Raw genomic sequence first — 50,487 nt, 5'->3', positions numbered from 1 at the left:
GCCTCCCTGCGCCGCGGCACGCCGGGGCGGGCGCTGACGCTGATCCGCCTGCCGCTGGGCTGGGATGGCGCGCTGCGGCATTTCCGGCATCCGCTGGATTATCTTGGGCAGGATGGCGGCGGCGGCATCGGCAGCGGGCCGGGCATGGCGGTGGGCGCGGCCCTGGCGCTGCGCGGCAGCGGCCGGCTGCCGGTGGCCATCCTGGGCGATGGCGACACCATGATGGGCCTCAGCGCCCTCTGGACCGCCGCGCATTACCGGGTGCCGCTGCTGGTGATCGTCTCCAACAACCGCTCCTTCTTCAATGACGAGGTGCATCAGGAGCGCGTGGCGCGGGAGCGCGGGCGCCCGGTGGAGAACAAGTGGGTCGGCCAGTCCATCAGCGACCCGGACCCGGATTTCGCCACCCTGGCGCGTGGCCTGGGCCTGCTCGGCCTGGGGCCGGTGGCGGATGAGGCCGCGCTGGATGCCGCCTTGGCCGAGGCCGTGGCGCATGTGGAGGCGGGTGGCGTGGCGCTGGTCGATGCCCGCGTCGCCCCCGGCTACGCGCCTTCCATGGCCAAGGCGCTGACGCGCGAGCCCGGCCAGCACTGAGAACAACAAAAATCGGGAGGAACAACACCATGCCGGACGACCTGTCCGCCACCCTGTCAGCAGGGGTGAAACTGCCGGAACGGCGCGGCCTGTTCTATGGCGGCGCCTGGCATGAGCCGCTTGGCGGCACCCGCCTCGCGGTGGAAAGCCCCGCCACGGGCGAGGCCCTGGGCGAGGTGGCCGCCGCCGGTGCCGCCGATGTGGATGCCGCCGTGGCCGCCGCGCGGGAGGGCTTCGAGCACTGGCGCCGCGTGCCGCCGCTGGAGCGCGCCAAGATCCTGCGCCGCTTCGGCGATGTGCTGCGCGCGCATGCGCGGGAACTGGCGCTGATCGATGCCATCGACGGCGGCAATCCGCTGCGCGCGCTGCTGCATGATCTCGAAATGTCGGCCGATGGCTGCGACTATTTCGCCGGGCTGGTGACGGAGATGAAAGGCGACACCGTGCCGATGGGCGAGGGGGTGGTGAACTACTCCGTGCGCGAGCCCTGGGGCGTGGTGGCCAAGATCATCCCCTTCAACCACCCCATCATGTTCGCGACGCTGCGCGCGGCGGCGCCGCTGGCCGCCGGCAATGCCGTGATCGTCAAGACGCCGGAGCAGGCGCCGCTTTCCGCGCTGCGGCTGATGGAGATCGCGGGCGACCACTTCCCGCCTGGCGTCTTCAACGTGCTCTCCGGCGGGCGGGAGGCGGGTGCCGCGCTGGTGGCGCATCCCGGCGTGGACAAGGTGGCGCTGATCGGCAGCGTGCCCGCCGGCCGCGCCGTGCTGCGCGCGGCGGCCGACCGGATCAAGCCCGTGCTGCTGGAGCTGGGTGGCAAGAATGCCTTGATCGCCCATGCGGATTCCGACCCCGCGAAAGTGGCGGCAGGGCTGGCGCGCGGCATGAACTTCACCTGGTGCGGCCAGTCCTGCGGCTCCACCTCCCGCGCCTTTCTCCATGCCGATATCCATGATGCCGTGGTGGCGGAGCTCGAAAAAATCGTCTCCGCCATGCGCCCCGGCCTGCCGACGCGGATGGAGACGGAGGTGGGCAGCCTGATCAGCCGCGCGCATCACGGGCGCGTCATGGAATTCGTCGAATCCGCCCATGCGGAAGGCGCAGAATTGCTGACCGGCGGCGGCCCGCCGGATGACCCGGAACTGGCGCGCGGCTGCTACCTGCGCCCCACAATTTTCACCGGCGTCACGCCGCGGATGCGCATCGCGCGGGAGGAGATCTTCGGCCCCGTGCTCTCCGTGCTGCGCTGGGAGGATGAGGCGCAGATGCTGCGGGACGTGAATGCCGTGGAATACGGCCTCACCGCCTCGATCTGGACGCGGGACCTCGCCACCGCGCACCGCAACGCCGCCGCCGTGCAGGCTGGCTTCGTCTGGGTGAACGAGACCAGCAAGCATTTCATCGGCACCGGCTTCGGCGGCTACAAGCAGTCGGGCCTCGGGCGGGAAGAAAGCATCGAGGAACTGCTGGCCTATACCCAGTCCAAGAACATCCATGTGAGGCTGGAGCAATGAGCGCGCCCCGGCTCACCCGGCGCGGGGCGGCGCTGCTGCTGGCCGGTGCCCCCGCCCTGCTGGCGCGCCCGGCCCTGGTGCGTGCCACGACCTCGTCCCGGCCCGCCTGGCCCGCAGACCGGCCGGTGCGGGTCATCGTTCCCCTGGCGGCTGGTGGCACCGCCGATTTCCTGGCCCGCCATCTCGCCAGCCGCCTGCAGGAACTCACCGGGCAGTCCTTCGTGGTGGAGAACCGCACCGGCGGCGGCGGCGCCGTGGGCTGGCAGGCCGTGGCGCGCGCCGCGCCGGACGCCACCACCGTGCTGCTGACGGATAATTCCCTGGCCATCGCCGCCGCCGCCGGGCGCGATGTCGGCTTCGACCCCCGCCAGGACCTGGAGCCGGTCTCGCTGCTGGCGCAATACCCGCCGCTGCTGACCGCCGCCCCCTCGCTGCCGGTGCAGGACCTCAAGGGCTTCCTGGCCTATGCCAAGGCGCGGCCGGGGCAGCTTTTCTACGGCTCCGGCGGCATCGGCAGCGTGCCGCACCTGCAGGCCGAGCTGTTGCAGGAGGCCGCCGGCATCCGGCTCAACCATGTCAGCTACCGTGGCATGGCCCAGGCGGTGACGGATCTGATCGGCGGGCAGGTGCAGTTCATCCTGCCGGTCTATCCCACGGTCGCCGGGCAGCTTCGCGGCGGCGCGCTGAAGCCCATGGCGGTGGGTGCGGCGGAGCGCCTGCCGGCGCTGCCGGACCTGCCCACGGCGCGGGAGCAGGGGCTCGATTTTGTGCACCATGCCTGGTTCGGCCTGCTGGCGCCGCGCGGCACGCCGCAGGAGGCGCTGGCGGGCATGCAGGCGGTGATGGCCTCGGCCATGAGCGGCCAGGATTTCGGCCGCAGGCTGGAGGAAACCGGCGCCACCGTGCCCGGCGCGGAGACGGCGGCCTTCCGGGAGGCGATGGCATCCGAGATCGCCCTCTGGAGCCGCGTGCTGCGCGAGCACAACATCAAGGTGGAATAGGCCCATGACGCTTCCATGGCTTTCCCGCAGGTGCCTGCTGGCCGGGCTGGCCCTCGCCGCGCCGGCCCGGGCGCAGGGCGCGGGCTGGAAGCCCGCGCGGCCGGTGACCCTGGTGGTGCCCTTCGCCGCCGGTTCCGGCACCGATGGCGTCGCGCGCATCGTGGCGCCGCTGCTGGCGGAGGAGATCGGCGGCACGGTGGTGATCGAGAACCGGCCGGGCGCCAATGGCGCCATCGCGGCGGTGGCCGTGGCCCGCGCGGTGCCGGACGGGCACACGCTGTTCATGACCACCAATACCACGCATTCGGCCAATCCCGCGCTGCTGCGCCAGATCGACTACGACCCGGTGCGGGACTTCGCGCCGGTGGCGCGGCTGGGCAACCCGGCCTTCCTGCTGGTGGTGGGGCCGGAGGTGCCGGCGCGGGACGTGGCGAGCTTCATCGCCTGGGCCAAGGGAAAGCCGGGCGGGGTGAACTGCGCCTCGGCCAATGCCATCGGGGTGGTGGGCATGGCCACGCTGGCGCGGCTGGCGGGCTTCCAGGCCACCACCGCGCCCTACCGCTCCGCCCCGCAGGCGTTGACCGATGTGATCGGCGGCCGCATCGACGCCATGATGATCGATATCACCGCCAGCCTCGGCCATATCCGCGAGGGGCGGCTGCGGGCCCTGGCCGTCACCACGCGGGAGCGCTCGGCCCTGATGCCGGACCTGCCCAGCCTGCACGAGGCCCGGGTGGAGGGCTTCGACCTCGCCGCCTGGAACGGCGTCTTCGCCCCGGCGGGCACGCCGGGGGAGGTGACGGGCGCGCTGGGCGATGCGCTGGTGCGCGTCCTGCAACGGCCGCCGGTGGTGCAGCGCCTGGCCGGCATCGGCTTCGAGGCGCTGCCGGCCGGCCCCGCCCCGCTGGCGGCGCTGGTGGAGCGGGAATTGCCGCGCTGGGCGGAGATGGTCCGCGCCGCCGGCATCGAGCCGGAATAGGCAAGGGGTGGGGGCCGGGAAGGGCCCCCGCCCTAGACTTCAGCGGCCGATGGCATAGGCCTGCATCAGCCGCGGCGTGGCGGCGGCGATGACGAAGCCATCCTCCCGCCCCACGGCACAGACGCGGCCCAGGGACCAGGGCGCCTCCACCTTCACGCGGTGCCCCCGGCGCTCCAGCGCCGCGATGGCCTCGGGGCCGATGCGGTCCTCCACCAGCAGGCGGCCGGGCTCGAAGGTGCGGGGGTAGAAGGATTGCGGGAAGTGCTTGCTGGTGAAGAGCGGAAGGTCGATCGCCGCCTGCAGGTCCAGCCCATGGTGCAGCCGCCGCAGCAGCACGGCCAGGGTCCATTGGTCCTGCTGGTCGCCGCCCGGCGTGCCCATGGCGAGGCAGGCCTCGCCATCCTTCGTCACCAGCGTCGGCGTCAGGGTGGTGCGGGGGCGGGTGCCGGGGCGCAGGTCGCTCGGCAGGCCGGCATTCAGCCAGCCCATCTGGCCGCGCGTGGAGATGGAGAAGCCGAGGCCCGGCACCGCCGGGGATGATTGCAGCCAGCCGCCCGAAGGCGTGGCGGAGATCATGTTGCCCCAGCGGTCCACCACGTCCAGGTGCACCGTGTCACCCCATTCCACCGGCAGTGGCGCGAAGGTGGGCTCGCCGAAGCCGATGCCCACCGGCGTTTCCGCCCCGGCCATGGCCAGGATGCGGCGCATGGCCTCGGCGGCGCCAGGCAGGTCCCCGGGCGTGAGGTCGAGCGAGGCGGCCTCGCGCACCAGGCCGCGGCGGCAGTCGGCGTATTCGCGCGAGAGCAGCGTGTCGAGCGGGATCTCGGAAGCATCCGGGTCGCCGTAGAAGACCTCGCGGTCGGCATAGGAAAGCTTCATGCATTCCACGACGGTGTGGACGAACTGCTCCCCCGCCGGGTCCATGCCCGCGATGTCATAGCCTTCCAGCAGCGCCAGGGTCTGCAGCAGCACCGGGCCCTGGCCCCAGGGGCCGGTCTTGTGCACCGTGACGCCCGCGTAGTCGCGCGAGACGGTGCGCTCCACCTGTGCCCGGTAGCGGGCGAAGTCATCGGCGCGCAGCACGCCGCCGTGGCGGCGGCCGCTGGAATCCATCAGCTCCGCCGTGCGGTAGAAGCGGTCCACCGCCTCGGCCACGAAGCCACGGTAGAAGGCATCCCGCGCGGCCTCGATCTGGCGCTCGCGGTCGGGGCCCGCCGCCTCGGCCTCGGCCAGGATGCGGCGATAGGTGGCGGCGATGCCCGGCGTGCGGAGCCGGGCGCGCGGGCGCGGCACCTCGCCGCCCGGCAGCCAGACCTCGGCGGAGGTAGGCCATTCGGCGGGGAAGAACTCGCGCGCCGGCAGGATGGAGGCCGAGACACGCGGCAGCACGGGGAAGCCTTCCTCGGCATAGCCGATGGCGGCTTCCAGCACGGCGCGCGGGCTCCAGGTGCCATGGTCGCGCAGCAGCAGCATCCAGGCATCGAAGGCGCCGGGCACAACGGAAGGCAGCAGGCCGGTGCCGGGCACCTGCTTCAGCCCCAGGCTGGCGAAATGCTCCGGCGTGGCGCCCATGGGAAAGGGGCCCTGGCCGCAGATCACCAGGGGCTCCGCCGCGTCGTGGCGCTTGAGGATGATGGGCACCTCGCCGCCCGGACCGTTCAGGTGCGGCTCCACGATCTGCAGCACGAAGCCGGTGGCGGCGGCGGCGTCGAAGGCATTGCCGCCCCGCTCCAGCACCGACATGCCGACGGCGCTGGCCAGCCAGTGGGTGCTGGCCACGGCGCCGAAGGTGCCACGGATCTCGGGGCGGGTGGTGAACATGGGCGGCGCTCCTTTTCTGGAACCAATCCGCATTGGTTCCACATTCTCTCGCCCTGGCCGGGCACGGCACCGCTTCTAATGCAGCAAATTGCAGGAGGGAAGGTGATGGCCTTGCGCTGGGCCATGGTCTCATCTACCAAAGGTCCCATGTCCGTCCGCCTCGCGGCCGACCGGCTCGATACCCATCTGCGAGAGGCTGGGTTGATGCCCGGCGACCGGCTGCTGCCCGAACGTCAGCTCACCGCACTGCTCGGCGTCAGCCGCCGCGCATTGCGCGAGGCATTGGGCGAGCTGGAGCTGCAAGGCCGCATCTGGCGCGGCGTGGGGCAGGGCACCTTCCTGGGGCCGAAGCCCGCCGGCGCCACCACCCGGCCGGAGCCGCGCGCCAGAGCCAGCAACCCGCTGGCCATCATGGAAGCGCGCCTGACCCTGGAGCCTGCCCTGGCCGCGCTGGCCGCCATGAAGGCCACGGCGGCCGATATCGATTCCATCGCCCGCGCCGCCGGCCGTGGCGCCGAGACGCGGGACGAGACAAGCTGGGGCCTCTGGGACGGCGCCTTCCACAGCGCCATCGCCGCCGCCTGCCACAACCCGCTGCTGCTGGCCGCATTCCAGGAAGTGGAGGCCAGCCGCGCCCAGACGGACTGGGGCCGGCTGCGCGCCGCCATCACCACTGCGCCCATGCGCCAGGCCTCGGCGCTGGAGCATCTCGCCATTTCCGCCGCCATCGCCCGGCGTGACGCCGCCGCCGCCCAGCGCGCCATGCGCGGCCACCTCCAGTCGGTCTCCCTTGCCATCCAGGACGAGGGCAGCGGCTGTGACGACCTGCCGGAACCGCGGAACCAACACGCGGAAGCCCACGCCACGACGGTTGAACCCCCTGAGCGGGCAGCGTCCCGCAGGACATCCAGGCCATGACCCGATTGCATCTGTCGCGCCGTGCGGCGCTTTCCCTTCTCGCCGCGCCCGCCATCGCGGCCGCCCCGCGCGCCGCGCGGGCGCAGGAGGGCTATCCGAACCGCCCTGTCAACGTGATCGTGCCCTGGGCGCCGGGCGGCTCGACCGACATCCTCGCCCGCATGCTGGCGGAGCCGCTGCGCATGGCCTTCGGCCAGCCCTTCGTGGTGGAGAACCGCTCCGGCGCCTCCGGCAATATCGGCTCGTCCTTTGTGGCGCGCTCGGCGCCGGACGGGCATACGCTGCTGGTCGGCTCCATGAGCACGCATGCGATGAACGATGCGCTGTTCAGCAACATGACCTTCAACGGCGTGGAGGATTTCACCCCCATCGCGCTGCTGGCCTATGTGCTGAACACCATGGTGGTGCATCCCTCGGTGCCGGCCAACACCGTCCCGGAATTCATCGCCTATGCGAAGGCCAATTCGGGCAAGGTCGCCTATGCCTCCGCCGGCGCCGGTTCCACCAACCATCTCTGCGCCGCGATGTTCGCGCAGATGGCGGGGCTGGACATGGTGCATGTTCCCTATCGCGGCGGTGCCCCGGCGGTGCTGGACACGGTGGCTGGCCAGACGCAGCTTCTCTTCTCCGCCGGCACGCAGACGCTGGACCATGTGCGCAACGGGCGGCTGAAGCTGCTGGCGGTGACGGAAGGGCAGCGCTCCCCCCTGCTGCCGGATGCGCCGACGGTGAGCGAGAGCCTGCCGGGCTACGAGATGGCCGTGTGGTACGCCGCGCTCGGCCCCAAGGGCATGCCGCCCGCGCTGACCAGCCGCCTGAACGCCGAGATGAACAAGGCGCTGATGCTGCCAGACGTGAAGGACAAGATGGCCGCCATTGGCGTCGAGGTGGTGAACGAGACCCCCGCCGCCTTCGGCGAGCGGCTGCGCCAGGACGCGGTGAAGTGGCGCAAGGTCATTCAGGACCTCGGCATCGACAAGACCGATGCCTGAGTTTCTCCCGGCCCTGATTGAAGCATTCGAGGCGGCGGCGCGCGAGGGCGGGCCGCTGCCCCGCATCCGCGCCGCCGACCGGGTGGCACGCGACTTCACCGGGCAGCAGCTCTGCACCGCCATGGTCTTCGACCGCCAGGCCATGACGGTGCAGCGCCTTTTCAGCTCCCGCCCCGCGGAATACCCGGTGGGCGGCCGCAAGCCGAAGCGGGATACCGCCTGGGGCCGGCAGGTGCTGCTGGAAGGCCGCCGCTTCGAGGGTGAGGGCGAGGACGCGATCCGCGCGCATTTCGCGGATCATGAGGTGATCCTGGGCCTCGGCCTGCGCAGCATCGTCAACTTCCCCATCATGCATGGCGGGGAATGCCTGGGCACGCTGAACCTGCTCTGGCCCGAGGCGGAACTCCGCCCGGAGCGGATTGAGATGGGGCGCATCCTGGCACTCCTGGCGCTGCCGGACTGGCTGTCCGGCCCGCGCGCGGATGCCGCCACGGCCGGCTGATCCTCCAGCCTGACGACCGCGCGCCGCGCCGGGAAGCAACCCGGCGCGGCTTCGCCGGTTCGGGACCCCGCAGACCCGTCGCGCCCTGCCGGAATGGCGGGCGCCTAGCCCTTCCGCACATCCTTTCCTAAATGAAATGTCGCGCCTTGGCGGGAAAGCCTTGCCCATTCCCCCATGCCCTGGCGAAGAATGCGTGGCCGCGACGGTCACGCCACCCCCACCGCCATGGATGGCCGCCAAAAAGCAATTGACGACCCGTTGCTGTCCCTTACGCTAGACAGGAAGTGGCCTTAGAAACCAGACAGCACGGCCTGGACCGTGAAAGGAGAGGAAGCGCTTGGACGCCGCCGTCGAGCCTTTCAAGGCGCGCCGCATTTATTTGCTGTTGCGGGACCGCATCAGCAGCGGCGCCCTGGCGGTGGGCGAGCGTCTGCCGGGGGAGCCGGACCTCGCGGCGGCCCATGGCGTCTCCCGCGTCACCATCCGCCGCGCGCTCGACCAGTTGGCCGCCGAGAAGATGCTGGAACGCCGGCCCGGCGTCGGCACCTTCGTCCGCGCGCCGGCCTCGCTGGGCACCACGGTCCTCGACTTCTCCGATGTCTTCTCGCATTTGAAGGAAATGGGGCGCAGCACGGAGGTGCGGCTGCTGTCCTTCGGCTATGCCGTGCCGGCCGCGCCGGTGGCCACGGCGCTCGGCCTGCGGCCCGGCGAGAAGGCGCAGCGCGCCGTGCGCCTGCGCATGATCGGCGATGCGCCCTTCTCCCATCTCACGACGCATGTGCCGGAGCAGGTCGGCCAGACCTATTCCGAGGCGGAACTCGCCAGCCAGCCCTTGCTGGCGTTGCTGGAACGCTCCGGCGTGGTGGTCGGCCGCGCGCAGCAGAGCATCAGCGCCACGCTGGCCGGGCCCGAGGTGGCCGGGCTGCTGCAACTGGAGATCGGCGCGCCGCTGCTCTCGCTCACCCGCCTGGTGGAGGATGAGGCGGGGCGGGCGGTGGAGCATCTGCACGCGCTCTACCGGCCAGACCGCTTCACCTTCCAGATACAGTTGCAGCGGACCGGTGCCCAGGGCGAACGCCGCTGGAGTCCATTGCCCCCGCAGGCCCCGGCCGATGCGGCAACAACAAGCAAGAACGCCGGCCCCACGCCGCCATCGCGCGACAAGAGGAACTCCCCATGACCCAACCGATTTCCCGCCGTGCCGCGCTGGGCGCGGGCGCAGCCCTGGCCGGCCTGGCCATGCCCGGCATCCTGCGGGCGCAGCCGGCCGCGGTGAAGCTGGGCATCCTGCAGCCGCTGACCGGCGCGCTGGCGCAGGATGGCGACCTCGGCCGAATCGGCGCCGAGGCCGCGGCGGCGGCCATCAACAAGGCCGGCGGCATCCAGGCCCTGGGCGGCGCGAAGCTGGAACTGGTGGTGGCCGACGCGCGCTCCAACCCCGAGGCGGCGGTGCAGGAGGTGGAGAAGCTGCAGGCGGAAGGTGTCTCGGCCATCGTCGGCGGCTTCGCCAGCCCGATCTGCCTCGCCGCCAGTCAGGCAGCCGCGCGCTACAACCTCCCCTATATCGTCGATGTCGGCGTTTCCGACCAGATCATGCAGCGCGGGCTGACCAATACCTTCCGCTTCGCCCCCGGCTTCGGGCAGGTGACGGGCACGGCGCTGCAGAACCTCGCCAAGCTGAACGAGGGCGCCGGCAAGCCCTGCAAGACCGTGGTGCTGGTGCATGAGGATGGGCTCTTCGGCTCCGGCCTCGCCAAGCTGATGCAGACGGAATTGCCGAAGCATGGCTTCGAGGTGCTGGAGACCATCGCGCATCCGACGCCGGCGCGGGACATGTCCAATGTCGCGCTGCGTATCCGTTCCCTGCGCCCGGACCTCGTGATTCCTTCCAGCTATTACGGCGAGTTCGTGCTGCTGGCGCGCACCATGCGGCAGCAGCGCATCCGGCCCAAGGGCATCTATGCCGTGCTGAACGGCGCCGCCTCCAACTTCCGCTTCGTCAAGGAATTCCCGGACGCCGCGCTGAACGTCATGGACTGCAACCACTGGCACGACCCGAAGAATGCCGAGGCGCTGGCACTGAAGAAGTCGGTGGAGGAATCCGGGAAGTTCTGGGCCTATAACATCCCGCTGAACTATTCCTGCGTGAAGCTGGTGGCCGATGCCATCCAGCGCGCCGGCAGCGCCGACCGCGCCAAGGTGACGGAATCCCTGGCTGCCAGCGAATTCGCCGGCCACATCATGCCCTATGGTCCGACGAAGTTCGTGCAGGGCCAGAACCAGGGCGCGCGCCCGGTGAATACCCAGGTGCAGGGCGAGGATATCAAGGTGATCTTCCCGGAAGAGGTGGCGGACGCCAAGCCCGTCTTCCCGGTGCAGGGATAGGCGGCGCCGTTCCGCCGAGGCTGCGAGCATGTATCCTCCGGAGATCATCGCCGAAGCCGTGGTGAACGGGCTGATGAGCGGCGCGACCTATGCCCTGGTCGCGCTGGGCCTCACCCTGGTTTACGGCGTGCTGCATATCGTCAACTTCGCCCATGGCGCGCTGCTGACCTGCGCCATGTTCGCCGTGCTCGGCCTGCATCTCTGGCTGGGCTTCGACCCCTACCTGGCCATCCTGCCGCTGGCCCTGGCCTTCTTTGTCTTCGGCTATGGCTTGCAGCGCTTCATCATCGGCCCTTCCAGCCATGGGGAGGACCGCAACACGCTGCTTGTGACGCTGGGCCTTTCCATTATCCTGGAAAACCTGATGCTGGCGGCCTTCAAGTCCGATACCCGCACACTGGGCGCCGATACCGCCTTCGATGTGCTGGAACTCGGCCCCATGCTGATCTCCCGCCCCAGGCTGATCGGCTTCCTGGTGGCGCTGGCCACGGCGGCGCTGCTCTGGCTGCTGCTCTCGGCCACCGATACCGGCCGCGCCATCCGCGCCGTGGCGAAGGAGAAGCTGGGCGCGCAGCTCGTGGGCATCGACCCACGCCATATCTTCGCCGTCACCTTCGGCATCGGCTGCGCCTGCCTCGCCGTCGCGGCCTGCCTGCTGCTGCCGACCTTCTATGTCAACCCGCGCGTCGGCAATGCCTTCGTGTTGGTGGCCTTCACCATCGTGGTGCTGGGCGGCATGGGCTCCATCGCCGGGGCGCTGGTGGGCGGGCTCTTCATCGGCGTGGTGGAAAGCATCGGCGGGCTGATGCTGGGCGAAAGCCTCGGCCAGCTCGGCATCTTTCTTATCTTCATCCTGGTGCTGCTGGTGCGGCCCACCGGCCTCTTCGGGGCCCGCGCATGACGGCGCGCCAGATCGCCATACCCGTGCTGCTGGTCGCCGTGCTGGCGGTGCTGCCCTTCTTCGCCTCCGGCCTCTTGCTGAACTTCCTGGTCTCGGCGCTGATCATCGCGCTGGGGGCGCAGGGCTGGAACCTGCTGGCCGGCTTCGGCGGGCAGCTTTCCTTCGGCCATGCGGCCTTCTTCGGCACCGGCGCCTATGTCACCGCCATCCTGCAGATCCGCTTTGGCATCAATGCCTGGATCGGCATGGCGGCGGGTATCGCCATCGGCGCCGCCGTGGGCTGGATCATCGGCTTCCTCAGCTTCCGGGCGCGGCTGCGCGGTTCCTACTTCGCGCTGGTGACGCTGGCCTTCGCGGAGGTGCTGCGCATCCTGGCCAATGCGGCGGATTTCACCGGAGGCGCCGCCGGCCTGCTGATCCGGCTGCAACCGGGCTTCGGCAACCTGCAATTCCCTGACCGTGGCCTCTTCCTCTGGCTGGTGCTGGCCTGCATCCTGCTGGTGCTGCTGCTCACCGCCTGGATCGAGCGCAGCCGCTTCGGCGGGCATCTTGTCGCGGTGCGGGAGAACGAGGACGCCGCCCGCGCCCTGGGCGTGGACGTGCTGGCCACCAAGCTTCGCGCCATCACGCTTTCGGCGGCCATCACGGCGGCGGCGGGCTGCCTTTATGCACAGAACTTCCTCTATCTCGACGCCAATATCGCCTATGGCACCTGGATCTCGGTGGAAGTGCTGATCGCCGCCATCATCGGCGGCCTCGGCACCGTGCTGGGCCCCGTGGTGGGCGCGCTGGCGCTGCATGGGCTGGGGGAGGTGACCAAGCTTGCCGCCGGGCAGATCACCGGCATAGACCTCGTGATCTTCGGTGCGGTGCTGATCCTCTCCGTGGCCTTCGTGCCCAGCGGGCTGATGGGGCTGCGCCGCTTCGTGAAGGGAGGCAGCCGGTGAGCCTTCTGCTGGTGCAAGGTGTCTCCAAGCGCTTCGGCGGGTTGCTGGCGGTGGACAATGCCTCCCTCGCCGTGCCGCAGGGCGCCATCACCGGGTTGATCGGCCCCAATGGCGCGGGCAAGACCACGCTCTTCGCGCTGATCTCCGGCTTCCTGGAACCGACGGCGGGCAGCGTCACCTTCGACGGCACGGACGTGACGCGGGAGGCGCCGCATCTTCGCGCCCGCCGCGGCATCGCCCGCACCTTCCAGATCGTGCAGCCCTTCGCGGGGTTGAGCGTGCGGGACAATATCGCCGTTGGCGCCTATCTGCGGCATTCCTCGCGCGCCGAGGCGCTGGCGCGGTCCGAGGCCGTGGCGCGCGAGGTCGGCCTCGCCCCCATGCTGGACGGCCCGGCCTCGGCGTTGACCGTGGCCGGGCGCAAGCGGCTGGAACTGGCCCGTGCCCTGGCCACGGAACCGCGCCTGCTGTTGCTGGACGAGGTGCTGGCCGGGCTCAATCCCTCCGAGGTGCGGGACATCCTGCCGGTGATCCGCCGCATACGCGACAGCGGCGTCACCATCCTGATGATCGAGCATGTCATGCAGGCGGTGATGAACCTTTGCGACCAGGTCTATGTCCTGGCCCAGGGCCGCATGATCGCCGAGGGCGCGCCGCGCGCCGTCTGCGCCGATCCGCATGTGATCGAGGCCTATCTCGGCCATGGCGCGGCCTCCCGCATCCAGGAGGCGCATGGTGCTTGAGATCAGCGGCCTGCGCGCCGGATACGGGCCGGTGGAGGTGCTGCGCGGCCTCGACATGGCGGTGGGCGCGGGGGAGATCGTGGCGGTGCTGGGCGCCAATGGCGTCGGCAAGACCACGCTGAACAAGGTGCTCTCCGGCGTGCTGCCGGCGACGGCGGGCTCCATCCGCTTCGGGGGCCGGGAGATCGCCCGCGCGGCGCCGGATGCCATCGTGGATGCCGGGCTGATCCATGTGCCCGAGGGGCGGAAGATCTTCCCGAACATGAGCGTGCGGGAGAATCTGGAGCTCGGCAGCTACCGCCGGGGCAAGGCCAACCGCCGCGCCAATCTGGAGAGCATCTTCGAGACCTTTCCCCGCCTGCGGGAGCGGAGCCGGCAATTCGCCGGCACGCTCTCGGGCGGGGAGCAGCAGATGCTGGCCATCGGCCGTGGGTTGATGGCCGAGCCGCGCCTGCTGATCCTGGATGAGCCCTCGCTCGGCCTCTCGCCGCTGATGGTCGAGGAGATGTTCGCGCTGATCCGCCGCCTTAACGCGGCGGGGCTGCCGATCCTGCTGGTGGAGCAGAATGTGGTGCAGTCGCTGGAGGTCGCCTCCCGCGCCTTTATCCTGGAGAACGGCATCTTCGCCATGCGGGGCGCGGCGGCCGAGATGCGCGAGAATCCCGAATTGCGCCGGGTCTATCTTGGCCTGTGAGGTTCCGATGAACATTGTCACGCCCGGCGTGTTGCTGCTGCGCGAGGCCGCTACGGAAACCAGCCGTGGCGGCATGGAAGAACCCTGTGTGGCGGCGGATATCGCCGCGAAGTTCCATGAGCTGGCCGGGGCGGTGATGGCCGTGGATGATCGTGCGCCATGAGCATCCTGCCGGCCGGGGGCGTTGCCTTCGAGTTCACCGTGCCCGTCCTGGTGGTGGGCGCCGGCGCGGCGGGCCTGACCGCCGCCCTGGCGGCGCATGAGGCCGGCGCCGGGGTGCTGGTGCTGGAGCGTGACGCGGTGCCGCGCGGCTCCACCGCGCTCTCCGCCGGCCTGATTCCGGCGCCCGGCACGCGCTGGCAGCGCGCCGCCGGGGAGGAGGATGACCCCGCCCGCTTCGCCGCCGATATCATGGCCAAGGCGGGGCAGGAGCCGGACCCGGCGCTGGTGGAACTCGTCACCCGCGAGATCGGCCCCGCGCTGGAATGGCTGGCGGACCGGCACGGGTTGGATTTCTCGGTGATCACGGATTTCCGCTATCCCGGCCATTCCGCCTGCCGCATGCATGGCCTGCCCAGCCGCTCCGGCGGGGAGTTGGTGGACCGGCTGCGGCAAGCAGCCGAGGGCGCCGGCATCGACATGCTCTGCGAGGCCCAGGTGACGGATCTCTTCGCCGATAACGGCGGGTGCATCCAGGGCGTCGTCCTGCGCCGCCCCGATGGCAGCGAGGAACGCGTCGGCTGCGGCGCGCTGGTGCTGGCCTGCAACGGCTATGGCGGCAATCCCGACCTTGTGGCGCGCCATGTGCCCTCGCTTTCCGGCGCGCTGTATTTCGGGCATCCGGGCAACCAGGGCGATGCGCTGCTCTGGGGCGAGGCGCTGGGGGCGGCGACGCGGCATCTTTCCGGCCACCAGGGGCATGGCTCGGTGGCGCATCCCATCGGCATCCTGATCACCTGGGCCACCATCACCCAGGGCGGCATCCAAGTGAACCTGGAAGGGCGGCGCTTCTCGGACGAGAGCCACGGCTATTCCGAACAGGCCGCCGCCGTGCTGCGCCAGCCGGAAGGTGTGGCCTGGAGCATCTTCGACGAGCGCATCGCCGGCATCGCCCGCCAGTTCGAGGATTTCCGGCAGGCCGAGGCGGCGCGTGTGGTGCTGCGCGCTTCCAGCATCGCGGAACTGGCCGAGGCCACGCATCTGCCCCTGCCGGCCCTGCGATCCACCCTGGAGCAGGTGGGCGATTTGAAGGCGCGCGGCGGGGAGGACGAATTCGGCCGCGGCTTCGCCGGCATCGCGCAGCTTGTGCCGCCCTACCGCGCCGTGCGCGTCACGGGCGCGCTCTTCCATACCCAGGGCGGGCTGGTGGTGGACCACCAGGCGCGCGTCGCGCGGCCGGATGGCTCGGTGCTGCCGAATCTCTTCGCGGCTGGCGGCGCCGCCTGCAGTGTCTCGGGCAGCCGGCCGGAAGGCTATCTCTCGGGCAACGGGCTGCTGACGGCAGTGGCCCTGGGGCGGATCGCCGGAATGGCCGCCGGGCGCTGAAGGGGCTTGCCCGCCGGGGGCAGGCATGTCTCATCTGGCGGATCGGGTTCGGAGGCGCAGGCGCATGGGGCAAGCCGCTCAGCAATGGATCGGCCTGTTTGATCTTTTCCGGGTCGGCCTGGGGCCTTCCAGCTCCCATACCGTCGGGCCGATGGTCGCCGCCGCCAGTTTCGCGGCCGGGCTGGCGGGACTTCCGGTGGCCTGGCTGCGGGTGGAACTCTTCGGCTCCCTGGCCCTGACCGGCAAGGGGCATGCGACGGATATCGCCGTCATGCTCGGCCTGACCGGCGCCCAGCCGGACACGCTGGACCCCGACGAGGGCCATCTGCTGGTCGATGGCATCCGGCGGCGGCGGCGGCTTTCCCTGCCGGATGGGCGCGGCCTGCCCTTCGACCCGGCGGGCGATATCGTCTTCCTGCCGCGCGAGATGCTGCCGCGCCACCCCAATGCCCTCCGCCTCACCGCCGGCCTGGAAGGCGGGGCGGAGATGGCGCGCGTTTATTACTCCATCGGCGGCGGCTTCGTGCTGGACGAGCAGGGCGAAGCCATCACCGCCTCCGCCACCGCGCAGAATGCGGTGCCGCATCCCTTCGCCAATGCCGCGGACCTGCTCGCGCAGGCGGGGGCGGCCGGGCTCTCGGTGGCCGGGTTGATGCAGGCCAATGAGGCCAGCCAGCGCAGCCCCGCCGAGGTCGCTGCCGGCATCGACCGCATCTGGGACGCCATGCGCGCCTGCACCGCGCGCGGGCTGCGGGGCGAGGGCGAGCTGCCCGGCGGCCTGCGCGTGCGCCGCCGCGCCCCGGCGCTACGGCGGAAGCTGGAGGAACAGTCGCTCCGGAACGAGGCGGACCCGCTGCTGGCCATGGATTGGGTGAACCTCTGGGCGCTGGCGGTGAACGAGGAGAATGCCGCCGGCGGCCGGGTGGTGACGGCGCCCACCAATGGCGCCGCCGGTATCATCCCGGCGGTGCTGCATTACTACGAGCGCTTCGTGCGCGGCGCCGATGCCGAGGGGGTGCGGACCTTCCTGCTCGCCGCCGCCGCGATCGGCGCCATCATCAAGCGCAATGCCTCGATCTCCGGCGCCGAGGTGGGTTGCCAGGGGGAGGTGGGCTCGGCCTGCGCCATGGCGGCGGCGGGGCTGGCGGCGGCGCTGGGCGGCAGCAATGCCCAGGTGGAGAATGCCGCCGAGATCGGGCTGGAGCACAATCTTGGCCTCACCTGCGACCCGGTGGCCGGGCTGGTCCAGGTGCCCTGCATCGAGCGCAACGCCATTGCCGCCGTGAAGGCCATCAATGCCGCGCGGCTGGCGCTGCATGGCGACGGCACCCACCTGGTCAGCCTGGACCAGGTGATCGCCACCATGCGGCAGACCGGGCTCGACATGTCGCACAAGTACAAGGAAACCTCGCTCGGCGGCCTCGCGGTCAATGTGGTGGAGTGCTGACCCGGCAGTGCTGACCCGCCTGGCGCGGGTCAGCCGTCCCCGTGGCGGAGCTGCTGCTCGCGCAGGAAGATGAAGAGGCCGGCAGCGATGATGATGGCGGCGCCGGCCAGGGTCAGGGGCCCGATCACCTCGCCGAAGAAGAGATAGCCGAAGAGCATCCCCCAGAGGATCAGCGTGTACTGGTAGGGCACCACCACGGAGGCCGGCGCGATGCGCAGCGCCTGGTTGACGCAGAGATTGCCCGCCAGCGAGCCGAAGCCGAGGAAGAGCATCAGCATCAGGTCGAAGGCCCCCGGCGGCGTCCAGCCCTGGGCCAGCACCAGCACGCCGCCGAAGAGCAGCGCGGCCAGGAGCTGCGCCGTCATCAGCACCGTGCCGGGCGTGCCGGCCAGCTTGCGGGTGGCGACCATGAAGCAGGCATAGCTGAAGCTGCCCGCCAGGGCGCAGGCCGCGCCGATGGACAGCGATTCGGGCGAGGGATGCAGCGCCAGCACCACGCCGCCGAAGCCCACCGCCACGGCCGTCCAGCGCCGCCAGCCCACGCGCTCGCCCAGCAGGAAGGGGGAAAGGGCGGTGACATAGATCGGGCCGGCCATGTAGTAGGTCATGACCTCCGCCAGCGGCAGCTCGATCAGCGCCCAGAAGAAGAGCGAGGTTTCCAGCGTGGAAAACACCACGCGCAGCAGTTGCAGCCACGGGCGCTGCGGCCGCAGAAAGGCCTCCGGGCTGGTGCGGCGGATGAAGGGCGCCATGACGCAGAGGCCGGAGATGCTGCGCACCAGCAGCAACTGCCCCACGGCATAACCGCCCACCAGCCATTTGCCGAGCGTGTCGTTGACGGCGAAGAGCAACACGCCCAGCAGCATCATGGCAATGCCGCCGGTGGCGCCGGCAGGCATGCTGCCCAGGCGCTGGAACGCAGACATAGCGATTCTCGATCCCTTAGCGGCTCTTCTCGCCCGGGATGGGGGGAGCCGCGCCGGAGCAGTAGCCAAACGGCGCGCGGCTGCAAAGCCCGGGCTGCGGAGCGGTGCCCGGGCCGTGGCGGAATGCCCAGGCCGGCGGCAGGAATGGCCGGAAAAGCCAAGGGCGCGCGCAGCGGTTCCGCCCAGGCCGGCGCCGCTGCGTGTTGCGGCGCGGAAAGCGCATCGGGTCACAGCCCTGGCACGGAATCTGCTGGCGGGATCGGGGAGCCTCGACGATGCTCTCCTTCCTACAACGTCCATGAATGCAGGATTTCTTTCTGATGCTGTCACGCCGCATGCTGCTTGGTTCCGCCGGTGCCACTTTTCTCGCCGGCACGGCGCGGGCCCAGCAGGCCTATCCGGACCGCCCGATCCGGCTGATCTGCCCTTATCCCGCCGGCGGCGCGACGGATGTGCTGACGCGGATCCTGGCGGATGGCATGCGGGAGCGGCTGGGCCAGCCGGTGGTGGTGGAGAACCGCTCCGGCGCCGGCGGCAATATCGGCGTGGATGCCGTCGCGAAATCCGCCCCCGATGGCTATGTGCTGGGCACCGCGCCGGTGGGCAATTTCATCATCAACCCCTTCCTCTATCCCTCCATGCCCTATGACCCGGTGCGCGACCTGACGCCGGTTTCCCTGGCCTTCGAGGTGCCGAATGTGGCGGTGGTGGCGGAGAAATTCGTCCCGGCGCGCACGCTGCAGGAGTTCATCGCCTGGGCCAAGGCGAAGAAGGGCGGGGTGGTCTATGGCACCTCCGGCGTCGGAACCTCCGCCCACCTCTGCTCGGAGCTGCTGTTCAAGCGGGTGGGCGTGCCCTGCACCCATGTGCCCTTCCGCAGCGCGGCGCAGGTGATCCCGGCCATGCTCTCCGGCGACGTGGATTTCGCGCTGGACAACCTCGCCTCCTATGCCGGCGTGATCCAGCAGGGGCAGATGACGGCGCTGGGCATGACCACGGCGGAGCGCTGGCCCACCATGCCGCAGGTGCCCACCATGGCCGAGGCCGGGCTGCCGGATTTCGTGGTGACCGCCTGGTCTGCGCTGATCGCCCCCGCTGGCCTGCCGGAGCCGATCCAGGAGCGGCTGGCCGCGGCGGTGCAGGGCGTGGCGGCGGACACGGTGATCCAGCAGCGCTTTCTCAAGGCCGGAGGCCAGGCGCTGGCCACCACGCCGGCCGGTGCCCGCGCCCGCATGGACCGCGAGCGCCCGATGTGGAAGGAGATGGTGGAACTCTCCGGCGCCCGCATGGAATAAGCGGCGCCCTGGCATGGGGGCGGGGGTCTTCGGCCCCTGCCTCCGGGCTATGCGGAAGGCTTGGCGCGGCGGCCCCGGGTGGTGGAACCCCTATTGCAGCCAGCTTTTCTTCAGGGGCGGGGCTTCCATTCTTTGACTTTGTCCCAATCTGGATATAGTCCTTATTGGGACAAAGGAGGCTGCCTATGACCGCCGCGCAGGGCGCCCCGCGCCTGCCTATTGCCTCTGGCCCCGTCCGCATGGACCGGAGCCGCTTCGCGCCCGAGAATCGCCGCCGCCTCAGCGCCCCCGGCCTGCGGACCTTTCTCGCCATTGCCGACCTCTGGGGGCTGGATGAGACGCAGCGCCTGCTGGTGCTGGGCTACCCGCCGCGCTCCACCTTCCATAAATGGGCCAAGACCGTCCGCGAGCATGGCGAGATCACCCTCGACGCCGATGTGCTGACCCGGATCTCGGCCGTACTCGGCATCCATCAGGCCCTGGGCCTGCTGCATGGCAGCGAGCGGGAAGGGGTGGCATGGCTCCGCAGGCCGCATGAGGCCATCGTCTTCGGTGGCCGCCCGCCGCTGGACCTGGTGACCAGCGGCACCCAGGACGGGCTGATGGCGGTCCGCCGCTTCCTCGATGCGGCACGCGGCGGCCTTTACATGGAGCCGGTCGAGGCCCTGGACCGCGACGCCCGCCCTTACACGGACGAGGACCTGATCATCTCTTGACGGATGTCTTCTCTGCGGCCCCGGCGCCCAGTTACCGCCTGATTCCCTCGAAATTCCCGCCGATCGGGCTCTTCGACACCGTGGCCACGGCGGCGGATGCCGAGGCCGTCATGGAACTGGCCGGCTGGACCAACGACCGGCTGGTGGAGGAGCGGCTGCGGCGGCTGCCGGAGGAGGAATGGGTCTATGGGCGGCCGAATTCCAGCATCGTCATGGCCACCTTCCTGCATGTCCAGCCCGCCGGTGCGCGCTTCAACGGCGCGGAGCTGGGCGCCTGGTATGCCGCCGCGGCCTTCCGCACGGCGGCCATCGAGGTGGCGCACCACTTGCGGCGGGAGGCTGTGGCCACCCGCCTCCCCGTGCTGGAGCGGACCTTCCGCACCTATACCGCCAGCCTGGCCGGGGAATACCTGGACCTGCGCGGACAACAGGCGGCGCGGCCGGACCTTTACGCCCCCGACAGCTATGGCGCTTCCCAGGTGCTGGGGGAGAGCCTCCGTGCCTCGGGCAAGGCGGGCATTCTTTATGACAGCGTGCGGCACACCGGCGGCACCAATGTGGTGGCCTACCGGCCACGCAACATCCTGCGGGTGACCCAGGCCGACCATTGGCTGCTGATGGTGCAGGCCTCCTCACCCCGGATCAGCCTGAAGCAACTCAGCACCGCCTGAGGCCGCGCTGGCGCCGCGCTTCCGACAAGCACTGTGACCTTACGCCTGCTTTGTGCTGCCCAGGCAGGCGATGTTCCTGCCCTGCCGCGCTGCCCAGCAGCCGGCCACAGGGCTGCTCTTGCCGCACCACAGCGTTGGATACGGCCTCTGCTTCGGCTGTACCACACCGGCCTGCATCTGCCGGCGGAGCGGGAGCGCGCATGAGCCCCGTCGTCGAGAACCTCCGCGTCACCGGGCCGGGATGGCACAACCGCCCAGGCCATTCTGCCGTGACACGGTTGTGGTTCTGTTGCCCTTTGGCCCTTCTGGATCAAAGCCTCTGAACAAGGGCCTCGGCGTCATCGCCAGCCAGAGGCCGGTGTCTTCCTGACGCGGCTGGTGGCCTCCTCCAGGGATGTGATCTCGCCGTTCCAGACGAGGTCGATCAGGTCCCTGTTCACCATGATCCAGGCTGAGACCTTGTTGAACTCCGCCTCGTACAGCCCGCCGTTGATCTGCATGACCAGGGGCTCCAGCATCAACACGGTCATGCGGTCGGGCTCAAACCGTGCTCCGGGGGTGACGCCGATCACCACGGGTTCATCGCTACCCCCACGCCGAAGCCAAACCACACCCGACAGGCCGGTCACATGCGATCTGAGCCCTATGGGCTGGGACAAGCCATGCGGAGAGGAGACGGGAGCGGCATTGCCGCCGCCTCCGCGTGGCGCCGGGCTGTCCGGCGTGTTCCGCGGTGCCGGCGGACGCGCTGCGGGCGGGGGAGCTTGCACCGGCGCCGCTGGCTCCTGCTGCGGCTGCCGCTCGCCGCCCCGGTCCGCTTCGGCCTCTGACATCAGGGCGCCGACAGTGACACCGTCGTCATCCGACGCCAGGGAGATGGTGTCGTCGGCCGCGAAGACCATCCGCAGCGCATCCTCAAAGGCAGCCCTGAAATGTTGGTGCTCCTGCTCCGGACTGCCGAAGCGCCGATGGAGTTCAGGCCATGGAACCGTCGTGGTCTGCCCGGCCGGCTGGTGGTGGCGCACATGCCGGACCCAGCCATGAGCATCGAGCGCGAGCGCTTCCGCCGCGAGAGCCGTGATGATCTGCCGGTCCAGCGGGACAGCGTGTTCCATCAAGCTGGCATGGAAGCGGCCACTCAGGCGGATGCGGGGCCGCCACTCCGCGCCAGGCCGGCGCCGCTGCCCTCGGGCATCGAACAGCGCCAGGTCCTGTTCCTTATGCCATGAGACGCTGAGCTTCGCGGCGCCCAGGCGCTCCACCTGCATGCCCAGTTCTTGCAGAACGGGCTCGGTGGTGGGCAAGCCCATGTCCGATGCCAGGGCGGCCAGATCGGGTCCGAGCTCCAGCACAGGGGTGCCACCGCGCACCGCCTGGTCGCAGAAATGCATCAGCAGGCGCCGGAAGCCCCATCCGGACGGCAGGGTCTGATCCGGCATGGCCATCTCCATGGCCAGGCCTGTGCCGTCCAGTTCGCGACGCCAGAACCCAACCGGCTGAGACAGTGGCAGCGCCATCTGGCAGAAAGCGGCGTGGTACCAAACAACGCGCGGATCGGAGCGCGCCTCTGCTGGGTCCAGGGCGAGGGCAGATGGCACAGAGACAGTCATGGCGAGAGGGATCCGATTGACGTCGAAAGGTGACGGCGCGCGCCGATGGCGCTTCGCGGGAGAGCCGGGGCCGGGGGAATGTAGAAGATACGGCTGGGGAAAGCCGCGCCGCCTTTGTCAGAAGATAATCGTAAAAGCTTGTCCTGCAAGCGCTTTCAATCCCTCTCTGCCTTTCCTTTCTTTCGGATCTGCCTGGCAATGAGGAGCATGAAGGCCGCGGGGCAGGACTGAGCCTTGAACAGGTGATGGAAACCGTTCACCCTGGCGGCCGGTGCGGCTGATCTCGGGCATTGAGGAAGTCATCGCACGCGGCGGAGCCTGTGCGCCGCAGTACCGAGTTCGCCCGCAGACGACCGTTACCACTGATCAAGTGATCAAGAACAGTAGCCCAACCGCGCTTCGCCGCGGCTTCCCGGCAATGACCGTGTGGTCATGAAGCGGAAGTCCTTCAGCAGCTTGAGGAGGAGATTCGGCTGTCCGGCGGAACGCAGGCGGCGTGGCTCTCCACCAAGGCGCGCTGACACGATGAAGCAGGTGGCATTGTCTGTCATGGCGCAGGCGCTGCCATGGTCATTTAGAGAGCGGCCAGGCGATGTCGTTCATGCTACTGGAGTGCCATGGAGACCAAGCCCCCCATTCCCCGCGCTGTTCTTGTCGGCATCCAGACGCCGGAGGTCGATGATGTCGCGCATGAAGCGAGCCTGGAGGAGCTGGGGCGCCTGGTAAAGACGCTGGGCTATGAGGTGGTCGGCACCGTATCCCAGCGCCGTGAAGGCACTGGCGCCGGGTTGTTGCTGGGCAGCGGTAAGCTGGCGGAACTGGCGGCCCTGACCGGCGGCACCGGAGTGGTCAGTTCCATGGCGCCGCCCCCGCGTTCCAAGGCACGGGCACGCTTCGAAGCCGCGGCCGAGACTGCCGGCCCGGCCGAGGCTGATCCGGATGCCGCCCGCAAGCCTGACCTCGTGATCGTGGACCATGAGCTCTCGCCCAGCCAGATTCGCAACCTGGAGCGTGCCACCGGCGCCGAGGTGCTGGACCGCACCGGCGTCATCGTCGAGATCTTCCACCGCCACGCCAAGACACGTGAGGCGAAGCTGCAGGTGGAGATGGCGCGCCTGAAGTACGTCGCCCCCCGGCTGCGGGAATCCTCGGGCGGCGGGGAGCGGCGGCAGGGGCCCGGCGCGGGCGAGAGCACCCTCGATCTCGACCGCCGCAAGATCCGCGACCGCCTGGCAGAACTGAAGGGCCAACTGGAGGCGGTGCAGCGCGACAGCGACCACCGCCGCTCCGCCCGGCGGGACCAACTGCGGGTGGCCCTGGTCGGCTACACCAATGCGGGCAAGTCCTCCCTGATGCGTGCCCTGACCGGCAGCCAGGTGCTGGTGGAGGACAAGCTCTTCGCCACCCTCGATACCACCGTGCGCATCCTGCAGCCGGAAACCCGGCCGCGCGTGCTCATCTCGGACACGGTCGGCTTCATCAAGCAACTGCCGCACGATCTTGTTGCCTCCTTCCGCTCAACGCTGACGGAAGCGCTGGAGGCTTCGCTGCTGCTCTTCGTGGTTGATGCGTCCGACCCGACCTATGAGGCGCAACTGGAGGTGAGCCGCAGCGTCCTGCGCGAGATCGGGGCGGATGCGGTGCCGTCCCGCCTGGTGCTGAACAAGATGGATCGCGTGGACGCGGCGGGGCGCGCGGCATTGATCGAGAAGCACCCGGACGCCATCCTGCTCTCCGCGCATGCGCCGGAGGATGTGAGCGCGCTCCGCAGCACCATCATCGCCTTCTTCGAGGCTGAGATGGTGGAGGATGTGCTGGCGCTATCCTACGCGCAGCAGGGGCTGATCGGTGAGATCTACAACAGTGTACGGGTGCTGTCGGAGGAATACGACGAAACCGGCCGGGTGCTGAAGGTGCGCGGCTTACCCGGGGCCATCGCGCGTTTGCAGCGGAGCCTGGCCACTTCCTGAGCCTGAGATCCCGCGCTGATCCGATCGAAGGCGCCGCTCACTGAGATATTGACCACATGTCGCGGCATGGATCGTGTGGCGCCTTGAAGTTGTACCTCCGGTGACTGCTGCGGCAGCCTCCGTGGCTTGGCAGCATTCGAAGGGCGCCATGCGACAGAGCCGGGATCGGGATCAACCTCCGGGATCCGAACCGTGGCAGTCGCCCTGCCTGCCAGATCCGGCCAGCAGTCCGGGCAGGCGGCCATCAAGGCAGGCCAGGCCCAAGCCAATCAGCGCCAGACCGCCGAAGTGCCGATGTTGCAGCGTTTCTCCGAGGACGAGCCAGCCTAGCAGGATGGCGCTCACCGGGACCAGGAAGGTGACCAACAGCAGATTGGTCGCGCCGGCGGTCGCCAGGATGCGGAAGTAGAGCACGTAGGCCAGCGCGGTGCAGAGCATGCCAAGGCCCAAAACCGCGGCCCAGGTTACAGGTCGTGGAAAGGGCAGCATCCAGGGCTGATCCACCAGCAGTACAAGCGGCAGCAACAGTGTCGTGGAAGCGCATACCTGCCCGGTGGCGGCAGCCAGTGGCGGAACTCCCATGTTCTTGAAGCGACGCCCGAAGATGCCGGCCAAGGCGTAGGACAGGGCGGCGGCCAGGCAAGCGAGCTGGGCCCCCATGGAAGCTCCCAGCCCGCCCAGAGCATCGGGCCCGATCATCATCGCAGCGCCGATAAAGCCCAGGATGACCCCTGCCACCTTGGAGGAGTTCAGCTTTTCGTCCGGTGTCAACAGATGCGCGGCGAGCACCGTGAACAAGGGCGTGGTGGCGTTGAGGATGGCAGCAAGGCCACTGGCGACATGCTGCTGGCTCCAGACGATGAGAGCGAAAGGCAAGCCGTTGTTCAATAGCCCCATGCTGAAGAAGGCAGCCCAGACCCGGCCTCCCCCGGGCATTCGTTGTCGCAGCAGGCGGAGCACGAGCAACAAGGTCGCGGCGGCGGTTGCCACGCGCAGCCAGACCAAGGTGAAAGGTGGCAGATCACGCACGGCAACAGCATTGAAGAAGAATGAGCCGCCCCAAAGCCCGGCAAGGGCGAGCAGCATGATCCACTCCTGAGCCCTCATAGGCGAGGCGGAAGACGGATCTGTTCTCATGTGCTCAAAGCCCCGAACTGCTGCCCGGTGACATGATCCAAGGCGGATGCGCCAGCACTCCGGTCCGTGCCGCCAAAGTTCTTTTAGTGCACAGGGTACCGTCCACTCTGGGGCCGGAGGCGGCGCTCGCCGCGAGCGCGGCAACTCCTTTGGCAGTCCTGTGAAAGCGCTGGCCCAGGAGCATTACCCTGTTTGATGTTGCTTCACCAAAGGAGCGGCGGGGCTATCATAGCGGGCACCGCAAGAGCAAAGCATTGCGGCGCCTATGCTCATCTCATGCCGGACCGAGATCGGGCAACAACGACAACCGATTGATCAAGGCGGGCGGCCCCCGGCCCGATCATGCCCGATGTCATCATGAGTCACGGCCTCGATGGCGGCATGCCACAGGCCGAAGCAGGCATTCCTTTCCTCACCTATGTCACCGCGTCCAGCACACTGGCATGGAACAGATCTTCCGGCGCGATGTCGCGGACGGCCAGGGCATCGGCCCGGGCGAAGCGGATCATGGCCGCGATCTCGTCCCGGTTGCGGCGGAAGCCATAAGGCCATGGATCGCCACCCATGATCCGCGTCTGCGCCTCCGCCTCGGCCGCGATCCAGGGGAGGGAGGCGCGCAGCACATTGACCAAAGAGAGATCAGCCACCGCCATGGCACGCGCGCGGGCGAAGGCGCGGAAAATCTCCAGCGGCAGCCACGGATGTTCCGCTGCAAGCTCCTTCCGCAGCGCCACGCAATGCATGATGGGGAAGAAGCCGGTGGCGCGGAAATAGCTTTCCTCCTCCGTCCGGTAGTCGGGATAGAGCCGGTCCACCGGGGCGCTGCGCGCGACGAAGCAGGAAGGTGGGCGGGGGCCGATCACGGCATCCAACTCACCCGCCGCCAGGAGGCCGTTCAGCGTCTGGTCCGGGCCGATCGGGCGCACATCCAGCTCTGGCGGCAGCTTCAGTGCCACGCGCTCGCTACCGCCGGTCTCCTCCATGCCGCCGGTGCGCCAGGAAATGCCCTGGGTATCGACGCCATAATGCTCGCGCAGGATGCCGCGTACCCAGAGGGCGGCGGTCTGCTGGTATTCCGGCAGGCCGATGCGCTTGCCCGCGAGGTCCGCCGCCGTGCGGATGCCGCGGTCGGTGCGGACATAGATGGCGCTGTGGCGGAAGGCGCGGGAGGGAAAGACCGGGATGCCGACATAGGGCGCATCCCCGCGCGCCGTGGTGACGATATGGCTGCCCATGGAGAGTTCGGTCACGTCGAAGGCACGGTCCCGCAGGGCGCGGCGGAAGATATCCTCCGGCTCCCCGGGCAAGACGGTGAGGCTGACGCCGGACAGGGTGACGCGGCCATCCAGGATCGGCCGGGTGCGGTCCGAGGTGGTGCAGGCGAGGGAAAGGCGAAGTGTCTCTGGCACGTATCTATTCCATGCTGGCGGCGAGGTTGTCGGGCGTGAAAGGCATGGCGCGCGGGCGGATGCCGAGGGCCGCATGGATGCCGCCGGCGATGGCCGCGATGGTGGGGCCGAGCGAGGCCTCGCCCGCGCCCAGCGGCGGCTCCTCCGGCCTGGTCATCAGGCGCAGTTCGACGGTGGGCACTTCGGAGAAGCGCAGGATCGGGTAATCATCCCAGCTCTGGCTGGTGACGTTGAGGCGGTCGAAGCGCACCGCCTCCTTCAGCGCGATGGAAGTGGCCTGGATGGCGCCGCCCTCCAGTTGGTTGGCCGCGCCATCGGGGTTGATCGCCTCGCCGATATCGGCGGCGATCCAGAGACGGCGGCAGCGCACGACCTCCGCGGCCTCCACCTCGGCGGCCACGGCGCACCAGGCGCCGGTGCCCTTGTAGCGCGCCACGGCGATGCCGGTGCCGATCCCCTCCCCCGTGGGCGGGCGCGGCCAGCCGCACATCCGCGCCACGTCCTCCAGCACCGCGCGGGCGCGCGGGTCCTGGGCGAGATGGCGCAGGCGGAAGGCGACCGCATCCTGGCCGCTGCGCTCCGCCAGCTCGTCCATGACGGATTCAATGGCCCAGACATTCAGCAGCCCACCCAGCGCACGCAGGGCGGAGCTGCGGAGAGGCATCTCCAGCAGCCGGTGCATGCGCACATCGAGCGATGGCACCTCGTAGCCCGGCACCGCGTTGCGCTGGCCGCCGCCACCCGCCGCCATGGGCGCGTCGATGGCCACGGGGTGGGTGAAGGGCGGGTCGAGATGCGCCGCCGCCAGCAGCGTCGGGTCCTTGGCGCGGCCGGGGCGGGAAGAATGGCCATTGCCGCGCAGCACCGTGCGCCAGTGGCAGAGCCGGCCCTCCGCATCCACGCCGGCCTCGATCTCCGCCATGGCGGCGGGGGAGAGCGGGCCCCAGGCCAGTTCCTCGGCGCGGCTCCAGAGGGCGCGCACCGGGCGGCCGGGATGCGCGCGGGCGCAGAGCGCGGCATCCAGCGCCACGTCATCGGCGCCATTATGCCCGTAGCAGCCGGCGGCCTCGGCATGGTGCAGGATGATCCGCTCCGGCGGCAGGCGCAGCACGGTCGCGAGGTCGGCGCGGAGATTGTAGATGCCCTGGCTGTGGGTCCAGACCTCCAGCGCCTCCTCCCGCCACAGCGCCACGGCGCAGCAGGTGCCGATGGAGGCATGGGCGATGAAGGGCCGGGTGAAGCGGGCGGTGATGCTGTGGGCGGCGGGCGGCGCCGGCTCCTGCCGCTCCGTGACGACACTCTCCTGCGCCGGGGTCGATTGCAGCCAGGCCGTGAGGCCGTTCTCCTCCGGCAGGCTTTCGCGCAACTCCCATTCGGCGCGCGTGGCGAGGCGGGTGGCGGCGGCCTCGGCGGCCCATTCCTCCGTGGCGATGGCGGCCAGGAAGCTGCCGTCGCGCAGCGGGCGGGCATCGCCGGGAAGGGGCCCGTCGCGCAGCGCGCGCAGGCTGGCGGCGCGGGCGGGCGGGCGGATCATGCGGGCATGCAGCATGTCCGGCCAGCGCAGGTCGTGCAGGTAGCGCGGCTGGCCGAAGACCTTCTCCGGCAGGTCCAGGCGCGGCACCGGGCTGCCGGCCAGATGCCGTTCCGCTGCCGCCTTGGGCGCCACGTCGCCGCGTGCCTCCACTTCCAGCAGGTCGGTGGCGGCCTGGGCCCAGTAGGAGCCGGCAATGCCGCCATCCGGCGCCAGGAAGCTGCCGTCCACCACGCGCAGCGCCGCCGGGTCCAGCCCCGCATGGTGGGCCGCGAGGCTGAGATGGATGGCGCGTGCCTCGGCGCAGGCATGGCGGATGGCGGTGCCGCTTTCCTGGACGGAGAGGCTGCCGGAGGTCACGCCCTCATTCGGGCTACCGGGGGTGGAGGCGGGGGCGATGCGCACGCGGTGCAGCGCCACATCCAGCTCATCCGCCGCGATCTGCGCCAGGGCGGTGAGGATGCCTTGCCCGATCTCGACCTTGCCAGGACTGACCGTGACGAAGCCATCGGCCGAGAAGCGCAGCCAGCGGGACAGGCGCGGCTCGGCGCGCAGGCTGCCGGGCAGGTCCGGCGCATTGCCGCCCTGCGCCGTTGCGAAACTATAGGCGAGGTTCATGCCCGCATCTCCCGTGCCGCCCGCAGAACAGCGCGGATCATGCGGTTCTGCGCGCCGCAGCGGCAGAGATGCGGCTCCAGCGCCGCGCGCACCGCCGCCTCGTCCGGGTCGGGGTTGCGCCGCAGCAGGGCCTCGGCGCTGACCAGGATGCCCGAAAGGCACCAGCCGCATTGCCCGGCCTGCTCCGCCAGGAAGGCGGCCTGCAGCGGATGGGGCTGCGCCGGGGTGCCGAGCCCTTCCACCGTGCCCACCTCGCGCGCCCGCGCCGCTTCCACCGGCAGGGCGCAGGAGGGCTGCGGCTGGCCATCCAGCGTCACGTAGCAGGCGCCGCAGGCCTCGGCGCCGCAGCCGAAGCGCGGGCCGCTCAGGCCGAGCGGGCCGCGCAGCGCCTGCAGCAATGTCATGCCCTCGGGCGCCTCCAGCGTGGCGGCGTTACCGTTGAGGGTGAAGGCGACCCGCACCTACTCCACCCTGATCTGCGCCATGCGGACGTATTCGCGCTGTGTCTCGACATCCTTGCGCAGGAAGGCGTCGAATTCCGCGACGGACATGGGCATGGGCTGCGCGCCCTGGCCCGCCATGGCCGCCCTGGTCTGGGCGCGGGCCAGCCAGCCATTGGTGGCGGCGTTGAGCTTCTCCACGATCGGGCGCGGTGTCTGCGCCGGCACCATCAGGCCGAGCCAGATGGAGGCCTCGTAGCCGGGCAGGCCGGATTCCGCGACGGTGGGCAGGTCCGGCATCAGCGGGTCCCGCCGCGGCCCGGTGGTGGCGAGCGCCTTGGCGCGCCCGCCGGCGACATGCGGCTGCATGGTCGGGATGGCATCGAACATCATCGGCACGGTGCCCGAGATCACCGCCGTCCGCGCCTCGCCCGAGGAGCGGAAGGGCACGTGCTGGACCTCGACGCCCGCCATGGCGCGGAAGACCTCGCCCGCGATGTGGTAGGGCGTGCCGGGGCCGGAGGAGGCGTAATCGATCTTCCCTGGTTCCGCCTTGGCCTTCGCGATCAGCTCCGCCACGCTGTTGACGCCGAGCGAGGGGTGCACCGCCAGCACGTGATGCGCCACATTGACGGCCGCCGCCGCAGCGAGGTCCCGCATCAGCACATAGGGGCGGTTCGGCAGCAGCGTCTCATTCGCGGTGTGGGTGTTGGACATCATCAGCAGCGTATAGCCATCCGGCGCCGAGCGCGCGGCGGCCTCGGTGCCGATGGTGGCGCCCGCGCCGGGGCGGTTCTCCACCACGAAGGGCTGGCCAAGCTCCTGCGTCAAAGCCTCCGCCACATTGCGCGCGGCGATATCGGCGGAGCCGCCGGCCCCGAAGGGCACGATGATGCGGACGGCGCGGCTGGGCCAGGCCGCTTCCTGCGCCAGGGCCGGAGCGGCCAGGCCGCCGGCGGCGAGGAGACCGAAGCCACGGCGCGTGATGCTGATGGGCATGCTGTCTTCCTTCAATCCACTTTGCCGATGCGCTGCACGGCGCGGATCAGGCGGGCGCTGTCCTGCTGAAAGAACCGGTCGAACTCGGCGCCTTCCTGGTAGGCGATGGGGCTGCCGGCGGTGTCCAGGGCGCGGCGCAGGCCTTCATCGCCTTCGCAGATCTGGCGCAATGCCTGGCGCAGCCGGTCCTGCACCGGGGCGGGCGTGGCGGCAGGCAGGAAGACGGCGGTCCAGATGTAGAATTCCACCTCCGGGTGGCCGAACTCGATGAAGGTCGGCACATCCTCGAAGCCCGGAAGCCGTTCCCGCCCCCAACTGGCGAGGGCGCGGAGGCGGCCTTCCTTCACATGCGCCAGTGCCGGGCCAGGGCCGGAGGCGAGGGTGTGCAAGGTGCCGGAGAGCAGGGCCGTCAAGGCGGGCCCGCCGCCCTGGTAGGGAACATGCAGCAGGTCGATGCCGGCGGAGCCGGTGAACATCGCCATGGCGACGTGCAAGGTGGAATAATTGCCGGCGGAGCCGAAGGTGATGGCCCCAGGCCGCTTCTTCGCATCCGCCACCAGTTCCTCGATGGAGCGCCAGGGCGCATTGGCGGGGACCAGGAAGACGGTGGGGTCGGCGGTGATGCGCGCGACCGGCGCGAATTGCTCGATCGTGTAGGCGGGCGTGCGGCCCTGGATGCGCTCGCTCTCCGGCAGCACGGCGTGGGAGGAGAGCGCCATCAGCGCCGTGTAGCCATCCGGGGCCGCGCGGGCCACGCTGGCCGTGCCGAGGATGCCGCCGGCACCGGGGCGGTTCACCACCGGCACCGCCTGCCCGAAGACCCGCTCCAGCGCCGCCGCCACGGGGCGGGCGGTGACATCCGCCTGCCCGCCAGGCGGGAAGGGCACGATCATCTGCATGGGCCGGCTGGGCCAGGTGCCCTGCGCGCCCGCCGCCACGGGCAGGCCCGCGGCGGCAAGCGCCATCATCAGGTCGCGACGAGAAAGCACGACTGTCCTCCCGCGGGCGGCATCCGCCCCCGCCTTTCCTGGATTGTTTCCGGGAGCGGGCCGGTCTTGCGCCGGCCCTTGTCTCCCGCCTCCTCCTCCATGGCACGCCTCGCGGCGTGCCACGCGTCAGGCAGCGCCGCGCAGCGCCGCCAGATCCGCCTTGCGGACGGTGTTGCGGATCTGGCCGATGCCCTCGATGGCGCATTCCACCACATCGCCATCGCGCAGGAAGCGCGGCGGCTTGAAGCCGATGCCGACGCCTTCCGGCGTGCCCGTGGCGATCACGTCGCCCGGCAGCAGCGCCATGCTGAGGGAGATGGTCTCGATCAGCGTCGGGATGTCGAAGATCAGGTCGGCGGTGACCGCATCCTGGCGCTTCTCGCCATTGACGGTGCAGCTGACGCGCATCGCATCCGCCTGCAGCTCATCGGCGGTGACGATCCAGGGGCCCATGGGGCAGAAGCCGTCGATGCCCTTGCCCAGCAGCCATTGCTTGTGCTTGCCCTGCAGGTCCCGCGCCGTGACATCGTTCACCACGGTATAGCCAAAGACATGCGCCATGGCTGAGGATTTCGGGATGCAGCGCCCGCCCCGGCCGATGACCACCGCCAGCTCCGCCTCGTAATCCACCTCGGCATCCAGGCCCGGCACCATCGGGATATCGTCCCAGGGGCCGGAGATGGAGGTGAAGGGTTTGGTGAAGATGATCGGCGCCTTCGGGATGGCATCCGCCGCGCTGGTGGAGGAGGAGTCATAGCCGCTGCCGGCGAATTCCTTCGCATGGGCATGGTAGTTCTTGCCGACGCAGAAGATGTTGCGCGGTGGATTGGGCAGCGGGGCGAGCAGTTGAGTGGGGTCCAATGCCTCGCCGGCGCCAGAAGGCTTAGCCAGGGTCGCGCCGCCGGAGAGGGCGGCGATCAGGCCTGCCATGTCCCCCGGCAGGCCGGGGGCGAGGTCGGCGACCGGCCAGTAGCGCTTTCCCGACTGGTCCACGCGCACCGGGCAAGGGATGTCCCCCCGCTTGATCATTGCAAGCTTCATGACGCCGCTTCCTATACCAATTCAGCTTTATTTTGAACCAATATGCGATTATGGTCCTCCTATTGGTTCATTTCGTCAAGGGACATTTGGTGGCAGAGGACATTGCGGAACGCAGGGGAGCGATGGCGCTGCGGAACCTGCTGGCGCGTGAACTGCGCGAGGACCGCTGGGCCCTGGGCGAGAAGCTGCCCACGGAGCGGGAGCTGGGCACGCGCTATGGCGTGGCGCGCAACACCGTGCGCCGCGCCCTGGAAGCCCTGGAGGCCGAGGGCCTGATCACCCGCCATGTCGGGCGCGGCACGTTCCGCAATGCCCCGCCTGAGGCAGCACCACCGGCCGGGGAGGAGGAACTCAGCCCTTCCGACGTCGTGGAATGCCGGCTGATGCTGGAGCCGGAAATGATCTCCCTGGCCGTGGCCCGTGCTACCCAGGCCGATATCGCGCGCATGCTGGAATGCCTGCGCGGCACCGATGACGCGGCGGACCTGCCGGGCTTCGAGAAATGGGACGCCGCCCTGCATGACGCCTTCGCGCTGGCCACCCATAATGGCGCCATCATCGCCATGTCCCGCTCCCTGGCGCGGGTGCGGGAGCGGACCGACTGGGGGCAGCTCAAGGCGCGCGGGAATACCGTGGAGCGGCGTGCCACCTTGCAGGCGCAGCATCATGCCATGGTGGAAGCGGTCCGGCAGCGGGACAGGATGGAGGCGCGGCGTGTGATGCGGGAACACATCCTGTTCGTGCAAGGCTACATGTTCGGCGATGAGGGGTGACGCCTGTGGAAGAACTGCCGGATTGATAAGGGCGTCGTAGGAGCAGTGGCCTTCGTTCTGGTGAAGAGCCCGGACGATGTGCCGGACGGAATCACGGTGCTGGCAGGGGGGCCGCCCTGCCCGCGCCGAAGAAGCTCGGAACGGTGCCCAGTGCCGGAGCCGATGGCGGCCACCTTCCCGCCGGGCGGCAGCCGCCGCATTGCCATGGGCCCCACGTTCTTCTGATGCGTTGCGATTTTTAACCTGGTTCAGGAAGGAGTGGCAGCTATCCGGGGCCGGCGGCGTGCCTCGGGGCGCAGCTGCCCGTGGCGGGAAGCCAGGGGCAAGCCCGTCAGCGCATCAGGCCGCGCCGCTCCATCCATGCCTGGAGCCGCCCGGCCACCTCGTCGCTATTGGTGTCCATCATCATCATGTGGCTGTTGCCGCGCAGGCCCTCGGCTGGCAGGTCCATGATGTCAGCCGTCCCGCCCGCGTCGCGGATGGCGCCGGCCCAGCGCTCCACATTGCCGCGGATGCGCTGCCAGAAGGGGGATTCCGCGAAATGGTCGCCCCAGACGACGAGGTGCGGCACGCCGCGCAAGGGCGACGCATCCGTGCCCTCCGCTGGCGTGCCGGAGGGCTCGATGGCGATCACCGCCCGCACCTTGTCCGGCGCCGCCAGCGCGGCATTGAAGGCGAAGTTGCCGCCCTGGCTGTGCACGATGATCACGCAGGGGCAGACCTTCTGGACATAGTCGTTATAGGCGGCCTGGATCTGGCTGTCGGTGGTGGTCCAGCGCGGCACGGACTGGCGCGCGAAGGCATCCCAGGCTGCCACGGGAAAGCGCGTGTCGGCGAAGGCCTTGCGTGCGGCGGGCCTAGCGTTCCAGCCGGATTGCGGCCCCACGCGGAACAGGCCCCAGCCTTCGCCCATCGCGCGGAAGACCGGCTCGCCCGCGAAAATCTCGGGAAAGCGTGCCCAGCCGGAGCGGCCACGCTCCATGGCATCGCTGACATAAACGTTGTGGCCCTGGCGCAGGAAATACATCTGCCACCCCGGGCGGCCATCCGGCGTCGTTTCCCAGGTCACGCCCGTCAGGCCGCCACCATGCCAGAGCAGGAGGGGATAGCGGGCGCGGGGCTCCGCCAGCTTCACGTACTGCGCGTACATCTGCTCCACCTGGAACTCGCCATTCGGGTCCATCTGGATCGGCGGCGCGCCGGGGGAGGGGATGATCTCACGCTTCGGCATGTCCCCAAGGGCCACCACACGGCCACCGACGTGGAAGCTGCCGATCTCCTGTACCTGCAGGGGCGGCAATGTCTGCGCCTGGGCGCCGCCGATCCCCAGCGCGAGAGCCAGGATGGCGAGAGGGTGCTTCATGGTCCGTTCCTCCGGTTTTTGAGCGCCGGAGGTTGCCACGGCGGTGAAGCGCGGCGCCAGAAGCGGCCGCTGACTTTGCGGGCGCGGGCCGCAGAACCGCTTCACGTTGGAGGCAGCGTGGCGGCCATTCCTGGGCGGGGCCGAACCCGCTGATGCCACCAGTGAGGCCCCACTACGTCGTGGTGCCCCGCCGCGCCTGTTGTCCAAGCGGATCGGCTCTGGAGGTGCTGCCCTGCCCTTCACCTGTCATGGCGGCCGTTCAGCCGGCCGCCACTGGTTATGAGCCCCGGCCGTGGTCTATGCCCCGGCGAAGCCCTTGCTGACAAATGGAACGATGATGGAATATCCGGCGCCGCAGGCCGAGAGCCTGGTGCAGCACTGGTATGGCGAAGCTGATCAATACCGCCAAGCCGATGCTTGCCGCATTCTTCCGGAAGAGGTGCCGATTGCCCTGACCTATGAGCGGGTGACGCATGCCGTGATGATGGCGACGCCCCAGAACCTGGAAGACTTCGCATATGGGTTCACCATCACCGAAGGAATAGTAAAGAACCCGGAACAAATAACCGGGCTGGAGATTGTTCGCCGGCCGGCAGGCATCGAATTGCGGATGGAGCTGGCCGACGACCAGCTCGACGCACTGATGCGGCGAAGGCGTTACATGGCTGGCCCGGTAGGCTGTGGCCTTTGCGGGCTTGAAAGCCTGGAAGCGGTGATGCGTGATCTGCCAAAGGTCGATGCCGGCCTCCAGGCCAGCGGAGCCAGCTTGCTGAAGGCATTGACCACGCTGAACAGTGGCCAGAGCCTGCATCGCGAGACCAGCGCGGTGCATGCGGCGGGCTTCTGGAGCCAGGCCGATGAGACCGTTCTGGTGCGTGAGGATGTCGGCCGCCATAACGCATTGGACAAGCTGGGGGGCGCGATGGCGCTGCGGAGGATCGACCCGCGCCAGGGGGCCGTGGTCCTGACCAGCCGCGTTTCGGTGGAGATGGTGCAGAAGACCGCCATGCTGGGCGTACCCATCCTGGTAGCCATCTCCGCGCCTTCTGCGCTGGCCGTGCGCACCGCGCGGGCTGCCGGCATCACCTTGGTCGCGCGTGCGCGGGGGAACAGCTTCGATGTGCATTCGCACCCGCATCGCCTGACCATGGCGAGGCATCCCGCCGGAGCATGACGCGCGATCGTCAGCGCAGCTATGCAAGATAGTGGTGGCACAATCTGCTATGCTGAGCGGCTTTCCGTGGGTCAGCCCACGCGGGGTAGGTGTAACAATGAAGTCTTGGCTCATGCAGCGGCGCGACATCCTTACTTCTGCCGGGGCTCTGGCTTTGCTCGGCGTCGGTTCGCGCGTGAGCGGGGCGGAAGCCGCGACTGTTATGCCCGGCTGGCGTGAATTCGAGATCACCACCCGCGTGACGCTGGAGGAAGCGCCTGGAGCGGCCCAGCTCTGGCTGCCCCTGGCGCAGACGGCGGGCGGCTATCAGGCCGCCACTGCGTTGCGCTGGCAGTCCAGTGGCGCCAGCACGGTGGTGCGGGACGACCGCTACGGCGCCGAGATCCTGAAGACGACCTGGGAGCCCGCCGCGGCCGGGCCAAAGACCATCGAGGTCGTGCAGCGCGTCGCGGCCTGCGACCGGCAGGGGGCCACCACCGGCATGCCCATGACAGTGGCCGAGCGCGGCTTCTGGCGCCAGGCCACGGAAAGCGTGCCGACGGATGGCATCGTGCGCGATACCGCCCTTCGCGTCATCGGGGACCGGACCGCGCCGCGCGAGAAGCTGCGGGCGCTTTATGACTGGGTGGTGGACAATACCTCCCGCGACCCGGAGGTCCCGGGCTGCGGCTTCGGCGATGTGCGAAGCATGCTGGAGAGCGGCAACCTCAGTGGGAAATGCGCTGATATCAATGGTTTGATGACCGGCTTGGCCCGTGCCGCCGGCTTCGCCGCCCGGGATGTCTATGGCATCCGCGTGGCGCCTTCGACCCAGTTCCGCACCCTCGGCGCCAGCGGCGACATCAGCAAGGCACAGCACTGCCGGACCGAGGTTTTCCTGGAGGAGGAAGGCTGGCTCCCGCTCGACCCCGCCGATGTGCGGAAGGTGGTGCTGGAGCACCGGCTGCCGCTGGACGGCGCCGAGGTACGGGCGTTGCGGGAGCGGCTGTTCGGTGGCTGGGAGATGAACTGGGTCGGCTACAACAGCGCAATGGATATCGAGCTTCCCGGCGCGGGGGCGGGCCGGAAGCCCAATTTTGCCTTCCTGATGTATCCCTGCGCCTTCACGGCGGCCGGGCAGCCGGACTGCCTGAGGCCGGACCAGTTCCGTTATGAGATTAACGCTCGCGAAATCAGCGCGTGATCGATTAACAAGACAAGGCTTGCTTCTTCCCCTGGGGCAAGCCGACTATGGGGCGTTCCTGCTTTGTTTTTATGGCTGAAAAGACTTGATTGCCGCTCAACCCAGCCTAATGACTCAGAGTTAATGTAGTGGATTCTCAAGGGACCGGAGGATCGGAATGAATATGCAGCTCTCGCGGCGCAGTTTCCTGCGCGCCGCGGGTGCAGGCGTGGCGGCGACGTCCATGGGTGCCATGGGCTTCGGGGAGGCTGAGGCGGCCGTTGTGGCCCATGTCCGCCCCTTGAAGCTGGCAAACACGACCGAGACGCGTAACACCTGCACCTATTGCTCCGTGGCCTGTGGCATCATCATCTATTCCAAGGGTGATGTGCGGAAGGGCGAGCGCGCGGAGGTCGTCCATATCGAGGGCGACGTCGACCACCCGACGAACCTCGGCACGCTCTGCCCCAAGGGCGCCGCGCTGAAGGACTTCGTGAAGGCCGAGACGCGGCTGAAGCAGCCGATGCACCGCAAGCCGGGGTCCGACAAGTTCGAGCCGATCTCCTGGGACGCAGCCCTGGATCGGATCGCGCGCCTGATGAAGGACGACCGCGACGCGAACTTCCTGGCGAAGAACGCGGACGGGCTGGCGGTCAACCGCTGGACCACCACGGGCATGTTGGCGGCTTCCGCCACCACCAACGAGACGGCCTGGACCACCTTCAAGGTCGCCAAGGCCCTCGGAATTGTAGGATTCGATAACCAGGCGCGCGTCTGACACGGCCCCACGGTGTCCAGTTTGGGCCCGACTTTTGGTCGTGGAGCGATGACGAATGCTTGGACCGACATCAAGAACACCGACCTTGTCGTCGTCATGGGCGGCAATGCGGCGGAAGCGCACCCCTGCGGCTTCAAATGGGTCACGGAGGCGAAAGCCCACCGCGGCGCCAAACTCATCGTCGTGGACCCGCGGTTCACCCGCACGGCGTCCGTGGCGGACTTCTACGCGCCCATTCGCCAGGGCACGGACATCGCCTTCCTGCTGGGGGTGATCAACTACTGCATCGCCAACGACAAGGTGCAGTGGGAGTACACGAAGGCCTTCACCAACGCCTCCTACATCATCAAGGACGGCTTCGGGTACAGTGACGGCCTCTTCACGGGCTATGACGAGGACAAGCGCGACTACGACCGGTCGAGCTGGGACTATGTCATCGGCGAGGACGGCTATGCCGTCACGGACCCGACGCTGCAGCACCCGCGCTGCGTCTGGAACCTGCTGAAGGAACACGTCTCGGCCTATACGCCGGAGTTGGTGGAGCGCATCTGCGGCACGCCGAAGGAGAAGTTCCTCCGCGTCGCGCAGATGATCTCGGAATGCTCCTCGCCCACCAAGACGATGACGTCGATGTACGCCCTCGGCTGGACGCAGCATTCGCACGGCGCGCAGAACATCCGCGCCATGGCCATGCTGCAGCTCATCCTGGGCAATATCGGCGTGCGCGGCGGTGGCATGAACGCGCTGCGCGGGCATTCCAACATCCAGGGCCTGACCGACCTGGGCCTGATGTCCCACCTTCTCACCGGCTACCTGAACATGCCGACGGAGAAGGAGCCGGACTTCGAGACCTACATGAAGTCGCGGCAGTTCAAGCCGCTGCGGCCGGGCCAGACCTCCTACTGGCAGAACTACCGCAAGTTCATGGTCTCCTTCATGAAGGCCATGTATGGCGACGCGGCGCAGGCGGAGAACGGCTGGGCCTACGACTACCTCTCCAAGCTCGACGTGCCGGCCTATGACGTGCTGCGCATGTTCGAGCTGATGAACCACGGCCGCGTCAACGGCTACATCTGCCAGGGCTTCAACCCCGTGCTCGCCTTCCCCAACCGGGGCAAGGTCACGGCCGGGCTGTCCAAGCTGAAGTTCCTGATCACGATGGACCCGCTGGAGACCGAGACGGCGCGGTTCTGGGAGAACCACGGCGAGTACAACGACGTCGACACGGCTTCCATCCAGACCGAGGTGTTCCAGCTTCCCACCCGCTGCTTCGCGGAGGACCAGGGCTCGCTGACCAACTCGGGCCGCTGGATCCAGTGGTTCTGGCCAGCCGCCACGCCCCCGGGCGAGGCCAAGGCCGACACCTGGATCATGGCGCAGATCTTCCTGCGCATGCGGGAGATGTACCGGAAGGAAGGGGGTGCCTTCCCCGACCCCATCCTGAACCTCTCCTGGGAGTATCACGACCCCAACGAGCCGGAGCCGGAGGAACTGGCGAAGGAGATCAACGGCCGGGCGCTGACCGACCTGCGTGATCCCGCCGATCCCTCCAAGATCCTGGTCGAGGCGGGCAAGCAGGTGCTGAACTTCACGCAGTTGCGTGACGACGGCTCCACCATGTCCGGCTGCTGGATCTATTCCGGCTGCTTCAACGAGGCGGGCAACAACATGGCCCGGCGGGACAACAACGACCCGGACGGGACCGGCGCCTATCTGGGCTGGACCTTCGCCTGGCCGCTGAACCGCCGCACCCTGTACAACCGCGCCTCGGCGGACCTGAACGGCAAGCCCTGGGATCCGTCCCGCAAGCTGCTGGAATGGGACGGCACGAAGTGGACGGGCTACGATGTCCCCGACATTGGCGTGAACGCCAAGCCGCAGGATGTCATGCCCTTCATCATGAACCAGGAAGGCGTGTCGCGGCTCTTCGCCCGCGGCATGCTGCGCGACGGACCCTTCCCGGCGCATATGGAGCCCTTCGAGAGCCCCATCGCCAATGTCTTCAACCCGAAGATGCGCGGCAACCCGGTGGGCCGCATCTTCGAGAGCGACGTGGCGCAGTTCGGCACCTCGGAGGAGTTCCCCTATGCGGCGACCTCCTACCGCCTGACCGAGCACTTCCACTACTGGACGAAGCACAACCGGGTGAATGCCGCGCTGCAGCCCGAGTTCTTTGTCGAGCTGTCGGAAGAGCTGGCGCGGGAGAAGGGCATCGAGCGTGGCGGCTGGGTGCGGGTGTGGTCCAAGCGTGGCTCGATCCGGGCCAAGGCCCTGGTCACCAAGCGCATCCGGCCGCTGATCTGTGACGGCAAGACCGTGCACGTGATCGGCATCCCGCTGCACTGGGGCTTCGTGGGCGCGGCGAAGAAGGGCTTCGGCCCGAACTCGCTGTCTCCCTTCGTGGGCGAGGCGAATATCGAGACGCCGGGCTACAAGGCGTTCCTCGTGAACATCGAGCCCTCCACGGCACCGGGAGTGGTGGCATGAGCGGAAGCACCATGGACAGCCCGCGCACGGCGGTGAGCAACCCGCCGACGCAGCCGATGGCCAGCAACCTGGGTTCGGGCGACCTCATCCGTCGCTCGGCCACGGCCGACCTGCCGCCGCCCACGCGGCAGCTGACGCCGGTGGCCAAGCTGATCGACGTGTCGAAATGCATCGGCTGCAAGGCGTGCCAGTCTGCCTGCATCGAGTGGAACGACACGAACCCGGGCATCGGTGAGAACGCGGGTATCTACGAGAACCCGAACGACCTCACCGAGAACATGTTCACCCTGATGCGCTTCACGGAATGGGTGAACCCGGAGACGGACAGCCTTGAATGGCTGATCCGCAAGGATGGCTGCATGCATTGCGCCGACCCGGGCTGCCTCAAGGCATGCCCGGCCCCCGGCGCCATCGTGCAGTATTCCAATGGCATCGTGGACTTCATCCACGAGAACTGCATTGGCTGCGGCTATTGCGTGAAGGGCTGCCCCTTCAACATTCCCCGCATCTCCAAGGCGGATCACCGCTCCTACAAGTGCACCCTCTGCTCCGACCGCGTGGCGGTGGGCCAGGGTCCGGCCTGCGCCAAGGCCTGCCCGACCCAGGCCATCGTCTTCGGCACCAAGGAGGACATGAAGAAGCACGCGGCGGAGCGGATCGAGGACCTGAAGTCCCGCGGCTACACCAATGCGGGCCTTTATGACCCGCCGGGCGTGGGCGGCACGCATGTCATGTACGTGCTGCACCACAACGACAAGCCGCATATCTACGCCGACCTGCCGGACGACCCGAAGATCTCGCCGCTGGTGCAGAGCTGGAAGGGCGTGACCAAGTATGTCGGCGTGGCCGCGATGGGCCTGATGGCGGTGGGCAGCATGGTCCACGGCATCTTCGGCCGGGCCAACCGTGTCTCCAAGGAAGACGAGGAGTATGCGGAGAATCTGGTGGAGGGTAAGCCGGTGCCGCCGCCCAATGAAGCGACGACGACGGAGGGACGCTGATGGTGGAGCGTATCCAGCCCGGCGATGCCGTCCGGCCGGGCAAGCCTGTCATCGTCGACCGCTACGGCCCGGCGGCGCGGGTGAACCACTGGATCATCGCCGCGAGCCTGATCCTGCTGGCGATCTCCGGCCTGGCGCTGTTCACGCCGTCGCTGTTCTTCCTGACCGGGCTGTTCGGGGGCGGGCAGAATACGCGCGCCTTCCATCCCTGGATCGGCGTGGTGCTCTTCGTCAGCTTCTTCGCGTTCTTCTTCCAGCTGTGGCGAGCCAACCTGCCGCAGCGGGTGGACATCGTCTGGCTGTCGAAGTTCCGCGACCTGCTCAGCGGGCATGAGGAGAACCTGCCGGAACTCGGCAAATACAATGCCGGCCAGAAGTTCATCTTCTGGGGCATGAGCGCCCTGATCATCCTGCTGATCGTCAGCGGGGTCGTGATCTGGGAGCAGTATTTCGCCGAGTATTTCTCGATCCCGACACGCCGCGTGGCGGTGCTGGCGCATTCGATCGCGGCGGTGCTGATCATCTGCGTGTTCATCCTGCACGTCTATGCGGCGATCTGGACGCGGGGCACGCTCCGCGCCATGACCCGTGGCACCGTGACGGGTGGCTGGGCGTGGCGGCACCACCGCAAGTGGCTGCGGGAACTGGCCGGGCAGCGCAAGACAAACCAGGCCAAGTAGGCCCGCCGCGCTGACACGGCCTTCCATGGGGCTTTGTGCACGAGCACAAAGCCCCATATTTCATGGAACTGTTGGTAGTGGCCGGTCCGGCCCCTTGAGGTAGTGATGTCCGGTTTTCATGGTCTTCAGCCCGATCCCTCGATGATCGGGCGTCTGGTCAAGCCCGCCTTTGCCCTGTTGCCTGACCCGGCCGTGCTCTTCGGGCGGCGCGCCGAGCGCTTCGCGGTGCTGGCCGAGGGAAGCGCCATGGCGCCCTACCTCCGCTTCCTCGGCGGCATCGCCCGGGTGCAGCAGCAGCTCGCCGAGAGCCTGCCGCCGCCATCCCCCGTCCCGGCGGAGCAGCGGGAAAGGGCCCGCGCCAATACCATGCCGCCGCTGGACCGCGCGGCCATGGGCGCCTCGCCCGAATTGCGCGCCACCATCGCCGCCTTCCTGGACGCGGCGGCGGGGCTGGAGATGCCGCCCCAGGCCGCCGCGGCGCTGGAGGACCTGCGCCGCGCCGAGCCTTCCGTGCTGGACGAGATGATCGGCAATGTCATGGCCGATTCCATTCCGGTGGAAAGCCTGCCGCAGCACCTGTTCCTCTCCGCCGCCGCGCAGGTCCATGCGGCGCGGCTGGCCTCGACGCTGGATGCGGAGAAGCTGGTGCCGGTGGAAATAGGCGTCTGCCCGGCCTGCGGCGGCCCGCCGGTTTCCTCCATCGTGGTTGGGCACCAGGGGGCGGAAGGCGCGCGCTATGCCGTCTGCTCGCTCTGCAACACCGGCTGGAACGAGGTCCGCATCAAGTGCCTGGCCTGCGGCTCCACCAAGGGCGTCGGCTACAAGGAAGCCGAGGATGGCGGCGCGGGGGCGACGGTGAAGGCCGAGACCTGCGACAGTTGCCGCAGTTGGGTGAAGATCTTCTACGCCAACAAGAACCCGGCGCTGGAAGCGGTGGCCGATGACGTGGCCAGCCTGGGGCTGGACCTGCTGATGCGGGAGACCGACTACCGCCGCGCTGGCTTCGATCCTTTCCTGATCGGGTACTGAGGCGGTGCTGGGCAAGGCTGGCCTGCGGGCGCTGCCATCGGTGGACCGCCTGCTGGGCATGGCGGAAGGTGCCGGCGTCACCGACAGGTTCGGCCATGCCGAGGTGAGCGCCGCCCTGCGGCAGGTGCTCGCCGCCATCCGTGCCGAGGCGCCGGAGCCGCTGCCGGAGCCCGCCGCCATCCTGGCCCGCGCCGGCGCGCTGCTGGAGGCGCGGGACCGCTCCGGCCTGCGCCCCTTGTTCAACCTGACCGGCACGGTGCTGCACACCAACCTCGGCCGCGCCCTGCTGGCGGAGGCGGCGGTGGAAGCCGCGACCGCCGCCATGCGCGATGCCGTCGCGCTGGAATTCGACCTCGACACCGGCAAGCGCGGGGAGCGGGACGACCATCTGCGCGAACTGCTGCGGGAACTGACCGGGGCGGAGGACGCCACGGTGGTCAACAACAATGCCGCCGCCGTGCTGATCGCGCTGAACACGCTGGGCGAGGGGCGGGAGGCCATTGTCTCCCGTGGCGAGCTGATCGAGATCGGCGGCGCCTTCCGCATGCCGGACATCATGGCGCGCGCCGGTGTGCGCCTGGTGGAGGTCGGCACCACCAACCGCACCCACCCGAAGGACTACAAGGCGGCGCTGCACCCCGAGACCGGGCTGGTGCTGAAGGTCCATACCTCCAACTACCGTATCGAGGGCTTCACCAGCGAAGTGGGTGGCGCCGCCCTGGCCGCCATCGCGCATGAGGCCGGGGTGCCCATGCTGAACGACCTCGGTTCCGGCACGCTGATCGATCTCTCGCCCTATGGCATGGCGCGGGAGCCCACGGTGCGGGAGGCGGTGGAGGAGGGGGCGGACCTTGTCACCTTCTCCGGCGACAAGCTTCTGGGTGGGCCGCAGGCGGGCTTCATCGTCGGCCGGCGGGAGCTGATCGAGGCCATCAACCGCAACCCGATGAAGCGAGCCCTGCGTGTGGACAAGATCCGCCTGGCCGCGCTGGAAGCGACGCTGAAGCTGTACCGCGACCCGCAGCGGCTGGCCGAGCGGCTGCCGACCCTGCGGCTGCTCTCCCGCCCGCAGGCGGAGATCGAGGCGCAGGCGCGGCGCATCCTGCCCGCCCTGGCCGGCCTCCTGCCGCCGGGTGTGGCGGTGGAGGCGATGCCCTGCCACAGCCAGATCGGCTCCGGCGCCCTGCCGCTGGACACGCTGCCCAGCTTCGGCCTGCGCCTGGCCGCGCCCGGTGGGCGGGCGCTGGAAGCATTGGCCGCGGCGCTGCGCGACCTGCCACGGCCGGTGATTGGCCGGCTGCGGGACGGGGCGCTGGTGCTCGACCTGCGCTGCCTGACGGATGAGGCGGGCTTCCTCTCCAACCTCGCGAAGCTGCCTTCCAGCCATGGCGCTGTTTGACCTGTTCCGGCGCCGCGCCGCGCCGCCGCCGCCCGACCCGATGGAACTCGCCCTGGCCGCCTTCCAGCGCGGCGATTACGCCGAGGCACTGAACCTCTGGGAGCCGCTGGCGCGCGCGGGCGATGCGCGGGCGCAGTCCAATATCGGCGCCTGCTTCGCCGAGGGCATGGGGGTGGAACGCAACCCGGCCCTAGCGCTGACATGGCTGACCCTGGCCGCTGAGGCCGGCTATCCCGCCGGCCAGCGCAACCTCGCCGCGCTGTATCTGCAAGGCGGCGGAGACGCGGTGGAGGCCGACCCGGCCCACGCTGCCGCTCTCTATCGCCAGGCGGCGGAGCAGGGCGACGCCCAGGCGCAGGACATGCTGAGCTGGATGCTGCTGGAAGGCGAAGTCATCCCCTCCGACCCCGAGGAGGCGCACCGCTGGGCACTGGCGGCGGCGGAGGCGGGTATCGCTTCCTCCATGACCCGGATGGGCATGCTCTATCACCACGCGCTGGGGGTGGAGCGGGATGTGGCGGAAGCCGCGCGCTGGTGGCGCCGGGGCGCCGGGCATGGCGATGCCGATGGACAGGCCATGCTGGGCGCCGCCTATGTCCTGGGCGCGGGCGTGGAGGCCGATCCCGTCACCGCCCTGGCCTGGCTGCTGCGGGCGCAGGCGGGTGGCAGCGGCCTGGCGCAGCCCTTCCTGGGCCCGGCACGGGCGCGGCTGGACGATGCCGGCAGGGCCGAGGCCGCCCGCCGGGCCGCCCTGCCGCTGGAGGAGGAGGGCGCATGATCGTCGGCACCGCGGGCCATATCGACCATGGCAAGACGGCGCTGGTCAAAGCCCTGACCGGTGTCGATACCGACCGGCTGAAGGAAGAAAAGGCGCGCGGGATCACGGTGGATCTCGGCTTCGCCTATGCCGGGGAAGGCGAGCATGTCACCGGCTTCGTAGACGTGCCGGGCCACGAACGCTTCGTGCATACCATGCTGGCCGGCGCTGGCGGCATCGACTTCGCCCTGCTGGTGGTGGCCGCCGATGACGGGGTGATGCCGCAGACGCGGGAGCACCTGGCCATCCTGGACCTGCTCGGCATCCGCCGTGGGCTGGTGGCGCTGAGCAAGGCCGACCTGGCCGATGCCGCGCGGCTTGAGGCCGTGACGGCCGAGATCCGCGACCTGGTGGCCGATACCGCCCTGGCGGATGTGCCGATCCTGCCGGTCTCGGCCCGCACCGGCGCGGGGATGGAAGCATTGCGCGCCGCCCTGGCCCGGGCCGAGGACGAGACCGCGCAGCCGGAGGACCAGGGCGCCTTCCGGCTTTCGGTGGACCGCAGCTTCACCCTCTCCGGCGCCGGCACGGTGGTGACGGGCACGGTGCTCTCCGGCGCCGTGGCGGTGGGCGATGGGGTGGTGGTCAGCCCACGGGGCATCCCGGCCCGCATCCGCTCCATCCACGCGCAGAACCGCCCGGCCCAGCGGGGCCTCGCCGGGCAGCGCTGCGCCCTGAACCTGGTGGGGGAGGGGATTTCCAAGGAGGCCGTCGGGCGCGGCGACATGGTGCTGGCACCGGAACTGCACGCACCCACCGACCGCATCGACGCCACCTTCCGCGTGCTGGCCAGCGAGCCCAAGCCGCTCGGCACCTGGTTCCCGGCGCGGCTGCACCATGCCAGCGCCGAGGTCGGCGCCCGGCTGGTGCCGCTGGAGGACCCCTTGCAGCCCGGCGGCAACGGCCTGGTGCAGGTGGTGCTGGACCAGCCCATCGCCGCGGCGGCTGGGGACCGCTTCATCCTGCGGGATGTCTCGGCGCAGCGGACCATCGGCGGCGGGCGCTGCCTGGACCTGCGCCCGCCCGCCCGCAAGCGCCGCACGCCGGAGCGCGTCGCGCAGCTCACGGCCCTTTCGGCGCGGGCGCCGGCCGATGCCCTGGCCGGGCTGCTGCGCCTGCCGCCCTTCCATGCCGATGCCCTGGCCTTCGCCCGCGACCATGCCCTGACGCGCGCTGAGGGGCAGGCGCTGACCGATGCCTTGCGGGCCGTGGTGATCGAGACCGCCGGAGCGCGCCTGGCCCTGCTGCCGGAACACTGGGAAGCCTTCCGCCAGAGCCTGCTGGCCGAAACCGGGCGCTTCCATGAGGAAAACCCGGATATCCAGGGCATCGGGCGCGAAAGGTTGCGGATGCTGGTGCGGCCCCTCCTGCCCGCGCCGGCCTTCCGCGCGGCGCTGGAGCGCGAGGCCCGCGCCGGCTCCGTGGTGCTGGAAGGCGCCTTCGTGCGCCTACCCGGCCATGAGGTGCGGCTGGACCCGGCGGATGAGGAGCTCTTCGCCCGCATCCTGCCGCTGCTGGGCGGGGAGGCGCGCTTCCGCCCACCGCGCGTGCGCGACATCGCCAATCATTTCGAGGTGGCGGAGGCCGAGGTCCGCCGCGTGCTGAAGGCCTGCGCCCGGCTGGGGCGGGTGGACCAGGTCGCGCATGACCATTTCTTCCAGCGCGCCACCACGGCGGAGATGGTGGCCATCGCGCGCGACGTGGCCGCCCAGGCGCCAGATGGCGTCTTCACCGCCGCCGCCTTCCGGGACCGCATGGACAATGGCCGCAAGGTCGCCATCCAGATCCTGGACTTCTTCGACCGCCACGGTGTGACCTTGCGCCGGGGCGATCTTCGGCGCATCAACCCGCATCGGGCGGACCAATTCGGCTCGCCGCCCGCGGATGGAAGAGAGTCGCTCCTGGTGGGGCGTCCGGACTTCAAATCCGGGTGGGGCAGCGAGACTGTCCCGGGTGGGTTCGACTCCCATTCTCTTCCGCCAATACCCAATCTTAAATAGGCTCAAATAAGTCCAAGAACATCGGGTGGATTGGATGTCCCGCTTTGTTCCTGTTGAAGCCCTTTGTTGAGGGACATTCGACCCGGCCTATGCGGGATACCGGGCATCGGAAGGTCCGGTGCTGACCGATAGGCGGGTGCGGCGGCGGCACCGGGAGAGAAGCTTTACTGCCTGGGCGAAGGCGGCGGCCCGCATCTTCAGACCGTGCCGAATAGATCGAAGCGGTGGATCTACCGCTACGAACATGGTGGTCGATAAAAGACACCACCCATAGGATAATACCCGCGCGTGTCGTCGGCTTGCGCCTACCAGCAATGGGATGCCACCCTCATCCGGTGCGGCCGGGCGCGACCTCAACACCGAGAAGCGGCTGAAGCGGGCGGCGAAGGCTCACGCGACCACCCGGCCATTCGAAGCCATGGCCCACGTTTGGTACGCTCAGAACCGCCGAAGTGGGCAGAGGTACACGCAGCGGACGTGCTGCTCAGCCTTGGGAACCACGTCCTCCACTCGCTCCGCAGCCTTGGACTTGCGCTGGCCTGATCCTCGCAGCGATGCATATCCTGGCGCCGCGTCTTCGTGGGGCGAAGCGCGGCAATCCGCACGCACTGACCTTCCTGAAGTGGACACAGAACCTTTGGGACAGCCGCTTTGCAACGTTGAGCCATGACGGTGCCACTTACCTGCTCGCCCTCAACTCTGCCCGAGGAGGCTAAGCAGGAAGTAGTTATCTCCGCTTCCCATCCTGCTGCGGCCTGCTTCCGCACCATCGCCGCACGATAATCCCTCAATATAGTGCCTAAGCCTACACCTTGAGATACCCGCCATAATTGTTGGCATGGCCGCGCTCCTGCCGCGCGGTTAGATCATCCGCATGAGCAACCTGATCTCGCACCTGGGGTCCGGCTGGTGAAGGCGAATGGACGGCCCGGGAATACCGTGGCGCCACAGTGCGGTCCTGCGGCGTCCACAATACGCTGGTCATGGAGGGGCACCCGCTGAACGGCGGGAACTTGGGCCAGAAGGGCGGCCTGTTCGCTCTGGTCGATCATGGCTGGACCACAAGGCGCTGCCGCCGCCGTACATCTGGCGCTCTAGGCGCTACTCCGCTCCAGCAGCGCCCATGTCGCTGCCATCGCCGCGCGCCTGTCGGCTGACACGGGGAGGGGGATGATTGGCTCATGGGCGGAACGGTATCAAAGCGAGCGGAAGCTGAACAAGGATTTTGCTCAGCCGCCCTCCGCTTTCGCGGTTAGCATGGGCCAATCAGGCCGGGTATTTCTTTCGGTATTACGGAACAATGTCTTTTAACATCAAATTGGTAAGCCTCTGTATCGTGGCCCATTCCTTGCCATCCGGGACAGCATCATGACCGCCCCCATCCAGACCGACTTCGACGAATGGATCGCCGGCACCCATGGCGAGGTGGGCGATTTCACCATGCTCTTTGTGCTGGTGCGCATCACCGAGACGACAGTGGAGCCACTGCGCTCCGCCTGGCTGCATGTGGTGGGGGACGAGACGCGCTGGCCGGAGATGGTATCGCTTTTCGCCGGTGCCGGGGTGGCATGGTCCGGCGCCGTGTTCTTCCGTGCCGGGCGGGAAGGGCTGGTGCGGGATGCCGAGGCTCGCGCGAGGCTTGGCGCCCTGACCCGCAAGCTGCACGAGGACCGCACCCTGATCCGCGAAGGTGAGTTCTTCAACGCGGATGGGCTGCGGCTTCAATTGGAGGAACTGAAGCCGCATTGAGCCTGGGCGCGCCTTCAGCAGACCGGGGCGGCGCGCTTCGGGGCGCCGATGGGGTCGAGGCCGCGCGCCGTCGGCGGCTGCCAGGTCCGGGATGCGCCGGTCGCCCCTGCGGGGTTGGTGCCGATATAGGAACCGCCGGTGCCGCCGCTCCAGCCCGTGGAGCCGGCATTGCCGGGCGCGGTGCCATCACCGCTTTCCTTCTGCGGCTGGGTGCCCGGCTCGGCGCGGTTGTTCTGGCCGCAGCCCGGCCGCGTATCGAGGCTCTGCGCGGAAGGCGGATTCTGGGCCAGGGCGGGCGAGGCCAAGGCCAGCGCGGCCAGAAACGCGATCACCTTCGGCTGTGGACGCATGGGGTTCAACTCCTGTGAAGCGGGCGCCGGTACCAGGCACAACGCGCGGGGCGGCCCCGCGCCTGCGCCGCCATTATAGAACAAGCGGGGATGGCGCCGGTTACCGCACCACCACGCATGGCTGGCCGGCCGTGATGGTGCCGATCTGGCGCGCCAGCGGGTAGCCAGCTTCGCGGATGCGGCCGACCAGGGCGGGCGCTGCCTCCGCTGCGCAGGAGATCAGCAGCCCGCCTGAAGTCTGCGGGTCCGTCAGCAGCAGGCGGCGCCAGTCCGGGCAGCCTTCCGGCAGGGTCACGCCGCTGCTGTAGCTGTCCCAGTTGCGGTGCGAGGCGCCGGTGACGAAGCCCTGCTGCGCCAGGGCCTCCGCCTGGGCCAGAAGCGGCACGGCATCCTGCTCTATGGTCAGGGTGACGCTGGAGCCGCGCGCCATCTCCAGCCCATGGCCGAGCAGGCCGAAGCCGGTGACATCGGTGATGCCATGCACGGCGGGATCGCTGGCCAGGCTGGAGCCGATGCGGTTCAGCAGCGTGGTCGAGGCCAGCATCTCCTCATAGCCGCCTTCCGGCAAAGCCTGCCGCTTGATGGCGGCGGAATAGATGCCGACGCCGATGCCCTTGGTCAGGATCAGCGCGTCGCCCGGCTGTGCCCCGCTGTTGCGGCGCAGCTGCTTGGGGTGCCCCAGGCCGATGACGGCCAGGCCATAGATCGGCTCCAGGGAGTCGATCGAGTGGCCACCGGCGACCGGAATGCCGGCCTCGGCGCAGACCGAAGCGCCGCCTTCCAGCACCTCCGCGATCACTTCCGGCGGCAGCTTGCTGATCGGCATGCCAAGGATGGCGAGCGCCATGATGGGCCGCCCGCCCATGGCGTAGATGTCGGAGATCGCGTTGGTGGCGGCGATGCGCCCGAAATCGCGCGGGTTGTCCACCATGGGCATGAAGAAATCCGTGGTGGCGATCACCGTCAGGTTCTCGTCCACCTGCCAGACCGCCGCGTCATCCGCCGTTTCCGTGCCGACGAGGAGCTGGCTGAAGGGCTGGGCCGCAGGCTGGCGGGAAAGCAACTTCTGCAACACGGACGGCGCCAGCTTGCAGCCACAGCCACCGCCATGCGCCAGTTCCGTGAGCCTTGGAGCGACGTTGATATTCGCATCATTCATGGTGTTGTTCGTCACCTTTCAGGGCCAGCAGTGCTTCTGTCGCTCATATGAGGTTTCGGCCAGCGGAAAGTAGCGTGGACGGGTGGTATTATGGCCTCCACGGTAAAGCTGCTCGCCTGCTCCTTTGAAGTGGGGCGTGGCACACCGGATCACCGATTGCCTCTTGAGCCTGAGCGTGGCGTAAAAGCCTCGAACATCGGGGCCTTGCGGGCCGTTGAGCCGCCGCAGCAG

Annotated in this window: 44 protein-coding genes, 1 tRNA gene and 1 pseudogene (1 of these 46 cut by a window edge); 32 read left to right on the top strand and 14 right to left on the bottom strand. The window is 69.2% G+C overall.

Features of this window, described 5'->3' with window-relative positions; genetic code table 11:
* The 4 genes from IBL25_RS02160 to IBL25_RS02145 form a co-directional block, all read left to right on the top strand.
* Positions 1-594 (top strand): thiamine pyrophosphate-dependent enzyme (locus tag IBL25_RS02160; RefSeq protein ID WP_238940153.1); only part of this gene is annotated, 594 nt, incomplete at its 5' end.
* A gap of 29 nt (positions 595-623) precedes the next feature.
* Positions 624-2,108, top strand: a complete 1,485-nt coding sequence (locus tag IBL25_RS02155; RefSeq protein WP_187776907.1) for an aldehyde dehydrogenase family protein — start codon at positions 624-626, stop codon at positions 2,106-2,108.
* Entirely contained in the window at positions 2,105-3,109 is a 1,005-nt protein-coding gene (locus IBL25_RS02150) for a Bug family tripartite tricarboxylate transporter substrate binding protein (RefSeq protein WP_187776906.1), read from the top strand. Before IBL25_RS02155 ends, IBL25_RS02150 begins: the two co-directional genes overlap by 4 nt.
* A gap of 4 nt (positions 3,110-3,113) precedes the next feature.
* Positions 3,114-4,088: a Bug family tripartite tricarboxylate transporter substrate binding protein gene (locus IBL25_RS02145; protein ID WP_187776905.1), complete on the top strand. Its 975-nt coding sequence runs from the start codon at positions 3,114-3,116 to the stop codon at positions 4,086-4,088.
* Positions 4,089-4,127: 39 nt separating this feature from the next.
* On the opposite strand, the gene IBL25_RS02140 is transcribed toward IBL25_RS02145, so the two are convergent.
* Entirely contained in the window at positions 4,128-5,909 is a 1,782-nt protein-coding gene (locus IBL25_RS02140) for a gamma-glutamyltransferase family protein (protein WP_187776904.1), read from the bottom strand.
* Between the two features lie 105 nt (positions 5,910-6,014).
* Between IBL25_RS02140 and IBL25_RS02135 the strand changes: the two genes are divergently transcribed.
* The 12 genes from IBL25_RS02135 (at position 6,015) to IBL25_RS02080 (ending at position 16,983) form a co-directional block, all read left to right on the top strand.
* The gene (locus tag IBL25_RS02135) at positions 6,015-6,827 is read left to right on the top strand and encodes a FadR/GntR family transcriptional regulator (RefSeq protein ID WP_187776903.1); all 813 of its coding nucleotides are present in this window, start codon (positions 6,015-6,017) and stop codon (positions 6,825-6,827) included.
* The gene (locus IBL25_RS02130; protein WP_187776902.1) at positions 6,824-7,819 is read left to right on the top strand and encodes a Bug family tripartite tricarboxylate transporter substrate binding protein; all 996 of its coding nucleotides are present in this window, start codon (positions 6,824-6,826) and stop codon (positions 7,817-7,819) included. The genes IBL25_RS02135 and IBL25_RS02130 overlap by 4 nt, the downstream gene beginning before the upstream one ends.
* Entirely contained in the window at positions 7,812-8,321 is a 510-nt protein-coding gene (locus IBL25_RS02125; protein ID WP_187776901.1) for a GAF domain-containing protein, read from the top strand. The genes IBL25_RS02130 and IBL25_RS02125 overlap by 8 nt, the downstream gene beginning before the upstream one ends.
* Positions 8,322-8,658: 337 nt before the next feature.
* Positions 8,659-9,501 carry a GntR family transcriptional regulator gene (locus tag IBL25_RS02120; RefSeq protein ID WP_187776900.1) on the top strand — a complete coding sequence of 281 codons (843 nt, stop codon included), beginning with the start codon at positions 8,659-8,661 and terminating at the stop codon, positions 9,499-9,501.
* Entirely contained in the window at positions 9,498-10,706 is a 1,209-nt protein-coding gene (locus IBL25_RS02115; protein ID WP_187776899.1) for an ABC transporter substrate-binding protein, read from the top strand. Before IBL25_RS02120 ends, IBL25_RS02115 begins: the two co-directional genes overlap by 4 nt.
* Positions 10,707-10,734: 28 nt before the next feature.
* Positions 10,735-11,607 (top strand): branched-chain amino acid ABC transporter permease, encoded by an 873-nt coding sequence (locus tag IBL25_RS02110; protein ID WP_187776898.1) that lies wholly within the window; start codon positions 10,735-10,737, stop codon positions 11,605-11,607.
* Positions 11,604-12,554, top strand: coding sequence for a branched-chain amino acid ABC transporter permease (locus tag IBL25_RS02105; RefSeq protein WP_187776897.1), 951 nt, complete (start codon positions 11,604-11,606; stop codon positions 12,552-12,554). Before IBL25_RS02110 ends, IBL25_RS02105 begins: the two co-directional genes overlap by 4 nt.
* Positions 12,551-13,297, top strand: a complete 747-nt coding sequence (locus IBL25_RS02100) for an ABC transporter ATP-binding protein (RefSeq protein WP_187776896.1) — start codon at positions 12,551-12,553, stop codon at positions 13,295-13,297. Before IBL25_RS02105 ends, IBL25_RS02100 begins: the two co-directional genes overlap by 4 nt.
* On the top strand, positions 13,287-13,991 hold the full coding sequence (locus IBL25_RS02095; protein ID WP_202986642.1) for an ABC transporter ATP-binding protein: 705 nt from the start codon (positions 13,287-13,289) through the stop codon (positions 13,989-13,991). Before IBL25_RS02100 ends, IBL25_RS02095 begins: the two co-directional genes overlap by 11 nt.
* A gap of 7 nt (positions 13,992-13,998) precedes the next feature.
* Positions 13,999-14,154, top strand: a complete 156-nt coding sequence (locus IBL25_RS02090) for a hypothetical protein (RefSeq protein WP_187776895.1) — start codon at positions 13,999-14,001, stop codon at positions 14,152-14,154.
* Positions 14,151-15,536 (top strand): FAD-dependent oxidoreductase, encoded by a 1,386-nt coding sequence (locus IBL25_RS02085; protein ID WP_187776894.1) that lies wholly within the window; start codon positions 14,151-14,153, stop codon positions 15,534-15,536. The genes IBL25_RS02090 and IBL25_RS02085 overlap by 4 nt, the downstream gene beginning before the upstream one ends.
* Before the next feature lie 64 nt (positions 15,537-15,600).
* Positions 15,601-16,983, top strand: a complete 1,383-nt coding sequence (locus IBL25_RS02080; RefSeq protein ID WP_187776893.1) for an L-serine ammonia-lyase — start codon at positions 15,601-15,603, stop codon at positions 16,981-16,983.
* A gap of 29 nt (positions 16,984-17,012) precedes the next feature.
* Here the strand turns inward: IBL25_RS02080 and IBL25_RS02075 are convergent, their stop codons facing one another.
* Positions 17,013-17,909: a DMT family transporter gene (locus IBL25_RS02075; protein ID WP_187776892.1), complete on the bottom strand. Its 897-nt coding sequence runs from the start codon at positions 17,907-17,909 to the stop codon at positions 17,013-17,015.
* A 320-nt stretch (positions 17,910-18,229) separates the two neighbouring features.
* Here IBL25_RS02075 and IBL25_RS02070 point away from each other — a divergent pair, with 320 nt between their 5' ends.
* From IBL25_RS02070 to IBL25_RS02060, 3 genes are all read left to right on the top strand, one after another.
* Positions 18,230-19,204, top strand: coding sequence for a Bug family tripartite tricarboxylate transporter substrate binding protein (locus tag IBL25_RS02070; protein WP_187776891.1), 975 nt, complete (start codon positions 18,230-18,232; stop codon positions 19,202-19,204).
* Positions 19,205-19,389: 185 nt separating this feature from the next.
* Positions 19,390-19,920 carry an antitoxin Xre/MbcA/ParS toxin-binding domain-containing protein gene (locus tag IBL25_RS02065; RefSeq protein WP_187776890.1) on the top strand — a complete coding sequence of 177 codons (531 nt, stop codon included), beginning with the start codon at positions 19,390-19,392 and terminating at the stop codon, positions 19,918-19,920.
* Entirely contained in the window at positions 19,917-20,591 is a 675-nt protein-coding gene (locus tag IBL25_RS02060; protein WP_187776889.1) for an RES family NAD+ phosphorylase, read from the top strand. Before IBL25_RS02065 ends, IBL25_RS02060 begins: the two co-directional genes overlap by 4 nt.
* 338 nt (positions 20,592-20,929) lie before the next feature.
* On the opposite strand, the gene IBL25_RS02055 is transcribed toward IBL25_RS02060, so the two are convergent.
* Positions 20,930-22,030, bottom strand: a complete 1,101-nt coding sequence (locus IBL25_RS02055) for a replication protein RepA (protein WP_187776888.1) — start codon at positions 22,028-22,030, stop codon at positions 20,930-20,932.
* A 788-nt stretch (positions 22,031-22,818) separates the two neighbouring features.
* Here IBL25_RS02055 and hflX point away from each other — a divergent pair.
* Positions 22,819-24,171, top strand: a complete 1,353-nt coding sequence (gene hflX / locus IBL25_RS02050; protein WP_187776887.1) for a GTPase HflX — start codon at positions 22,819-22,821, stop codon at positions 24,169-24,171.
* Between the two features lie 171 nt (positions 24,172-24,342).
* On the opposite strand, the gene IBL25_RS02045 is transcribed toward hflX, so the two are convergent.
* The 7 genes from IBL25_RS02045 to IBL25_RS02015 all read right to left on the bottom strand — a co-directional run bounded on the left by IBL25_RS02045 (position 24,343) and on the right by IBL25_RS02015 (position 32,335).
* Positions 24,343-25,257 (bottom strand): DMT family transporter, encoded by a 915-nt coding sequence (locus IBL25_RS02045; protein WP_238940152.1) that lies wholly within the window; start codon positions 25,255-25,257, stop codon positions 24,343-24,345.
* Positions 25,258-25,724: 467 nt separating this feature from the next.
* Complete coding sequence (locus tag IBL25_RS02040; protein ID WP_187776885.1) at positions 25,725-26,717, bottom strand: substrate-binding domain-containing protein; 993 nt, start codon at positions 26,715-26,717, stop codon at positions 25,725-25,727.
* Between the two features lie 4 nt (positions 26,718-26,721).
* Complete coding sequence (locus tag IBL25_RS02035) at positions 26,722-28,866, bottom strand: molybdopterin cofactor-binding domain-containing protein (protein ID WP_187776884.1); 2,145 nt, start codon at positions 28,864-28,866, stop codon at positions 26,722-26,724.
* Entirely contained in the window at positions 28,863-29,327 is a 465-nt protein-coding gene (locus tag IBL25_RS27455; RefSeq protein ID WP_187776883.1) for a (2Fe-2S)-binding protein, read from the bottom strand. Before IBL25_RS27455 ends, IBL25_RS02035 begins: the two co-directional genes overlap by 4 nt.
* Positions 29,328-30,305 carry a tripartite tricarboxylate transporter substrate binding protein gene (locus IBL25_RS02025; RefSeq protein WP_187776882.1) on the bottom strand — a complete coding sequence of 326 codons (978 nt, stop codon included), beginning with the start codon at positions 30,303-30,305 and terminating at the stop codon, positions 29,328-29,330. It lies immediately after the preceding gene.
* 11 nt (positions 30,306-30,316) lie between these two features.
* Positions 30,317-31,294 (bottom strand): Bug family tripartite tricarboxylate transporter substrate binding protein, encoded by a 978-nt coding sequence (locus tag IBL25_RS02020; RefSeq protein ID WP_367615528.1) that lies wholly within the window; start codon positions 31,292-31,294, stop codon positions 30,317-30,319.
* A gap of 126 nt (positions 31,295-31,420) precedes the next feature.
* The gene (locus tag IBL25_RS02015) at positions 31,421-32,335 is read right to left on the bottom strand and encodes a fumarylacetoacetate hydrolase family protein (protein ID WP_187776881.1); all 915 of its coding nucleotides are present in this window, start codon (positions 32,333-32,335) and stop codon (positions 31,421-31,423) included.
* A gap of 122 nt (positions 32,336-32,457) precedes the next feature.
* On the opposite strand from IBL25_RS02015, the gene IBL25_RS02010 reads away from it, so the two are divergent.
* The gene (locus tag IBL25_RS02010; protein WP_187776880.1) at positions 32,458-33,108 is read left to right on the top strand and encodes a FadR/GntR family transcriptional regulator; all 651 of its coding nucleotides are present in this window, start codon (positions 32,458-32,460) and stop codon (positions 33,106-33,108) included.
* 331 nt (positions 33,109-33,439) lie between these two features.
* On the opposite strand, the gene IBL25_RS02005 is transcribed toward IBL25_RS02010, so the two are convergent.
* Complete coding sequence (locus IBL25_RS02005) at positions 33,440-34,471, bottom strand: alpha/beta hydrolase family protein (protein ID WP_238940151.1); 1,032 nt, start codon at positions 34,469-34,471, stop codon at positions 33,440-33,442.
* Positions 34,472-34,763: 292 nt separating this feature from the next.
* Here IBL25_RS02005 and fdhD point away from each other — a divergent pair, with 292 nt between their 5' ends.
* The 11 genes and pseudogenes from fdhD (at position 34,764) to IBL25_RS01950 (ending at position 48,747) form a co-directional block, all read left to right on the top strand.
* Positions 34,764-35,645, top strand: a complete 882-nt coding sequence (gene fdhD, locus IBL25_RS02000) for a formate dehydrogenase accessory sulfurtransferase FdhD (protein WP_367615527.1) — start codon at positions 34,764-34,766, stop codon at positions 35,643-35,645.
* Between the two features lie 202 nt (positions 35,646-35,847).
* On the top strand, positions 35,848-36,828 hold the full coding sequence (locus IBL25_RS01995) for a transglutaminase-like domain-containing protein (protein WP_202986641.1): 981 nt from the start codon (positions 35,848-35,850) through the stop codon (positions 36,826-36,828).
* A 157-nt stretch (positions 36,829-36,985) separates the two neighbouring features.
* Entirely contained in the window at positions 36,986-40,072 is a 3,087-nt protein-coding gene (gene fdnG / locus IBL25_RS01990; protein ID WP_255722842.1) for a formate dehydrogenase-N subunit alpha, read from the top strand.
* On the top strand, positions 40,069-41,073 hold the full coding sequence (gene fdxH, locus IBL25_RS01985) for a formate dehydrogenase subunit beta (RefSeq protein WP_456315845.1): 1,005 nt from the start codon (positions 40,069-40,071) through the stop codon (positions 41,071-41,073). Before fdnG ends, fdxH begins: the two co-directional genes overlap by 4 nt.
* The gene (locus tag IBL25_RS01980; RefSeq protein WP_187776879.1) at positions 41,073-41,753 is read left to right on the top strand and encodes a formate dehydrogenase subunit gamma; all 681 of its coding nucleotides are present in this window, start codon (positions 41,073-41,075) and stop codon (positions 41,751-41,753) included. Before fdxH ends, IBL25_RS01980 begins: the two co-directional genes overlap by 1 nt.
* A gap of 105 nt (positions 41,754-41,858) precedes the next feature.
* On the top strand, positions 41,859-42,782 hold the full coding sequence (gene fdhE / locus IBL25_RS01975) for a formate dehydrogenase accessory protein FdhE (RefSeq protein WP_187776878.1): 924 nt from the start codon (positions 41,859-41,861) through the stop codon (positions 42,780-42,782).
* Positions 42,783-42,786: 4 nt separating this feature from the next.
* Positions 42,787-44,181: an L-seryl-tRNA(Sec) selenium transferase gene (gene selA / locus IBL25_RS01970; RefSeq protein ID WP_187776877.1), complete on the top strand. Its 1,395-nt coding sequence runs from the start codon at positions 42,787-42,789 to the stop codon at positions 44,179-44,181.
* On the top strand, positions 44,168-44,959 hold the full coding sequence (locus IBL25_RS01965) for a tetratricopeptide repeat protein (protein WP_187776876.1): 792 nt from the start codon (positions 44,168-44,170) through the stop codon (positions 44,957-44,959). The genes selA and IBL25_RS01965 overlap by 14 nt, the downstream gene beginning before the upstream one ends.
* A pseudogene (selB, locus tag IBL25_RS01960) lies at positions 44,956-46,782 on the top strand (selenocysteine-specific translation elongation factor); the annotation flags it as partial. The gene IBL25_RS01965 and the pseudogene selB, both read left to right, overlap by 4 nt.
* Positions 46,783-46,884: 102 nt before the next feature.
* Positions 46,885-46,980 (top strand) — tRNA-Sec (locus IBL25_RS01955).
* Between the two features lie 1,386 nt (positions 46,981-48,366).
* Complete coding sequence (locus IBL25_RS01950; protein ID WP_187776875.1) at positions 48,367-48,747, top strand: hypothetical protein; 381 nt, start codon at positions 48,367-48,369, stop codon at positions 48,745-48,747.
* A gap of 14 nt (positions 48,748-48,761) precedes the next feature.
* Here IBL25_RS01950 and IBL25_RS01945 read toward each other — a convergent pair whose 3' ends face one another.
* The 3 genes from IBL25_RS01945 to IBL25_RS01935 all read right to left on the bottom strand — a co-directional run.
* Positions 48,762-49,097 (bottom strand): hypothetical protein, encoded by a 336-nt coding sequence (locus IBL25_RS01945; RefSeq protein ID WP_187776874.1) that lies wholly within the window; start codon positions 49,095-49,097, stop codon positions 48,762-48,764.
* A 100-nt stretch (positions 49,098-49,197) separates the two neighbouring features.
* Complete coding sequence (gene selD / locus IBL25_RS01940; RefSeq protein ID WP_187776873.1) at positions 49,198-50,256, bottom strand: selenide, water dikinase SelD; 1,059 nt, start codon at positions 50,254-50,256, stop codon at positions 49,198-49,200.
* Positions 50,257-50,274: 18 nt separating this feature from the next.
* Positions 50,275-50,487, bottom strand: partial view of a hypothetical protein gene (locus IBL25_RS01935; RefSeq protein WP_187776872.1) — the 3' end only. It continues 303 nt past the right edge of the window; 213 of the gene's 516 nt are visible here — the last part of the coding sequence; its start codon lies beyond the right edge, outside the window — the gene reads right to left on this strand; its stop codon occupies positions 50,275-50,277.

It is taken from the genome of Pseudoroseomonas ludipueritiae, assembly GCF_014490445.1.
Classification (GTDB): Bacteria; Pseudomonadota; Alphaproteobacteria; order Acetobacterales; family Acetobacteraceae; genus Pseudoroseomonas; species Pseudoroseomonas ludipueritiae.
Note: the sequence above shows the minus strand (reverse complement) of the source record. Positions and strands in the feature narration are given on the sequence as shown.

Excerpts from the sequence above, each read along its gene's own strand:
- IBL25_RS02035 (WP_187776884.1), bottom strand. The coding sequence starts at position 28,866 with ATGAACCTCGCCTATAGTTTCGCAACGGCGCAGGGCGGCAATGCGCCG.
- IBL25_RS02080 (WP_187776893.1), top strand. The coding sequence starts at position 15,601 with ATGGGGCAAGCCGCTCAGCAATGGATCGGCCTGTTTGATCTTTTCCGG.
- IBL25_RS02105 (WP_187776897.1), top strand. The coding sequence starts at position 11,604 with ATGACGGCGCGCCAGATCGCCATACCCGTGCTGCTGGTCGCCGTGCTG.
- IBL25_RS01950 (WP_187776875.1), top strand. The coding sequence starts at position 48,367 with ATGACCGCCCCCATCCAGACCGACTTCGACGAATGGATCGCCGGCACC.
- IBL25_RS01980 (WP_187776879.1), top strand. The coding sequence starts at position 41,073 with ATGGTGGAGCGTATCCAGCCCGGCGATGCCGTCCGGCCGGGCAAGCCT.
- IBL25_RS02070 (WP_187776891.1), top strand. The coding sequence starts at position 18,230 with ATGCTGTCACGCCGCATGCTGCTTGGTTCCGCCGGTGCCACTTTTCTC.
- selD (WP_187776873.1), bottom strand. The coding sequence starts at position 50,256 with ATGAATGATGCGAATATCAACGTCGCTCCAAGGCTCACGGAACTGGCG.
- IBL25_RS02135 (WP_187776903.1), top strand. The coding sequence starts at position 6,015 with ATGGCCTTGCGCTGGGCCATGGTCTCATCTACCAAAGGTCCCATGTCC.
- IBL25_RS02090 (WP_187776895.1), top strand. The coding sequence starts at position 13,999 with ATGAACATTGTCACGCCCGGCGTGTTGCTGCTGCGCGAGGCCGCTACG.
- IBL25_RS02065 (WP_187776890.1), top strand. The coding sequence starts at position 19,390 with ATGACCGCCGCGCAGGGCGCCCCGCGCCTGCCTATTGCCTCTGGCCCC.
- fdxH (WP_456315845.1), top strand. The coding sequence starts at position 40,069 with ATGAGCGGAAGCACCATGGACAGCCCGCGCACGGCGGTGAGCAACCCG.
- IBL25_RS02140 (WP_187776904.1), bottom strand. The coding sequence starts at position 5,909 with ATGTTCACCACCCGCCCCGAGATCCGTGGCACCTTCGGCGCCGTGGCC.
- IBL25_RS02130 (WP_187776902.1), top strand. The coding sequence starts at position 6,824 with ATGACCCGATTGCATCTGTCGCGCCGTGCGGCGCTTTCCCTTCTCGCC.
- IBL25_RS02115 (WP_187776899.1), top strand. The coding sequence starts at position 9,498 with ATGACCCAACCGATTTCCCGCCGTGCCGCGCTGGGCGCGGGCGCAGCC.
- IBL25_RS01995 (WP_202986641.1), top strand. The coding sequence starts at position 35,848 with ATGCCCGGCTGGCGTGAATTCGAGATCACCACCCGCGTGACGCTGGAG.
- IBL25_RS01965 (WP_187776876.1), top strand. The coding sequence starts at position 44,168 with ATGGCGCTGTTTGACCTGTTCCGGCGCCGCGCCGCGCCGCCGCCGCCC.
- IBL25_RS02145 (WP_187776905.1), top strand. The coding sequence starts at position 3,114 with ATGACGCTTCCATGGCTTTCCCGCAGGTGCCTGCTGGCCGGGCTGGCC.
- IBL25_RS02015 (WP_187776881.1), bottom strand. The coding sequence starts at position 32,335 with ATGAAGCTTGCAATGATCAAGCGGGGGGACATCCCTTGCCCGGTGCGC.
- IBL25_RS02025 (WP_187776882.1), bottom strand. The coding sequence starts at position 30,305 with ATGCCCATCAGCATCACGCGCCGTGGCTTCGGTCTCCTCGCCGCCGGC.
- IBL25_RS02155 (WP_187776907.1), top strand. The coding sequence starts at position 624 with ATGCCGGACGACCTGTCCGCCACCCTGTCAGCAGGGGTGAAACTGCCG.
- IBL25_RS02045 (WP_238940152.1), bottom strand. The coding sequence starts at position 25,257 with ATGCTGCTCGCCCTTGCCGGGCTTTGGGGCGGCTCATTCTTCTTCAAT.
- IBL25_RS01945 (WP_187776874.1), bottom strand. The coding sequence starts at position 49,097 with ATGCGTCCACAGCCGAAGGTGATCGCGTTTCTGGCCGCGCTGGCCTTG.
- IBL25_RS02005 (WP_238940151.1), bottom strand. The coding sequence starts at position 34,471 with ATGAAGCACCCTCTCGCCATCCTGGCTCTCGCGCTGGGGATCGGCGGC.
- IBL25_RS02085 (WP_187776894.1), top strand. The coding sequence starts at position 14,151 with ATGAGCATCCTGCCGGCCGGGGGCGTTGCCTTCGAGTTCACCGTGCCC.
- IBL25_RS02095 (WP_202986642.1), top strand. The coding sequence starts at position 13,287 with ATGGTGCTTGAGATCAGCGGCCTGCGCGCCGGATACGGGCCGGTGGAG.
- IBL25_RS02055 (WP_187776888.1), bottom strand. The coding sequence starts at position 22,030 with ATGCCGGATCAGACCCTGCCGTCCGGATGGGGCTTCCGGCGCCTGCTG.
- hflX (WP_187776887.1), top strand. The coding sequence starts at position 22,819 with ATGGAGACCAAGCCCCCCATTCCCCGCGCTGTTCTTGTCGGCATCCAG.
- IBL25_RS02010 (WP_187776880.1), top strand. The coding sequence starts at position 32,458 with ATGGCGCTGCGGAACCTGCTGGCGCGTGAACTGCGCGAGGACCGCTGG.
- IBL25_RS02125 (WP_187776901.1), top strand. The coding sequence starts at position 7,812 with ATGCCTGAGTTTCTCCCGGCCCTGATTGAAGCATTCGAGGCGGCGGCG.
- IBL25_RS02075 (WP_187776892.1), bottom strand. The coding sequence starts at position 17,909 with ATGTCTGCGTTCCAGCGCCTGGGCAGCATGCCTGCCGGCGCCACCGGC.
- fdhE (WP_187776878.1), top strand. The coding sequence starts at position 41,859 with ATGTCCGGTTTTCATGGTCTTCAGCCCGATCCCTCGATGATCGGGCGT.
- IBL25_RS02150 (WP_187776906.1), top strand. The coding sequence starts at position 2,105 with ATGAGCGCGCCCCGGCTCACCCGGCGCGGGGCGGCGCTGCTGCTGGCC.
- IBL25_RS02110 (WP_187776898.1), top strand. The coding sequence starts at position 10,735 with ATGTATCCTCCGGAGATCATCGCCGAAGCCGTGGTGAACGGGCTGATG.